Here is a 57671-nt window from a genome sequence, read left to right on the forward strand (position 1 = left end):
CACCGGCGTACCGGGCACCCACGCGGTGCCGCCAGCACGTCGCTTGTGACGAAGTACCCGTGACGAACCACGAGTGAGGAACCACCATGGCGAACTACACCGCCGCTGACATCAAGGCCCTGCGCGAGCGCACCGGCGCCGGCATGCTCGACGTCAAGAAGGCTCTCGACGAGGCGGGCGGCGACGCGGACAAGGCGCTCGAGATCATCCGTGTGAAGGGTCTGAAGGGCGTCGCCAAGCGCGAGGGCCGCTCGACCTCCGAGGGCCTCGTCGCCGTCGACATCCGCGACACCGAGGGTGGCCAGGTCGCGACGCTCATCGAGCTCAACTCCGAGACGGACTTCGTCGCGAAGAACGACACGTTCATCTCCCTCGCGGACCGCGTGCTCAAGGCCGCGGCCGAGGCCGGCGCGCGCGACGCGGACGCGGCGCTCGCCGCGGACGCGGACGGCGAGACCGTCCAGCAGGTCATCGACAACCAGGCCGCGACGCTCGGCGAGAAGATCGTCCTGCGCCGCGTGACCCGCGTCGCGGGCGAGCGCGTCACCGCGTACCTCCACCGCACCGCGCGCGACCTGCCGCCGTCGATCGGCGTCGTCGTCGCCACGGACGCCGCGGGCGAGGCCGTCGCGAAGGACGTCGCGCAGCACGTCGCCGCGATGTCCCCGACGTACCTCTCGCGCGACGAGGTCCCGGCCGAGACGGTCGAGAACGAGCGCCGCATCGCCGAGGAGACCTCGCGCAACGAGGGCAAGCCCGAGGCCGCGCTGCCGAAGATCGTCGAGGGTCGCCTCAACGGCTTCTTCAAGGACGTCGTCCTCGTCGACCAGCCGCTCGCGAAGGACCCGAAGAAGACGGTCGGCCAGGTCGTCTCCGAGGCCGGCGGCACCATCACGGAGTTCGTGCGCTACCGCGTCGGCGCCTGACGCCCCCGTCGGCCCGGCCCCGTCGTCTCGTGGACGGCGGGTCCGGGCCGACCGCGCACCCGGGCCCGGCCCGGGCGCGCGACGACCGCCGACGTGCCGCACCATCAGGTGGACGACGGCGGAGCAGGACCACCCCGCCCCACCGGGCCAGGACGAAGGACAGGTGTCGACAGTGACGGCAGGCGAGCAGACCGAGCCCCGGACGGGGACCGAGCACCGGCGGGTGCTCCTCAAGCTGTCGGGCGAGACGTTCGGCGGCGGGCAGATCGGCCTCGCGCCCGACGTCGTCCAGCGCGTCGCCCAGGAGATCGCGGCCGCGGTCGAGCAGGGCGTCCAGGTCGCCATCGTGGTCGGTGGCGGCAACTTCTTCCGCGGGGCGGAGCTCTCCCAGCGCGGGCTCGACCGCGCGCGTGCCGACTACATGGGCATGCTGGGCACGGTCATGAACTGCCTCGCGCTCCAGGACTTCCTCGAGCAGGCGGGGGTGAAGACGCGCGTGCAGACCGCCATCGCGATGGGCCAGGTCGCCGAGCCGTACATCCCGCTGCGCGCGATCCGGCACCTGGAGAAGGGCCGCGTCGTCATCTTCGGCGCCGGCGCCGGGATGCCGTACTTCTCGACCGACACGGTCTCCGTGCAGCGCGCCCTCGAGACGCATTGCCAGGAGGTCCTCATGGGCAAGAACGGCGTGGACGGCGTCTACACGGCGGACCCGCGCACGGACCCCTCGGCCACCAAGCTCGACCACCTGACGTACACCGACGCGCTCGTCAACGACCTCGGGGTCATGGACGCGACGGCGCTGAGCCTGTGCCGGGACAACGACGTGCGCATGCGGGTGTTCGGCATGAGCGAGCCGGGGAACGTCACGCGCGCCCTGGTCGGCGAGAATATTGGCACACTGGTCACGACCGACTGACACCGGTGCGACCAGGCCGGTGACCCCGGCCACGACCGCACGGACCGACCCACGACGAACGACGAAGGAGCACTGGTGATCGACGAGACCCTCCTCGAGGCCGAGGAGAAGATGGACAAGGCCGTCGAGGTGGCCAAGGAGGACTTCGCCGCGATCCGCACGGGCCGTGCGAACGCCGCGATGTTCAACAAGATCACGGTCGACTACTACGGCGCCCCGACCCCGCTGCAGCAGCTCGCGTCGTTCACGGTGACCGAGGCGCGCACGATCCTCGTCTCGCCGTTCGACAAGAGCTCGATGACCGCGGTCGAGAAGGCGCTGCGCGACTCCGACCTCGGGGTGAACCCCTCGAACGACGGCAACGTCGTCCGGGTCGTGCTGCCCGCCCTCACGGAGGAGCGTCGTCGTGACTTCGTGAAGCTCGCGAAGTCGAAGGCGGAGGACTCGCGCGTCGCGATCCGCAACGTCCGCCGTCGGGCGAAGGAGGAGCTGGACCGCATCGCGCGCGACGGCGAGGCCGGCGAGGACGAGGTCGCGCGCGCCGAGAAGGAGCTCGAGGTCCTCACGAAGGCGCACGTCGACCAGGTCGACGCGCTGCTCGCGGGCAAGGAGAGCGAGCTGCTCGAGGTCTGAGCACCTCGTCCGGCGAGCTCCTCCACGCACCGATGACCGACACCTCCTCGACGGCCGCAGGCGAAGGCACGACCGCGGCGCGCGCACCCAAGGCGGGCCGCAACCTCCCCGTGGCGATCGCGGTGGGCCTCGGCCTGCTCGCGCTCGTCGCGGTCAGCCTCGCCTTCCGGCCCGAGCTCTTCGTGCTGCTCGCAACCGTTGCAGTGGGCGCGGCGCTGTGGGAGCTCGCCCAGGCGTTCCGGCGCCGCGACCTGCACCTCCCGCTGCTCCCGCTCCTCGTGGGCACGGTCGGCATCCTCGTCTCCTCGTACTACTCGGGGCCCGAGGCGTTGCTGGTCTCCTTCATGCTCACCGTGGCGGGGGCGGTGGTGTGGCGCGTGATCGACGGGTCGGGCACGGCCGCCGTGCGCGACGCCGCCGCAGCGACCTTCGCGGCGGCGTACCTGCCGTTCATGGCGGGCTTCGTCATGCTCATGCTCGCCGCGCCGGACGGTCGGGTGCGGGTCCTGCTCTTCATCCTGCTCGCGGTGGCGAACGACGTCGGCGGGTACGTCGCGGGCGTCCTGTTCGGGCGGCACCCGCTCGCCCCGTCCGTCAGCCCCAAGAAGTCGTGGGAGGGGCTCGCCGGGTCGTTCGTCCTGGCGACCGCCGTCGGGGTCGTCGGCGCGGTGGTGGGCCTCGGCGCGAGCCCGCTGCTCGGCGTCGCGCTGGGCGTCCTGGCCCCGCTCACGGCGACGATCGGCGACCTCGCCGAGTCCATGATCAAGCGGGACCTAGAATTGAAGGACATGGGGTCGCTCCTGCCCGGCCACGGAGGCATCCTCGACCGGCTCGACTCCATGCTCCTCACCGCCCCGTTCGTGTACGTGCTGCTCGCCCTGGCCGTCTGACGGCCCGGCTCACGGCGCGGCGCACCCGTCCGCACCGCCCCCCACGCTTGGACCTCCTCATGACCGTCCGTTCCGTCCGCCCGTCCGCGGAGTCGAAGCCGCTGCCGCTCGTCATGTCGGCCCCGCGCCGCGGCAAGCCGCCGCGCCACTTCGCCGACCTCGCGCCCGAGGAGGTGCGGGACGTCGTCGTCGAGCTCGGCGAGAAGCCGTTCCGCGCCAAGCAGCTCGCGACGCACTACTACGCGCACCTCACGCGCGACCCCGAGGCGATGACGGACCTGCCGAAGGCGACGCGCGACGTGCTCGCCGAGGCGCTCTTCCCGCCGCTGCTCACGGCGGCGCGGCGCATGGAGGCCGACGGCGGCACGACCGTGAAGACGCTGTGGCACCTCTTCGACGGCGCCAAGGTCGAGTCGGTCCTCATGCGCTACCCGCAGCGCTCGACCCTGTGCGTGTCGAGCCAGGCGGGCTGCGGCATGGCGTGCCCATTCTGCGCGACGGGGCAGCTCGGCCTGACGCGCAACCTCTCGGTCGCGGAGATCGTGGAGCAGGTGCGCTCCGCGGCCCGGTCGCTCGCGGACGGCGAGATCCCCGGCGGCCCGACGCGCCTCAACAACCTCGTGTTCATGGGCATGGGCGAGCCGCTCGCGAACTACAAGGCCGTCATGGGCACGGTGCGCCGTCTGGTCGCCCCCGCGCCCGACGGGCTCGGGATGTCCGCCCGCAACATCACGGTGTCGACGGTCGGGCTCGTGCCTGCGATGCGCAAGCTCGCCGACGAGGGGATCCCGGTGACCCTCGCGCTGTCGCTGCACGCCCCGGACGACGACCTGCGCAGCGAGCTCGTGCCGATCAACACCCGGTGGAGCGTCGACGAGACGCTCGACGCGGCCCGGCACTACTTCGAGGTCACGGGCCGCCGCGTGAGCATCGAGTACGCGCTCATCAAGGACATGAACGACCACGCGTGGCGCGCCGACCTCCTGGGCGAGAAGCTCAACGCGCGCGGCCGCGGCTGGGTCCACGTCAACCCGATCCCGCTCAACCCGACGCCCGGATCGATCTGGACGGCCAGCGACCCTGCCGTCGAGGCGGAGTTCGTGGCACGATTGCGCGGTCACGGGATCCCGACGACGATCCGTGACACCCGCGGCAGCGACATCGACGGCGCCTGCGGGCAGCTCGCTGCAGAGGAGGACGAGTGAGTTCGCTGTTCACCACGGTGTCGAAGACCCGGAACGGGTACGACCCCGAGGAGGTCGACGACTTCTTCGAGCACGCTCGTGACGTCTACGAGGGCCGGGTGTCGGAGCGGCTCACGAGCACGGAGATCCAGGCGTCGGTCTTCGACCTGGTCCGTGGCGGCTACGACACGCACGAGGTCGACGCCGCCCTCGACAGGCTCGAGGGCGCGTTCATCGCGCGCCAGCGGGCCGAGTACGTCGCGGCGCACGGGCAGCAGGCGTGGATGAACGCGCTCGCCGAGCGCGCGCGGACGCTCTACGGGCGCCTCGGTCGCCCCGACGGCGAGAAGTTCGCGCTCGCGGAGCGCGGCAAGCCGGCCTACGACATCGACGACGTCGACGACCTGTGCGACCGGCTCGTCGCCTACTTCGACCGCCAGGTCCCGATCACGGCGGCCGAGATCCGGTCCGCGACGTTCGGCCGGGCGCGCGGGCGCGACGGCTACGCGGAGGGTCCGGTCGACGCGTTCTTCGCGCGCGCCATCGAGGTGCTGCTCGGCGTCGAGTGACGACGCCCCACCGCGTGAGCCTCGATCCCCGGGCGACGTCGATCCGTCCGCTGCGCCGCGCGGTCGCGTCGCTCGCGGCGTTCAACGCCCGCCACCCCTGGAACCACAACGAGCACTTCCACGGCTGGGTCGTGCGGCGCGTGCCGCACGACGCCCGCGTCGTGCTGGACGTCGGCTGCGGCGCCGGCGTGCTCCTGGGCCGGCTGCGGGCCCGGGTCGCCGAGGTGCACGGGATCGACGCCGACGCGGGCATGGTCGCCCAGGCCCGGGCACGGCACGCTGCGGACCCCGCCGTGACGGTGTGCCGGCTCCGGTTCGACGACGTCCGCTCGCCCGACGACGTCCGCTCGCCCGACGACGTCCGCTCGCCCGACGACGTCCGCTCGCCGGGCGGGACGCCCGGGCCGGGGGCCGGTTCCCTGTGGCACCGCGGGTACGACGCGGTGACGATGGTCGCGGTGCTGCACCACCTCGAGCTCGACGAGGCGCTCCGGCACGCGCGGGGCCTCCTCGCACCGGGCGGCCGTCTGCTGGTCGTGGGGCTCGCCCGGGTCGCCACGCCCCGGGACCTCGCCGTCGACGTCGCGTCCGCGCTGCTCAACCCGCTCGTGGGCCTCGTGAAGCACCCCCGCCGCGCCCGGCCCGAGGACTCTGGCCCCGACGCCCCGGGCATGCCCGTCCGGGACCCGCGGCACACCGTGGACGAGGTCGCCCGCGCGGCCCGGGCGCTGCTGCCGGGAGCGCGCGTGCGCCGTCGGCTGTTCTTCCGGTACACGCTCGAGTGGACGGCACCGCGCTGACCGGACGACGACCCGGTGCGGTGCCACGCACCGCCCGCGGCCTGGAAGGATGGGAACCATGCCCGACGGACCTGCACCCACCCCGCGCACCGTGACGATCCTCGGCTCGACCGGGTCGATCGGCACGCAGGCGATCGACGTCGTCCGGTCCCACCCCGACCGGTTCCGGGTCGAGGCGTTCTCGGCGGGCGGGGGCGACGTGGACCTGCTGGCGCGCCAGGCCGCCGACCTGGGCGTGCGCGCGGTCGGCGTGGCGGACGCGACCCGTGCGGCGGCCCTGGCCGAGGCGCTGTCGGCGGCCTGCGCCGGTCGCGAGGAGGTCCCCGAGGTGCTCGCCGGACCCGATGCCGCGGCCGAGCTCGCGGCGCGGGGGAGCGACGTCGTCCTCAACGGGGTCACGGGGTCGGTGGGCCTCGGCCCGACGCTCGCCGCGCTGCGCGCCGGGTCGACGCTCGCCCTCGCGAACAAGGAGTCGCTCGTCGCCGGGGGAGCGCTCGTCCGCGCGGCCCAGCAGCGCCCGGACCAGATCGTCCCGGTGGACTCCGAGCACTCGGCCATCGCCCAGTGCCTGCGGTCGGGGACGCGACCGGAGGTGCGCCGGCTGATCCTCACCGCCTCGGGCGGCCCGTTCCGCGGCTGGGAGGCCGACGCGGTCAAGGCCGCGACCGTCGACCAGGCGCTCGCGCACCCCACCTGGGCCATGGGTCCGGTCGTCACCGTGAACTCCGCGAGCCTCATGAACAAGGGCCTCGAGCTCATCGAGGCGCACCTGCTCTTCGACGTCCCGGCCGACGACATCACGGTCGTCGTGCACCCGCAGTCCGTCGTGCACTCCATGGTCGAGTTCGTCGACGGCTCGACGATCGCGCAGGCGTCGCCGCCGGACATGCGCCTGCCCATCGCGCTCGGGCTGTCGTGGCCCGACCGGCTCGACCCCGTGACGCCGCCGTGCGACTGGTCCGCCGCGACGTCGTGGACGTTCGAGCCGCTCGACGACGCGGCGTTCCCCGCGGTGAACCTCGCGCGTGCGGCCGTGGCGGCGAGCGCCACGCACCCGGCGGTGTACAACGCGGCGAACGAGGAGGCCGTCGCGGCGTTCCTCAGCGGACGCGCAGGTTTCGGTGACATCGTGGCGACGGTCGAGCGCGTGCTCGCGGCGCACGACGGAACCCCCGCGGACGCGCTGACGTTGGAGCACGTGGCGGAGGCGGAGACCTGGGCGCGCGCGCGAGCCCACGAGCTGCTGGACCGCCGGTGACGAGCAACCGTCGGGGCGGGACGACCGCCCTGGACGTCGAGAGGGAGCAGAGGGAACGATGGCCACGCTGATCGGCATCCTGGTGATCGTGGTCGGGATCGTCGTCTCGATCGCGCTGCACGAGGTCGGGCACATGGTGCCCGCGAAGAAGTTCGGCGTCCGCGTGAGCCAGTACATGGTCGGCTTCGGCCCGACCCTGTGGTCGCGCACCAAGGGCGAGACCGAGTACGGCCTCAAGGCGATCCCGCTCGGCGGCTACGTGCGCCTCGTGGGCATGTACCCGCCCGCGCCCGCGGGCGCCCGCCCCCGCGGCAGCGGGTTCTTCTCCCAGGTCGTGGCCGACGCGCGGGACGCCAGCACGGAGGAGATCCGGCCGGGCGAGGAGCACCGCGCGTTCTACAACCTCTCCGCGCCCAAGAAGGTCGTCGTCATGCTCGGCGGCCCCTTCATGAACCTCCTCATCGCGTTCGTCCTCATGGCGATCGTGTGCGTCGGCATCGGCCTGCCCGCGGTCACCACCACGGTCGGCTCGGTGAACGCGTGCGTCCCGTCCGCCGTGACGGACGAGGAGCAGGAGTGCGCCGCCGACGCCGACCCCTCGCCGGCCGCCGCCGCGGGGCTCCAGCCGGGCGACACGATCGTGGCGTTCGACGGCGAGGACGTCACCTCGTGGGACCAGCTCTCCGGCATGATCCGGGGCGCCGCCGGGCAGGCCACGCCGGTCGTCGTCGAGCGCGACGGCGAGCAGGTCGACCTCACCATCACGCCGGTCGACGTGGAGCGCCAGGTCGTCGCCGAGGACGGCACGCCTGTCGTCGACGACGACGGCGAGCCCGTCACGAAGCCCGCCGGGTTCGTCGGGTTCGCGCCGACCGTCGAGCGCACGCCCGCCGGGATCGGCGTGGCCGCGGAGGCCACGTGGCAGCAGGTGAGCGGCACGGCGGGCATCATCGTCACCCTGCCGGTCAAGGTCTACGAGGCCGCCCAGGCCGCGTTCACCGACGCGCCCCGCGGGCAGGACTCCGTGATGAGCGTCGTCGGGGTCGGCCGGGTCGCGGTGGACGTCGCGGGCGCGGAGAGCCCGGTGCTCGACCGCGTGGTGACCATGCTCCTGCTGCTCGCCGCGCTGAACGTCGCGCTGTTCGTCTTCAACCTCATCCCGCTCCTGCCGCTCGACGGCGGGCACGTGGTCAACGCGCTCTACGAGGGAGCCAAGCGCACCGTCGCGCGCGTCCGCGGTCGCCCGCGCCCGGGACCGGCCGACCTGGCGCGCATGATGCCGGTCGCGTACGTGATGTTCGTGGTCCTCGTCGGCGTCGGTGCCCTGCTGATCCTCGCCGACATCATCGACCCCGTCCGCCTCACGTAGCCCGGCGCGTCGTCCGAGGCCTCTGCTCCACCGGTAGTCGTGCGTGGAGGTGCCGCGAAGATGTGCGGGACCGCGCGGGAAGGTGACGTCCCGGACACCCGGCGGTGCCCCGTTCGACGCTCGCCGGGGGATACTAGGGGCGTGAGCGTACCCATCAGTCTCGGAATGCCTGCCGCGCCGCCGCCGGTCCTCGCGCCGCGCCGCAAGAGCCGCAAGATCAAGGTCGGCAAGGTGGACGTCGGCGGCGACGCGCCGATCAGCGTCCAGTCCATGACGACGACGCCGACGACGGACATCAACGCCACCCTCCAGCAGATCGCGGAGCTCACGGCGTCGGGCTGCGACATCGTGCGCGTCGCGGTGCCGAGCGCGGACGACGCGCTCGCCCTGCCGGCGATCGCGAAGAAGTCGCAGATCCCGGTGATCGCCGACATCCACTTCCAGCCCAAGTACGTGTTCGCCGCGATCGACGCGGGGTGCGCCGCGGTGCGCGTGAACCCGGGCAACATCCGCAAGTTCGACGACCAGGTCAAGGAGATCGCGAAGGCGGCGTCCGACGCGGGCGTGTCCCTGCGCATCGGCGTGAACGCCGGCTCCCTCGACCCCCGCCTGCTCGCGAAGTACGGCAAGGCGACGCCCGAGGCGCTGGTCGAGTCGGCCGTGTGGGAGGCGTCGCTGTTCGAGGAGCACGGCTTCCACGACTTCAAGATCTCCGTGAAGCACAACGACCCGGTCGTCATGGTGCGCGCGTACGAGCTGCTCGCCGAGGCGGGCGACTGGCCGCTGCACCTCGGCGTGACCGAGGCCGGCCCCGCGTTCCAGGGCACGATCAAGTCGGCCACCGCGTTCGGCGCGCTGCTGAGCAAGGGCATCGGCGACACGATCCGCGTCTCGCTGTCCGCGCCCCCGGTCGAGGAGGTCAAGGTCGGCAACCAGATCCTCCAGGCGCTCAACCTGCGCCCCCGCAAGCTCGAGATCGTCTCCTGCCCGTCGTGCGGCCGCGCCCAGGTGGACGTGTACACGCTCGCGGAGAAGGTCACGGCCGGGCTCGAGGGCATGGAGGTGCCCCTGCGCGTCGCCGTCATGGGCTGCGTCGTCAACGGCCCGGGCGAGGCGCGCGAGGCGGACCTCGGCGTCGCGTCGGGCAACGGCAAGGGGCAGATCTTCGTCAAGGGCGAGGTCGTCAAGACGGTCCCCGAGTCGCTCATCGTCGAGACCCTCATCGAGGAGGCGCTGCGCATCGCGGAGACCATGACGCCGGAGAACGACGCGCAGGCCGGCCCGCCGGTCGTCACGGTCGGCTGACGCCCTCGTGAGCCGCTGGCGCCCGTCCGTCCCGGCACTGCGGCCACGGGCGCGCGCCGGGTCGGGCGACGACGCGGCCGAGCGGGCCCGCGTGCTCTCCGACGCGGACGTCCCCGAGGCGCTCGCGGTGTGCGCGGGCGACCCGGTCGCGTCGACGCTCGCGGCGGCGCGGCTCGCCGTCGCGCAGCACGCCGGCCTGCACGCCGCGGGCGGCCAGGCGTGGGGCTTCCCCGCCGTCGGTCCGCTCGAGGCGGTGTGCTGGGCCGGGGCGAACCTCGTGCCGGTCGTCCCGGCGTCGCTCGACGCCGACCGCGCCCGCACGGCGGTCGCGGCGTTCGCCGCGCTCGCGCGGCACGCGGGGCGGCGGTCGTCGTCGGTCGTGGGCGAGCGCGACGCCGTCCTGGCGTTGTGGGACCTGCTCGCCCCGCACTGGCCGGCGCCGCGCGAGATCCGGGCGAACCAGCCGTCGCTCGCGATCGACCGCGACCCGGACGTCGAGCCCGACCCGCACGTGCGCCGCTCCGTCCCGGCGGAGGTCCCCGTGGTGCTGCCCGCGTGCGTGCGCATGTTCACCGAGGAGGTCGGCTACTCGCCGGTCGAGGGCGGGGGCCGCGCGTACGAGGAGCGCGTCCGCTCGCTCGTGCTCGCGGGCCGGTCCTTCGTCCGCATGGCCGCGGAGCCCGGCCGCTCGCCGCACGTGGTCTTCAAGGCGGAGCTCGGCGCGGTGACGCCGCGCGTCGCGCAGGTGCAGGGCGTGTGGGTCGACCCGCGGTACCGCGGGCAGGGGATCGCCGCTCCGGGGATGGCCGCCGTCGTGCGTCTCGCGCGCGAGCCCGGGCCCGCGGACGCGGCGCGCGGTGCGGCGCCTCCCGTGGTCTCGCTGTACGTCAACGACTACAACGCGGCCGCGCTCGCGACGTACCGCCGGGTCGGGTTCGAGCAGGTCGGGACCTACGCGACCGTGCTGTTCTGACGGCGCCGCCCCGCAGGGCGCGCCCCGCCCGGCGGGTCCTCACTTGAGCAGGCGCGACATCCGCCGGTCGGCGAGGACCTGGCCCCCGGTCTGGCACGTCGGGCAGTACTGGAGGCTGCGGTCGGCGAAGCTGACCTCGCGCACGGTGTCGCCGCACACGGGACAGGGCAGACCCGTGCGCCCGTGCACGCGCATCCCCGCGCGCTTCGCGTCCTTGAGCTCGGCGGCCGGCTTGCCCGACGCCGCCGCCACGGCCTCGGCGAGCACCTCGCCCACGGCGGCGTGCACGCGCGCGACCTCGTCGGGCGTGAACGAGCGCGTGAGCTTGAACGGGCTCGTGCGCGCCGCGTGCAGGATGTCGTCGGAGTAGGCGTTCCCGATCCCGGCGATCGACGACTGGTCGCGCAGCAGCCCCTTCACCTGCTGGTTGCGCGCCGCCATGAGCGCCCCGAGCGCCTCGGGCGTGAAGGCCGGGTCGAGCGGCTCCACGCCCAGCGTCTCGATCGCCCGGACCTCCTCCGGGTGCCGCACGACGTGCACCGCGAGCCGCTTGCGCGTCCCGGCCTCCGTGAGGTCGAACCCGGAGCCGTCGTCGAACCGCACGCGCAGCGCGAGCACCGCGGCCTTCCCGCCACCGCTGCCGCCGAGGCGCGGGCGGACGGGCGTCGTCGGGGCCTTCTCGGACCAGCGCAGCCACCCGCCCCGGGCGAGGTGGAACACGAGGTGCACCTCGGCGTCGGGCCCGGGCACGCCGGTCCCGACGCCGGTCTCGGCGAGCACGAGGTCGAGCCACTTGCCGTGCCGTCGGGCGCCCGTGACGACCCGCCCCACCAGGGCCGAGACCGGCGGGTCGAACGTCTTGAGCGCGGCGATCTGCGCGACGTCCGCGGCCACGACGGTGCGACCGGTCGCGCGGTCGTCGAGGAACCGGGCGAGGGCCTCGACCTCGGGCAGCTCGGGCATGGGGACATCCTCCCCGCCGGTAGGGTGGGGCGCATGTCTTCCGTCACGTCCGGCGCGCCCGCCGCGGCCTCCACCCGCGTCCGGGGCGCCGACCTCCTGCGCCTGTCCACCCTGTTCGTCCGGACGCTGCGCGAGGACCCGGCCGACGCCGAGGTCGCGAGCCACCGGCTCCTCGTGCGGGCGGGCTACATCCGTCGCGCCGCCCCCGGCATCTACACCTGGCTCCCGCTCGGCCTGCGCGTGCTGCGCAAGGTCGAGGACGTGGTCCGCGAGGAGATGGCGGCCGCGGGCGCGCAGGAGGTGCACTTCCCGGCGCTGCTGCCCAAGGAGCCGTACGAGGCGACGGGCCGCTGGACGGAGTACGGGCCGAACATCTTCCGTCTCAAGGACCGCAAGGACGGGGACTACCTCCTCGCGCCCACCCACGAGGAGATGTTCACGCTCCTCGTCAAGGACCTGTACTCGTCGTACAAGGACCTGCCGCTGACGATCTACCAGATCCAGACGAAGTACCGCGACGAGGCGCGTCCGCGCGCGGGCCTCATCCGCGGGCGCGAGTTCGTCATGAAGGACGCGTACTCGTTCGACACGACGGACGAGGGCCTCGAGCGCTCGTACGAGGCGCAGCGCGCGGCCTACCGGCGCATCTTCGACCGGCTCGGGCTCGAGTACGTCATCGTCGCCGCCACGTCCGGCGCCATGGGCGGGTCGCGCTCCGAGGAGTTCCTCACCCCGACGGCGATCGGCGAGGACACGTTCGTGCGCTCGCCCGGGGGCTACGCCGCGAACGTCGAGGCTGTCGTCACGCCGGTGCCCGAGGCGGTCGACTACGCCGACGCCCCGGCCGCGCACGTCGAGGACACGCCCGACACCCCCACCATCGCCTCGCTGGTCGAGCTCGCGAACGCGCGCTACCCCCGCGAGGACCGCGCGTGGACGGCGGCCGACACGCTGAAGAACGTCGTGCTCGCCCTGACGCACCCGGACGGCCGCCGCGAGGTCGTCGTCGTCGGGCTGCCGGGCGACCGCGAGGTCGACCTCAAGCGCGTGGGCGCGGCGTTCGAGCCCGCCGAGGTCGAGCCGGCCACGGACGCCGACTTCGCCGCCCACCCCGAGCTCGTCAAGGGCTACATCGGCCCGCAGGTGCTCGGCCCGAACGCGCGCCGCGAGGCACCCGCGGACGGCGACGCGTCCGACGCGTCGGCGGGGGAGACCCCCGAGCGGCACTCGGTGCGCTACTTGCTCGACCCGCGCGTCGTCGCCGGCACGCGCTGGATCACCGGCGCGAACGCGCCCGGCCGCCACGTGTTCGACCTCGTCGCCGAGCGCGACTTCGCCGCCGACGGCACGGTCGAGGCCGCGGAGGTGCGCGCGGGCGACCTCGCGCCCGACGGCTCGGGCCCGCTCGAGCTCGCGCGCGGCATCGAGATCGGCCACATCTTCGCGCTCGGCCGCAAGTACGCCCAGGCCCTCGGCCTCACGGTGCTCGACGAGAACGGCAAGCAGGTCGTCGTGACGATGGGCTCCTACGGGATCGGCGTCACGCGCGTCCTCGCGGCGCTCGCGGAGGCGAACCACGACGACGCCGGGCTCGCGTGGCCCGCGCACGTCGCGCCCGCGCAGGTGCACGTCGTCGCCACGGGCAAGGACGCGAGCGTGTTCGAGGAGGCCGAGCGCCTCGCGACCGAGCTCGCCGGCCGGGGCGTCGAGGTGATCTACGACGACCGGCCCAAGGTCTCGCCCGGCGTGAAGTTCAAGGACGCCGAGCTCCTCGGCGTGCCGCTCCTGCTCGTCGTGGGCCGCGGCCTGGCCGACGGCGTCGTCGAGGTCCGCCCGCGCGCGGGCGAGGCGGCGCAGGTCGCCGTCGAGGACGCCGTCGAGCACGTCGCGGGCCGGGTCGCCGAGCTCCTCGGCTGACCGTCCGCGCAGCCTCGGGGCGCCCCGGTCCGGACCTCCGGGCCGGGGCGCTCTGCTGCGCTCACGGCCGTGCGGTGTGGCGCTCCGGTGCGCGCTGCGCGGGGTCGTCGGTGCACCAGGGCGCCCGCGGGAGCCGGCGTCGCGCCCGTGCGTGCGAGCCGGGCGCGCTCAGCCTGCCGTCTGCTCCGGCAGGCCCGGGAACGCGACGGGCGCCTCGCCCCACGCGACGGCGCTCGCCCACGCGTCCGCGAGGAGCGCGACGGCCTCGGTCCGGGACGTCGGGGCCGCCGCGGCGACGAGGCTCGCGTACGTCTGCGCGAGCCCCGACTCGACCTGGCGCGCGAGCGCGGCCGTGTCCGTGCCGTCGGGCAGCGCGTAGGCGACGCGACGCGGGTCCTGCGGCGTCCCGTCGGTGCCCGCGGCGAGGGCCCAGCCTTGCGCGCGGGCGCGGTGCTGTGCGGCGCGCGCGACCGCGGCGGTGCGCACGTCGCCCTCCGACTGCGCGGCGCGCACCTCGTAGCCGTACCCGGCCGCGTCCTCCGCCTCGACGAGCGTCGCGAGGTCCGCGGCGCCGACCCCGCCGGGCGCCTCGTCGACGGGCGGAGGCTCGGCGAGGCCCGCCGCGGCCGTCGAGCCCGTGGCCGCGGCGAGCCGCTGCGCCGAGACCTGCTCCGAGGCGGCGACCGACGCGAGGAGCCGCGCGAGCCGGGCGTCCGGCGAGGCGTCCGCCGCCGCGCCCGTGCGCTCGGCCGCGCCCACGAGCGCGGTGACGACGTCGTCCGTCGTCGCGGTGCCGGGGGCGGGCGTGCCCGCCGCGTCCGTGCTCGTCCCCGTGGTCCCGGGGTCGGACGTCGTCCCGTCCGCGCCCGGGGCGGCGGTACCGGTCCCCGGGGCGTCGGTTCCGGCCTCGCCCGCGACGTCGTCCTCGGGCTCCGTGGGGTCCTCGAGGCCGGAGTCGTAGACCCCGCCGAGCGCGTCGACGTGCTCCTCGGCGAACGCGGCGGCCTCGCCGAGCACCGCGAGCGCGGCCGGGTCGGTCACGCGGGGCGTGACGTCCGCCACCAGCGCGGCGACCGTGAGCGCGTCGTCGACCGCCCCGGAGCGGAGCACCTCGACCGTGTCGGGGGAGGGCTCCGTGGGCGGCGGCGTGTCCAGCCGGACGCCGCACCCGGCCGCCAGGACGCCCGTCGCGAGCACCGTGACGACCGCGAGCAGACGGCCGGCACGGGCCGCGGGACGGGTCCGCCGGGCTCGGGGGGCGGCGTCGGCCGCGGTCGCGTGGGGAGTCATCGGGGGCGATGATGTCACGTCCGGGGCCCGCGAGTCGTTAGGCTGGTCCCCGTTCCGACGTCCCGCGAGCGGGGCTCGGAGCACCCGAGACAACAACACACCGGTCGTCTGGCGTACCCGGCGTGGGACACGGACAGGAGCTGAGTCATGGCAGGGCAGGCGGGCGGTCAGTCCGGCAGAGGGTCCGGAGGCGACGCGGCGGCGCACGCGCTCCGGGAGAGCGTCCGCGAGGCGGTCGAGCCCGCGGTCCGCGACGCCGGGCTCCACCTCGAGGACGTCACGGTGTCGCGCGCGGGTGCCCGTTCGGTGGTGCGCGTCGTGCTGGACCTCCCCGACGACGTCGAGGGCAGCCTCGACCTGGACGCGGTGGCCGAGGCCACGCGCCCGATCTCCGCGGCGCTGGACACGGTGGACCCGCTCCACGGCGCGTACACGCTCGAGGTCTCGACGCCGGGCACGGACCGTCCGCTCACCGAGCCGCGCCACTTCCGGCGCGCCCGCGGCCGTCTCGTGCGGCTCGTCCTGGCCGACGGCGGCACGCTCGAGGGCCGGCTGCGCTCCGGTTCGGCGGTCGAGACCGAGCTGGTCCTCGACGTCCCCCGCGCGCGCGGCGCGGTGACGGAGCGCGTGGTGCCGCTCGCCGACGTCGTGCGCGGCGAGGTGCAGGTCGAGCTCAAGCGCGCCCTCGAGGCGGACCTGCCCGAGCTCGACGGCTCCGCCGACGAGACGACCGACCACGACGAGGAGGCCTGACGATGGACGTGGACATGAGCGCGCTGCGCCTGCTGGAGCGCGAGCGGGACATCAGCCTCGACGTGCTCGTCGCGGCGATCGAGCAGGCCCTGCTCTCGGCGTACCACCGCACCCCCGACGCGTACACCCGTGCGCGCGTCGAGCTCGACCGCAAGACCGGCCACGTGACGGTGTGGGCGCGCGAGGAGCTGCCGGCTCCCGCGACCGACGACGAGGACGCCCCGCGCGGCCCCGTCGAGTACGGCCCCGAGTTCGACCACACGCCCGCCGACTTCGGGCGCATCGCGACCTCGACCGCACGTCAGGTCATCGTCCAGCGCCTGCGCGACGCGGAGGACGACCAGATCCTCGGCACGTTCCGCGGCAAGGAGGGCGAGGTCCTCGCGGGCGTCATCCAGCAGGGCCGCGACCCGCGCGTCGTGCTCGTGGACGTGGGCGGCACGGAGGCCGTGCTCCCGCCGCACGAGCAGGTCCCCACGGAGGAGTACGTGCACGGCGAGCGCCTGCGCGCCTACGTGCTCGAGGTCGCCCGGGGAATGAAGGGCGCGCAGATCACGTTGAGCCGCACGCACCCGAACCTCGTCCGCAAGCTCTTCGAGCTCGAGGTCCCCGAGGTCGCCGACGGCTCGGTGGAGATCACGGCCATCGCGCGCGAGGCGGGGCACCGCACCAAGGTCGCCGTCCGTTCGCGCGTCCCGGGGCTCGGCGCCAAGGGCGCGTGCATCGGGCCCATGGGCTCGCGCGTGCGCGCGGTCATGGCGGAGCTCCACGGCGAGAAGATCGACATCGTCGACCACAGCGACGACCCGGCCCAGTTCGTGGCCAACGCGCTGTCCCCGGCGCGTGTGTCGTCGGTCACGGTGGTCGACGAGGTGGCGCGCGCCGCGCGCGTCGTCGTCCCGGACTTCCAGCTCTCCCTCGCGATCGGCAAGGAGGGGCAGAACGCCCGCCTGGCCGCGAAGCTCACGGGGTGGCGCATCGACATCCGTTCGGACGAGGGCGGCGCCCCGGCCGAGGGGTCGGACGGTGCCGCTCCCGCAGGTCCTCGCGCTGCCGACCGGTAGCCGCGGGGCGTGGGACGGTCACGGATGACGGACCGGCGCGGTAGACTGTCATCGACCGGGCCGCGAGCCCGCACCTCGACCATGCCCCCGGACTCCACGACCCGCCCCGTTCCCACGGGATCGGGTCCGGTCCGCACGTGCGTCGGGTGCAGGCAGCGCGACCTGCGGTCAGCTCTTCTCCGTCTGGTCCTCGACCGGTCCGGCGCGGGCACCGACGAGCCACGGCTCGTGGTGGACGCCGGGCGGTCGCTGCCGGGTCGCGGTGCGTGGCTCCACGCGTCGACCCGGTGCCTCGAGACGGCGGAACGCCGGCGGGCCGTCCCGCGGGCCCTGCGTGTCGCCGGGCCCCTCGACCTCGCCGCGGTCCGCGCCGCGATCGAGGCCCGTCCGGGAGAGCACCTCTGAGCCATGCGTCACGGCCCCGTCCGTACGGGGCCGCCAGCACGACACGTCGACAAGGAAGCGGGTTAGAAGCCGATGGGCACCCGATGAGTACCCAGCGATGAGCACCCAGCACTAACGACGGTCCTCCCTGTCCGGGGCGGGCCGAGACAGGAGAGTTGTGGCAAAGGTCCGCGTCTACGAGCTCGCGAAGGAGCTCGGGGTGGAAAGCAAGACCATCATGACCAAGCTGACGGAGCTCGGTGAGTTCGTCCGCTCGGCATCCTCGACCATCGAGCCACCGGTGGTCCGCAAGCTGCGCGACGCCTTCCCCGCCGGGGGCGGCGGCGCGAGCAAGCCCGCGGCACCCGCCGCGCGTCCGGCCGCGCCGAAGCCGGCTCCGAAGCCGGAGGTCAAGGCCGAGCCGGCCGCGCCGGCTCCGCAGGCCCCGCAGGCCGCGGCCCCCGCCGAGCCGGCCGCGCCGGCCCCGAAGGCTCCGGCACCCGCGGCGCCGGCCCCGAAGGCTCCGGCACCTCAGGCTCCCGCGGCGCAGCGTCCGACGCCCGCGCCCGCGCAGAAGCCCACCGCCTCGCCCAAGCCGGGCGGCGGCACGAACGCGCCCGCCCCGCGCCCCGGTGGCTCGGGCGGACGTCCCGGCGCACCGCGTCCGGGGAACAACCCGTTCGCGACCAGCCAGGGCATGCCCCGGCAGGGCGGCCCGCGCCCGGGCGCCCCGCGCCCGGGGAACAACCCGTTCGCCCCGAGCCAGGGCATGCCCCGGCCCGGGTCGCGCCCCGAGCGCACCGAGGGTGCGGCGGCGGCGTCCGGCGAGCGCTCGGGCGGTCCTCGCCCGGGCGGCCCGCGTCCGGCGCCGCGTCCCGGCGGCCCGCGCCCCAACCCGGGCATGATGCCCGGCCGCACCTCGATCGGCCGTCCCGGTGAGCGTCCTGCTCCCGGTGGTCGTCCCGGTGGCGGTGGCGGCGGTCGTGGCGGCGGCTTCGGCGGTCGTCCCGGTGGTGGCGGCGCTCCCGGCGGTGGCGGCGGCTTCGCCGGCCGTCCCGGTGGCGGTGGCCGCGGTGGCGCCGGTCGTGGCTCGACGCAGGGCGCCTTCGGGCGCGCCGGCGGTCGTCCGGTCCGTGGGCGGAAGTCGAAGCGCGCGAAGCGCCAGGAGTTCGAGCAGATGCAGGCGCCGTCGCTCGGCGGCGTGCAGGTTCCCCGCGGGAACGGCTCGACCGTCGTGCGGCTGCGTCACGGCTCGTCGCTCAACGACTTCGCCGACAAGATCGACGCGAACCCCGCGAGCCTCGTGACCGTGCTGTTCCACCTCGGTGAGATGGCCACGGCGACGCAGTCGCTCGACGAGGACACGTTCGGTGCCCTCGCGTCCGAGCTCGGCTACGTCATCGAGATGGTCTCGGCCGAGGAGGAGGACCGCGAGCTGCTCGGGTCGTTCGACATCGACCTGGACGCGGAGCTCGAGGCCGAGGGCGACGACGAGCTCGCCGCCCGCCCGCCGGTCGTCACCGTCATGGGTCACGTCGACCACGGAAAGACCAAGCTCCTCGACGCCATCCGCCAGACGGACGTCGTCGCGGGCGAGGCCGGCGGCATCACCCAGCACATCGGTGCGTACCAGGTGCGCCACGAGCACGAGGGCGTCGACCGCGCCATCACCTTCATCGACACCCCGGGTCACGAGGCGTTCACCGCCATGCGTGCCCGTGGTGCCCAGGTGACGGACATCGCGATCCTCGTCGTGGCCGCGGACGACGGCGTGATGCCGCAGACCATCGAGGCGCTCAACCACGCCCAGGCGGCGAACGTGCCGATCGTGGTCGCGGTGAACAAGGTGGACAAGGAGTCGGCGAACCCGGCCAAGATCCGCCAGCAGCTCACCGAGTACAACCTGGTGGCCGAGGAGTACGGCGGCGACACAATGTTCGTCGACGTGTCCGCGAAGCAGAACATGGGCATCGACGACCTCCTCGAGGCCGTCCTGCTCACGGCCGACGCCTCGCTCGACCTGCGCGCGAACCCCGACAAGGACGCGCGCGGCGTCGCCATCGAGGCGAACCTGGACAAGGGCCGCGGCGCCGTCGCGACCGTCCTCGTCCAGTCCGGCACGCTGCACGTCGGTGACGCGATCGTCGCCGGCACGGCCCACGGCCGTGTCCGGGCGATGTTCGACGAGCACGGCAACGCCGTGACCGAGGCGGGCCCCGCCCGTCCGGTCCTCGTGCTGGGTCTCGCGTCCGTGCCGAGCGCGGGCGACACGTTCCTCGTGGCGCCCGACGAGCGCACGGCCCGCCAGATCGCCGAGAAGCGCGAGGCTGCCGAGCGCGCCGCCCTCCTGGCCAAGCGCCGCAAGCGCATCAGCCTCGAGGACTTCACGCAGGCTCTCCAGCAGGGCAAGGTCGAGACCCTCAACCTCGTCCTCAAGGGCGACGTGTCCGGTGCCGTCGAGGCCCTCGAGGACGCGCTGCTCAAGATCGACGTGGGCGACGAGGTCGAGCTGCGCGTCATCCACCGCGGTGTCGGTGCGATCACGCAGAACGACGTCAACCTCGCGACGGTCGACAACGCGATCATCATCGGCTTCAACGTGAAGTACGGCGAGCGCGTCGAGGACCTGGCCGAGCGCGAGGGCGTCGACGTCCGCTTCTACTCGATCATCTACCAGGCGATCGAGGACGTGGAGGCCGCGCTCAAGGGCATGCTCAAGCCGGAGTACGAGGAGGCCCAGCTGGGCACGGCGGAGATCCGCGAGATCTTCCGCTCCTCCAAGTTCGGCAACATCGCCGGCTCGATCGTCCGGTCGGGCGAGATCCGCCGCAACGCCAAGGCGCGCGTCCTGCGCGACGGCAAGGTCGTGGGGGACAACCTCACGGTCGAGTCGCTCAAGCGGTTCAAGGACGACGCCACCGAGGTCCGCGAGGGCTTCGAGTGCGGTATCGGTCTGGGCTCGTTCAACGACCTCCAGGTCGGCGACACCATCGAGACGTTCGAGATGCGCGAGAAGCCGCGCTCCTGACGCTCGTCACGCCCGGGGGCGGTCACGGTCATCGTGGCCGCCCCCGGGCGTTCGTCACCCCGCGGTCGTCATCACCCGCAGTCGTCAGTCAGCACCCCACCGCGGTCACCCACCCGGCCGGTGGGCGCCGTTCGACGTACGGTCGTCGGGACCGTCGCCGGAAGGCTCGGCACGAAAGGAAGAAGACATGGTCGACCACCCCCGGGCGAGGAAGCTCGCCGACCGCATCAAGGAGATCGTCGCGCAGATGCTCGACACGCGGATCAAGGACCCGCGCCTCGGGTTCGTCACGGTCACGGACGTCCGTGTCACCGGTGACCTGCAGAACGCCTCGGTGTTCTACACCGTCTACGGGACGGACGAGGAGCGGGCCGGGACGGCCGCCGCGCTGGAGAGCGCGAAGGGCCTCATCCGGTCGGAGGTCGGCAAGCAGACCGGCATCCGCCTCACGCCGGCGATCGAGTTCCACCTCGACGCGGTGCCCGAGACGGCGGCGCACCTCGACGCCGCGCTCGTCGAGGCCCGCCGGCGCGACGCCGAGCTCGCCGCCCTGCGCGAGGGCAAGCCCTTCGCCGGGGACGCCGACCCGTACCGCACGTCGGAGGACGCGGACGCCGTCGCCGACGACGACCGGGCCTGACCGCGTGGGCGCACGCCCGTCCGCGACCGACCGTCGGGAGCGACGCCCCGTCGCTCCCGACGGTCTCGTCGTCGTCGACAAGCCCGCCGGCTGGACGAGCCACGACGTCGTCGGCCGTGGCCGACGCCTCGCCGGCACGCGCAAGGTCGGCCACGCGGGCACGCTCGACCCCATGGCCACGGGCGTGCTCGTGCTCGGCGTCGGGCGCGCGACGAAGCTGCTGACGTACGTCGTCGGCGCCGACAAGGACTACGACGCGACGATCCGCCTCGGTGCGGCGACCACGACCGACGACGCGGAGGGCGAGGTGCTCTTGCGGGCGGACGCGTCCGCCGTCGTGCGGGCCGACCTCGACGCGGGGATCGCCGGCCTCACCGGCGAGATCCTCCAGGTGCCGAGCACGGTGAGCGCGATCAAGGTCGACGGGCAGCGCGCGTACGCGCGCGCCCGCGCGGGCGAGGAGGTCGCGCTGGCGGCGCGGCCCGTCGTCGTCTCGCGCTTCGACGTGCTCGCGGTGCGGCCCGTGGCGCCGGGGGAGCAGGGCGTCCCCGACGACGCGCCGCCCGCGCTCGACGTCGACGTCACCGTGACCGTGTCGTCGGGGACGTACGTGCGCGCGCTCGCGCGCGACCTCGGGTCGGCGCTCGGCGTCGGCGGCCACCTCACGGCGCTGCGGCGCACGCGGGTGGGCGGGTACGGGCTCGACGTCGCCTCGACTCTCGAGGAGCTCGAGGCCCGGGCGGACCGCGACGGCGTGCTCGCGACCCTGCCGCTCGCGCAGGCGGCCCGTGCGACGTTCCCCGTGCGCGAGCTGACCCCGGAGCAGGCGACCGCGCTGTCGTACGGGCAGTGGGTCGACGCGAGCGGGACGCCCGGCACGACGGCGGCGATGTCCCCGACGGGCGAGCTCGTGGCGCTCGTGGAGGACACCCGCCGCGGCGGCAAGGACCTCGCCCGGCCGGTCCTCGTGCTCGCCCCCGCCTGACGCGTCCGGTTCGGCGTCGTGCCCGGGGCGTGGCAGTCTTGTCCAGCGCGGTCCCGGTGCCTCCCCGTCCGGTCCGCCGCCCCCCGTCGGCACGGGCGGCCGCCCCGGGCGGCACCCGCGGCCTTCCTGCTCACCTGAGGAGTTCTCGCGTGCACCTGTGGACGGACCTGAGCCAGGTTCCCCCGGGTTTCGGCCCGTCGGTCGTGACGATCGGCAACTTCGACGGCGTCCACCGCGGGCACGCCCAGGTGCTCGGGCGCATCGTCGACCTGGCGCGCGAGCGCGACGCGCGCGCCGTGGCCGTGACGTTCCACCCGCACCCGTCGGCCGTGCACCGCCCCCAGAGCGCGCCCGAGCTCATCACGGGCATCGCGGACCGGGTCGAGCTGCTCGCCGCGACGGGCCTGGACGCGGTCCTGCTCGTGGAGTACACGCTCGAGTTCGCGCGGCAGACGCCGGAGGAGTTCGTGCGCACCTACCTCGTCGACGGCCTGCACGCGGACGCGGTCGTCGTCGGGCACGACGTCCGCTTCGGCCGCGACAACGCGGGCACCATGGAGACGATGGTCGCGCTCGGCGCGCGGTACGGCTTCGACGTGGTCGCGATCGACGACGTCGGCCAGCACCAGGGCGTGCCGGTCACCGACGAGGAGACGCCGGGCGACTCGCAGGTGCGCTGGTCCTCGACGGGCGTGCGCGCGCTGCTCGCGGCGGGCGACGTGCGCGAGGCGGCCCGCATCCTCGGCCGGTCCCACCGCGTGCGCGGCACCGTCGTGCACGGCGACGCGCGGGGGCGCGAGCTCGGTTTCCCGACGGCCAACCTCGGCTCGATCAGCGGCATGGTCCCCGCCGACGGCGTCTACGCGGGCTGGCTCGAGCGACCGCAGCTCGCGGGCGCCGATCCCCGCCACGCGGACGTGCGCCTGCCGGCGGCGATCTCGATCGGCACCAACCCGACGTTCGACGGCGTCGAGCGCCGGGTCGAGGCGTACGTCCTGGACCGCGCGGACCTCGACCTGTACGACGAGGACGTGGTCCTGGAGCTGGTCGCGCGGCTGCGTCCGACGCTGCGCTTCGACGGCATCGAGCCGCTCGTGGCGCAGATGCACGACGACGTCGCGCGCGCCCGGGAGATCCTCGCCGCCCCGGGCGGGGAGCCGGCCGCGACGACGCCGGGCGCCTGACCGTGGCCGCCCCGGCACCCGTGCTCGAGGCGCGCGCGCTGCGCGTCGGCTACGCGGACGTCGCGGTGTGCGCGCCCGTCGACCTCGCCGTGGCGCCGGGCGAGCTGGTCGTGGTGATCGGCGCCAACGGGAGCGGCAAGTCGACGCTCCTGCGCACGCTGCTCGGTCTCCAGGCGCCGCTCGGCGGTGCGGTGCGCGCGTTCGGGCGCGACGTGGACGAGCGCGAGCGCGACTTCCGGGCGCGCGTCGCGGGCGTGCTCGACGACGACGCGTTCTTCCCGGCGCTCACGGTCCGCGAGCACCTCGTCCTGGTCGCGCGGGGGCACGGCGTGCCGGGTGCCGGGGCCGTCGTGGACGAGCTGCTCGACCGGTTCGGGATCGCGGAGCAGGGTCGGTCGCTCCCGTCGGCGCTCTCCTCCGGCCAGCGCCGACGCTTCCTGCTCGCCTCGGGCTTCGTGCGGCCCCGTGAGCTGCTCGTCCTCGACGAGCCCGAGCAGCGGCTCGACCCGGGGATGCGGGAGCGCCTCGCGGCGCTGCTCGTCGAGGACGCGCGCAGCGGCGTGGCCGTGGTCCTCGCCACCCACGACCCCGAGCTCGTCGAGCGCACGGGCGCGCGCGGCCTGCTCGTCGGCGACGACCGGTGCGTCCCGCTCGCCCCGGCCGACGTCCACGCGGCGCTCCTGGCGGTGCGCTGACCGTGCCGCACGGAGCGAGCGCGCTGCGCTCCGACCCGGACGAGCTGCTGACGGGCCGCGAGCTGCGCCGTCTCACCGCCCGTGCCGCGGCCGCACGGGCCGACGCCGGGCCGGGCGAGATCGTCGTCGACGTCGCCTACGCCGTGGTGTCCGTCGCGCTCGCGACGGGCTGGGTCGTCGGGCTCGCCTCGATGCTGCGCTCGACGCTCGCGACCGCCGCGCCGGCGGGCGGGCCGCCCGTGCTGGGACCGGGGGCCGTCCAGGCGCTCGGGACGACGGCGCTGCTCGCGTTCATGACGGGCACCGCCGTGCGCCTGGGCCCGGTCGGCGCCGGCGGGGGCGGGGTGCGGTGGTGGGTGCCGACGCCCGCGGACCGGCGGGGGCTCGTGTCGCCGTCGTTCGCGCGCGCCGTCGTGCTCGGGGCCGGGCTCGGCGCGCTGGGGAGCGCCGTCGTCGCGGTCGCGGCCGGTCTGGACGCGGTGCCCGCGCTGCGGGCCGGTGCGACCGGCGGCGCCCTCGGCCTGCTCCTCGTCGCGGTCGCGGGACTCGCCCAGCCGTCGGCCCGGGCTGCCGGGCTGCTCGCGCGGGCGAGCGACGTCGCGGTCGCGGCCGTGCCGGTCGCGGGTCTCGCGCTCGTCGTCGCCGGGCGCCCCGGTCTCCCGCCGCTCGGTGCGCCGCTCGTCGTCGTGCTCGGTCTGCTCGCCGTCGCGGCGCTGCTCGTGCTGCGGTGGTGGCGCGGGCTGGAGTCCCTCGGCGCGACGGTGCTGCGCGCGCAGAGCGCGGTCGCGGACCAGGTGGGCGGCGCCGTGCTGTCCTTCGACACGCGCGACCTCGGCCGGGCCCTGCGCCGGGCCGGCGCCGCCCGGGTCCGGGTCCGCCGACCGCACCGGTTCGCCGCGGTGCGCGGTCCCGTCGGCGCGGTGGTCGCGGCCGACCTCGTGCTGCTGGGTCGCAGCCCGTCGGCGCTCGCCCAGCTCGTCGGTCTCGCCGCCCTCACGGTCGTCGCGCAGCAGGTGCCCGGCCTGGGCTCGGGCTTCGGTCTCTTCGCCCTGCTCGTCGCGGCGGGCCTTGGCGCGGCGGTGCTCGGCGCGGAGGGGGCGCGCACGGCCGAGATGGCCCCGGTCGTCGACGCGCTCGTGCCGCTCCGGGCGCGCTGGACGCGGCTCGCGCGCGGCGTCGTCCCGACGCTCACGGCGACGGTCTGCCTCGTCGCGGGCACGGCCCCGCTCGCGCTCGGGACGGGGGACGCGCGCTGGCTCGGGGTCGCGGTGCTCGCGGCGGTCGTCCAGGGCGCCGCCGCCGTGCGCAGCGCGTACCGCGAGCCGCCGGACTGGGGCGGGCCGCTGCTCGCGACGCCCTCGGGCGGCCTGCCGACGGGCGCCGCGGCCGTGCTGCGCAAGGGGCCCGACGTCGCGGTGCTCGGCGCGGTCCCGCTCGGGGTCGCCCTGCTCGTCGGTACGCCCGGGTGGGGCGTCGTGGTGGCCCAGGCGCTGGCCGCCGTCGTGGCGGTCGCGGTCGCGACCCACGTGCGCGCGGCCCGCTGACCCGACGGCGGCCCGAGCGCGTCCTCAGGCCGCCGCGGGCGCCGGGACGAGGCGGCCGTCCGCGAGGTGGACCCGCGCGTCGACCGGGTCGAGCGTCGCCTCGTCGTGCGAGACGAGCAGCGTCGCCGCGTCGAGCTCGCGCGCGAGCCGCACGACCAGCTCCACCACCTGCACGCCCCGCTCGTGGTCGAGCGCCGACGTCGGCTCGTCCACGAGCAGCACCTCGGGGTCGTTCATGAGCGCGCGGGCGATCGCGACGCGCTGGCGCTGCCCGCCCGAGAGGTGCTCGGGCCGGCGGTCCGCGCGGTCGGCGACCCCGACGGCGTCGAGCAGCGCGAGGGCGTGCGCACGGCGCGACGCGGGGGAGCGGCCCCGGAGGTGGCTCATGAGCTCGAGCTGCTCGAGCACGGTGAGCGACGCGACGAGCTGCGGCTGCTGGAACACGAGCCCGATGCGCTCGCGGCGCAGCGCCGCCGCCCGGTCGGCCGCACGCCGCGCGCGCCGCCGGCCGCGCCGTCCGGCCGCGTCCCCGCGCTCGGGGTCGAGGTCGGCGTCGAGCGGTGCGCTGACGACGTCGGGACCCACCCGCACGACGCCCGCCGTCGGCGGCGTGAGCGTCGCCGCGACGGCGAGCAGGCTGGACTTGCCGGCACCGGACGGGCCGAGCAGCGCCGTCGTGGTGCCCGAGGGCACGGTGAGGGAGACGTCGTCGACGGCGACGAGGACGCCGTCGCCGTCGGGGTAGGTGAGACGGACACGGTCGAGGACGAGGTCCACGGGGAGCTCCTGAGGGTCGGTACGGACGAGAGGGAGAAGGTCAGCGGGCCGCGAGCGCCGCGTGCGGGTCGACGCGCGCGACCCGCGTCACGGCGAGGACCGCGCCGAGGCCGCCGAGCACGACGAGCACGACGGCGGGCACGAGGGTCGTCGAGAGGTCGACGACGACCGGCATGACCTGGGACGCGAGCAGTCCCGCGCCGGCCGCGAGGGCCGTGCCGACGCCGACGCCCACGCCCAGCACGACGCCGGCCTGGCCGATCGCGTCGCGCAGCAGGTAGCGCGTCGAGGCGCCGAGCGCGCGCAGCACCGCGACGTCGCCCGCGCGCTGGATGGTCCAGACGGTGAAGAACGCACCGACGACGAGCGCGGAGATCGCGAGGAGGAAGACCTGCATGAGGGTCAGGGAGAGGTTCTCGGCGGTGAACGACGAGATGGCCGAGCGCGCCTCGCGCGGCGTCGCGGTCACGGTGCTGACGCGGGCGTCCGTGGCGGCGAGCACGTCCGCGGTCGGGGGGTCGTCGCCGAACCGCAGGGTGACGACGGTGGCCACCTGCCCGGCTGCCGCGTCGTCGGTCGAGGCGCTGTCGGCAGGCGTGCCGTCGGACGTGGTGCCGACGGGCGAGGCGCCGCCCCGGGCGCCGACGGCCTGCCAGTCGTCGAGGGCCACCCAGACGACCGGCGTGTGCGCGTAGTCCGCCTCGCCGTCCGCGACGGCGGAGACCGTCAGGTCGAGCGGCCCGGCGTCCACCGGGTCGCCCACGCCGGCGCCGAGCGCGTCGGCGGCGCCGCGGGAGAGCACGACGGCGCCGGGGGAGACGTCGGCGCCGCCGTCGTCGGTGCCGGGCACGAGACCCGAACCGGGCCGCACCCCGAACGTGGTGACGGCGGCCGTCGCGTCGCCGGACGCGCGCACGGTCGCGACGCCGAGCGGCTCCGCGGCGTCGACACCGGGGACGGCGGCCCAGGCGTCCGTCTGCGCGGCGGTCACCTCGGACTCCGTGAAGGTGGGGGACGCGCCCTCGGCCGGGGGCGCGAAGGCGACGCGGTCGACCGGCAGGTCGGTCACCGCGGAGGTGCTCGCGCGGCCGAGGCCTGCGGTGAGCGCCGCGAGGAAGGCGACGAGGAACGTGATGAGCGCGACGACGACCGTCATGAGCGCGAAGCGACCGCGCGCGTGGCGCAGGTCGCGCAGGGCGAGGAACACGGGGAGACCTCCGGGGTCCGAGGGGCAGTGAGAGACAGGGAGCGGGGGCGGGGACGTGGTCCGGCGAGCGCGAGTGTCGTGCGCCGCAGGGCCCGTCCCGACGTCCCGTCCACCGTCCCGCGTCGAGGCGCGCCGCGGATCACCGGTCCGGCCGGTCCTGGGGCGCCGCAGGGACGAGCCCGGGATCGACCGTTCGGACGATGCCGGGCCGCGGTGCCGTGGCTAGGGTGACGGCGTGACCCCGCCCGGACCCGAGCCCGCCGAGCCTGCCGCGCTCGCGGGCCGTGCTGCGCCGTCGGGCCGTGCGTCGTCGGGCCATGCATCGGTAGCCCCCGCGATGTCGGTGGCCGGTCGCGTCGCGCCGGTCGTGCCGACCGCGACGCGGTGGCTGCGGCGTGGTCTGGACGTGCTGCTCGTCGGGCTGGTCGTGCTCGCGGTCGCGGGCGCGCTCGTCACGTCGACGGCGCGGGGCGTGGGCGCCGTGCTGCTCGGCGCGGCCCTGCTCGCGCTGTACGTGGTGGGCCGTCGTCGCGTCCCCGTGCCCGTCGACGTGCGCGCGCCGCGCGGTGCGTGGTGGCCCGCGGGGGCGTGGGTGACCGGTCTCGTGGCCCTCTGGGTCGGGCTGTCGCTCGTCACGACGACCGCCGTCTGGGTCGCGTTCCCCCTGATGTTCGTGGCGATGCACGTCCTCGGCCCGCGCCGGGGCCCGGTCGCGGTCGCGGTGGTCGTCGTGCTCGTCGTGGGCGTCATGGCCACGTGGACCGCGCGCGTCGCGCTGCCGTTCGTGCTCGGGCCGGCCATCGGCGGGGCCGTCGCGGTCGTCGTCGTCCTCGCGCTGGAGGCGGTCGTGCGGGAGTCCCAGGAGCGCCAGTGCACGCTCGACGAGCTCGTGCGCACCCGGGACGAGCTCGCGGCGTCGGAGCGGGAGCGGGCGGTGGCGGCCGAGCGCGAGCGCCTGGCGCGCGAGATCCACGACACGCTCGCCCAGGGGTTCTCGTCCGCCGAGCTGCTCCTGCGCGCGGCCCGGACCGCGCTCGACGCCGGCGACGCGGAGACCGCGCGCGGGTACGTCGAGCAGACGCGCGAGGTCGCGCGGCACAACCTCGCCGAGGCGCGCCGCGTCGTGCGCGCGCTGGCGCCGGCCGACCTCGCGTCGTCGAACCTCGTCGGGGCCCTGCGCCGCGTCGCGGACCGGGCGTCCGGACGCGCCGCCGAGGGCGGGCCGCGCGTCGTCGTGCGGGTGAGTGGCGAGCCCGTCCCGCTGCCGACCGAGGTCGAGGCCGCCCTGCTGCGCGTGGCGCAGTCCGCGCTCGCCAACGTCGAGCGGCACGCCGGTGCGACGCGCGCCGCCGTCACCGTGAGCTTCCTCGCGGGCACCGGGCCGGGGGACGACGCGGTCGCGCTCGACGTGGTCGACGACGGGCGCGGCTTCGACCCGGACGCCGTCCCCGCGCCGGCGGCGGACCGGCCCGGCGGCTTCGGCCTCGGCGCCATGCGCGCCCGGGTCGCGGACCTCGGGGGCACGCTGTCCGTGGAGTCCGCGCCGGGGGCGGGCACGGCGGTGGCCGCGTGGGTGCCGCTCGCGGCGACGACCGGGACCCGGTCGGGCGCGGCTGCCGACCACCGGGCCGACGACCCGGCTGACGACCCGGCCGACCGTCCGGCCGACGGGACGGCCGACACCCGGACCGAGACCGACGCCGGCACCGAGGAGGAGCGATGACCGGGCCCGCCGTGGACGTCGTCCTCGCGGACGACCACCCCGTCGTGCGGACCGGCCTGCGCGCCGTCCTGGAGGCCGAGCCGGACGTGCGGGTCGTCGCCGAGGTCGGCTCCGCCGAGGAGCTGCTCGCCCGGCTGCGCGCCGGGCTGCGGGCCGACGTCGTGCTGCTCGACCTGCAGTTCGGCCCCGGCCGCCTCGGGGGCGTGGACGCGGTCCGCGAGATCGTCGCGACGGACGGTCCGCCCGTGCTCGTCGTCACGACCTACGACGCGGACGCCGACATCCTCGCCGCGGTCGAGGCGGGCGCTCGCGGCTACCTGCTCAAGGACGCGCCGACCCACGAGCTCGTCGCCGCCGTGCGCGCGGCCGCGGCGGGCGAGGTCGCCCTCGGCCCGGCGGTGCAGCGGCGGCTGCTCGGCCGGCTGCGCAGCCCGGGCACGGCGCTCACGGCGCGCGAGCTCGAGGTGCTCGCGCTCGTCGCCGAGGGGCGCACGAACGACGAGATCGCGCACGAGCTGTTCCTCTCGCGCGCGACCGTGAAGACGCACCTCGTGCACGTCTACGACAAGCTCGGCGCGCCGTCGCGCACGGCCGCCGTCGCCGAGGCCCGGCGCCGCGGCCTCCTGCGGGGCTGAGCCCGGCCGGGCCGTCGCGGCGTGTCCGCGGGGTCCTCGCCCGAGACGTCGTGCGGGCGTCGTCGGGACCGTCCTCGAGACCGTCACCGCACCGTCCTGCGGGCGCTGCCCGGTCGTGTCACGACACCGGCGCCGGGCCCTCCCTCCGGGTGAGCGGCGCCGTCGTGCACGGCGCCCAGGCGGCCGCGCGGGCCTCGGGCTGCGGCCCGGGGGCGGTCGCACCCGTCCCCGCGCGCGCACGCCCGCGGGGGCGCCGGCGGCCCGCCGCGCGGGCCGCACGAAGACCTCCGACAGAGAGGGCAGAGCCATGGAGGCTCAGCAGCAACCGGCGGCTCCCGTCGCCGAGACCGTCGTCGACGACGTCGCACCCGACGCCGTCGACCAGGCGTCCACCCCGGTCGGCCGGACCGTCCGCAGCGTCGGGCACGGGTCGGCCGTCGTCCCCGACGAGGTCGCGACCGATGCGGACGTGGACCCGGCGGAGTCGGACGCACCGCTCCTGCCCGCGGCCGAGGCCGCGGTGGCGCGGGACCTCGAGCACCACCGGTACGACTCCACGACCGCGTTCGACTACCTGTTCCCGCAGCTCGCGGAGCGCTTCCCGCGGTTCCACCTCCCGGTCGGGAACGGCGCGACGGCCGCGACCGTCGCCGCGCTGAAGACGCTCGGGGCGGCGATGGTCGCCCGGCCCGTCTCCCCGCCCGGGCAGCCGCCGCGCAGCCTCGACTCGCACGTGCCGGCCGTGTACACGTACTGGGGCCAGTTCATCGACCACGACATCACGCTCAACACCAACGGCCCCGACACGACGACGGGCCGCGACGGGGACCAGGCGCTCGGCGACGTCGACGCGGTGCCCTTCCGGGTCTTCGCGCCGTGGGTCGTGGTGCGCTCGCTCCACAACGGGCGCCACCCGGCGCTCAACCTCGACTCCCTGTACGGCAGCGGGCCGCGGTTCGAGGGCGAGCGTGGGTACCGCACGACGCGCAGCGAGGCGTCGTACGTGTCGGGCTCGGCGAAGCTGCGGCTCGGCCGCATCTCCACCGAGCCGCTGGTCATCCCGGGCGGTCCGTCGTTCTCGCTCGTGGCGCCCGGCGACGACGCGCAGCGCGACCTGCCGCGCGACGACGGCGGCGCGCCGCTGATCCCGGACGGGCGCAACGACGAGAACCTCGTGGTCGCCCAGCTCCACCTCGCGATGATCCGGTTCCACAACGCCGTCGTGGACTGGGTGGACGACGTCGAGCCCTGGACCCGGCTCACGGGCGGGGAGCGCGGCGTGTTCGAGCGCGCGAGCCAGCTCGTGCGGTGGCACTACCAGTGGCTCGTGGTCAACGACTACCTGCGCACCCTCACCAAGCCGGGCGTGCTCGACGCGACGCTCCTGCGCGACACGTCGTTCTTCCGGCCCCGGTACCCGATCTCCATGCCGCTCGAGTTCGCGGTCGCGGCGTTCCGGTTCGGGCACTCGATGATCCGCGACTCCTACGACTTCAACGTCAACTTCACGGGCCCGCCGCCCGCGAACGCGAGCCTGACGCAGCTCTTCCAGTTCACGGGGAACGGCGGCAGCCTGCGTCCGGGACCGCAGGGCACCCCGGCCCTGCCGTCCAACTGGCCGATCGAGTGGGCGCGGTTCGTCGACAAGGGCGACCCGCGGACGTTCCGGGCGGCCGAGAAGATTGACACGTTCCTCGCGCCGAGCCTGGGCACGATGGTCAAGGAGGGGAACCTGCCGCCCGAGCCGCCCGCGCACACGCCGGCCCAGCTCGTCGCGAGCGCGCTCCAGAAGCAGCTCGCGCAGCGCAACCTGCTGCGCGGCTACATGCTCGCGCTGCCCACGGGCGAGGCCGTCGCGGCGGCCTTCGGCGTCGTCCCGCTCACCCCGGCCCAGCTCGAGGACCGGGCGGGCGACGACGTGAAGCAGGCGCTCGCGGCCCTGCGGGACGGCGACCACGGCGGCACCCCGCTGTGGTACTACGTCCTCAAGGAGGCCGAGCTCCAGGGCGACGGCAGCTTCCTCGGCGAGGTCGGCAGCCGCGTGCTCGCGGAGACGTTCGTGTACCTGCTGCGGCAGGACGACACCTCGTACGTGCGCACGAGCAACCACTGGACGCCCGCGCAGGGCGTGCACTTCGAGGACGGGTCGCTCGTCCTCACGCTGCCGGACCTCCTCCGGTTCGCCGGGGTGCTGCCCGACGCCGCGGGCCGGTTCCGCGGTGACGGCACGGCCGGGCACGACGGCGCCCCCTGAGGCACGACGCGCGGTCCGGCCGGGACGACGGGACCGCGGCGGGCGACGGCGCGTCCACCTGGTAAGATGGATGCGCCGTCTGACCGGCCGCGGACAGAGAGAGCCCGGGAGATCCGTCCCGGCGCACCGCGCAACGAACCCGAAGGAGAACCGTGCCGCTCGACACTGCCACGAAGCAGCGCATCATGACCGAGTACGCGACGAGCGAGGGCGACACCGGTTCGCCCGAGGTCCAGGTCGCGCTCCTCACGCAGCGCATCAAGGACCTCACCGAGCACCTCAAGGAGCACAAGCACGACCACCACAGCCGTCGTGGTCTGCTCCTCCTCGTCGGCCAGCGCCGTCGCCTGCTCGGCTACCTGCAGAAGGTCGACATCAACCGCTACCGGAGCCTCATCGAGCGCCTCGGTCTGCGTCGCTGACACGACACCGCCAGCCCGGTCCCTGCGGGGACCGGGCTGGTCTGGTGTGATGTACCCGTCACACCCCGGCTGAGCACCACCCAGCCGCACACCACCCACCGCGCCGCCGGCCTCTCGTTCGGTCCTCGGTAGTGGCTCACGGACCCCCACGGCACCGTCCTCGGACGGACCGGTGCGGGAACCGCCGTGGACCTCGATCGAAGACCGCCGAGCGTCGAGTGCGACCGGAGCCCCTGCGCCACGCGCCGGGGCGCGGACCGGAACCCTCGACAGGGCTACCCGGGCGGCGCTTCGAGAAAGGGAGGGCACCCGTGGAGGGTCCCGAGATCCAGTTCGCCGAGGCCACGATCGACAACGGTCGCTTCGGCACCCGCACCGTCCGGTTCGAGACCGGGCGCCTCGCCCGTCAGGCCGCCGGCTCCGTCGCCGCGTACCTCGACGACGAGACGATGCTCCTGTCGGCCACGACGGCCGGCAAGCACCCCAAGGAGCAGTTCGACTTCTTCCCGCTGACGGTGGACGTCGAGGAGCGCATGTACGCCGCGGGCCGCATCCCCGGCTCGTTCTTCCGCCGCGAGGGTCGTCCCTCGACGGACGCGATCCTCGCGTGCCGCCTCATCGACCGCCCGCTGCGCCCGCTCTTCGTCAAGGGCCTGCGCAACGAGGTCCAGGTCGTCATCACGGTCCTCGCGCTCCACCCGGACGACGCGTACGACACGCTCGCGATCAACGCCGCCTCGGCGTCGACCCAGATCTCCGGCCTGCCGTTCTCCGGCCCGGTCGGCGCGGTCCGCATCGCGCTGGTCGACGGCCAGTGGGTCGCGTTCCCCAAGTACTCCGACAAGGAGCGCGCGGTCTTCGACATGGTCGTGGCCGGCCGCGTCGTCGGCGACGACGTCGCGATCGCGATGATCGAGGCCGAGGCGACCGACGGCGCCTGGGGCCTCGTCAAGGACGAGGGCGTGGCGGCGCCGACCGAGGAGGTCGTCGCCGAGGGCATCGAGGCGGCCAAGCCGTTCATCAAGGCGCTGTGCGACGCGCAGTCTGCGCTCGCCGCGCAGGCCGCGAAGCCCGTCAAGGAGTACCCGGTCTTCCTGGACTACCAGGACGACGCGTTCGCCGCGGTCGAGGCCGAGGTCGCGACGGACCTGCGCGAGGCGCTCGCCATCGCGGACAAGCAGGACCGCGAGAACCGTCTCGACGAGATCAAGAACGAGATGGTGGGCAAGCTCCAGGCCGGGTTCGACGGCCGCGAGAAGGAGCTCTCCGCCGCGTACCGCGCGCTCCAGAAGAAGCTCGTGCGCCAGCGCGTGCTCACCGACGGCGTGCGCATCGACGGCCGTGGGCTCGCGGACATCCGCACCCTCTCGGCCGAGGTCGAGGTGCTGCCGCGCGTGCACGGCTCCGCGCTCTTCGAGCGTGGCGAGACCCAGATCATGGGCGTCACCACGCTGAACATGCTCCGCATGGAGCAGCAGATCGACTCGCTCGGTCCGGAGACGCGCAAGCGCTACATGCACAACTACAACTTCCCGCCCTACTCGACCGGTGAGACCGGCCGCGTGGGCAGCCCGAAGCGCCGCGAGATCGGCCACGGCGCGCTCGCCGAGCGTGCGCTCGTGCCGGTGCTGCCGAGCCGCGAGGAGTTCCCCTACGCGATCCGCCAGGTGTCCGAGGCCCTCGGCTCCAACGGCTCGACGTCCATGGGCTCCGTGTGCGCCTCGACGCTCTCGCTCCTCAACGCGGGCGTGCCGCTGCGCGCCCCCGTCGCGGGCATCGCGATGGGCCTCATCTCCGACACGGTGGACGGTGAGACCCGCTACGCGGCGCTCACCGACATCCTCGGTGCCGAGGACGCGTTCGGCGACATGGACTTCAAGGTCGCCGGCACGCGCGAGTTCGTCACGGCCATCCAGCTCGACACCAAGCTCGACGGCATCCCTGCCTCGGTGCTCGCCGGTGCGCTGACGCAGGCGCGCGACGCGCGCCTGACGATCCTCGACGTGCTCGCCGAGGCCATCGACGTGCCCGACGAGATGTCCCCGAACGCTCCGCGCGTCATCTCCGTGAAGGTGCCGGTCGACAAGATCGGCGAGGTCATCGGCCCCAAGGGCAAGATGATCAACCAGATCCAGGAGGAGACGGGCGCGGACATCTCCATCGAGGACGACGGCACCGTGTACATCGGCGCCGTCGACGGCCCGTCGGCCGAGGCCGCCCGCGCGGCGATCAACGCGATCGCCAACCCGCACGTCCCGGAGATCGGCGAGCGCTTCGTCGGCACGGTCGTCAAGACGACGTCGTTCGGCGCGTTCATCTCGCTCTCCCCGGGCAAGGACGGTCTGCTGCACATCAGCCAGATCCGCAAGCTCGTGGGCGGCAAGCGCGTCGAGAACGTCGAGGACGTGCTGTCCATCGGCCAGAAGGTCCAGGTCGAGATCGGCGAGATCGACCCGCGCGGCAAGCTCTCGCTGCACGCCGTGGTCGAGGACGAGGCTCCGGCCGACGCTCCCGCGACCGAGGACGCGGACGCCTGACGTGCCGTGGGACCTTCCGCTCGTCCCGGCGGGTGACGCCGGGGCCGAGCTGACCGCCGGGCAGGACGGCGCGACGATCCGTCGCTCCGTCCTGCCCGGCGGGGTCCGCGTGCTCACCGAGTCGATGCCGGGCCTGCGCTCGGCGACGGTGGGCGCGTGGGTCGGCGTCGGCTCGCGCGACGAGACCGACGGCCACTTCGGGTCGACGCACTTCCTCGAGCACCTGCTGTTCAAGGGCACGGCCCGCCGCTCCGCGATGGACATCGCCGAGGCGTTCGACGCCGTCGGCGGCGAGGCCAACGCGGCGACGGGCAAGGAGCACACGTGCTACTACGCGCGCGTGCTCGACGCCGACCTCCCCATGGCGGTCGACGTCATCACCGACATGGTGACCTCCGCGCGCCTGGACCCCGACGAGCTCGAGACCGAGCGCGGCGTGATCCTCGAAGAGCTCGCGATGAACGACGACGACCCCTCGGACGTCGTGCACGAGGAGTTCGCCGCGGCGGTCCTCGCCGGCCACCCGCTCGGGCGGCCCATCGGTGGGACCCCGGACACGATCAACGCCGTGCCCCGGGACGCCGTGTGGGAGCACTACCGCTGGCACTACCGCCCCGAGACGCTCGTCGTCGCGGCGGCGGGCGGCGTCGACCACGACACGCTGGTCGACCAGGTCGGCACGGCGCTGCGCGACGGCGGCTGGACGCTCGACGCGTCGGGCGCACCCCGGGCGCGGCGCGACCCTGCGGACCCCGCCCTGGCGGGCGTCGGGGCCGCGAGCGTCGAGCTGTCGGTCCACCGGGCGGTCGAGCAGGCGAACGTCGTCATCGGCGGCACCGGTCTGGCCGCGACGGACGACCGCCGCTTCACGCTCTCCGTGCTCAGCGCCGTCCTCGGCGGCGGCATGAGCTCGCGGCTCTTCCAGGAGATCCGCGAGCGGCGCGGCCTCGCGTACTCGACCTACTCGTTCGCGTCCGGCCACGGCGGCATCGGCACGTTCGGCCTCTACGCCGGGTGCGCGCCGTCGAAGGTCGACGAGGTGACCGCGCTGCTGCACAGCGAGCTCGACCGCCTCGCGGCCGACGGCATCACCGGCGCGGAGCTCGACCGCAGCATCGGCCAGCTCTCGGGCGGCATGGTCCTCGGTCTCGAGGACTCCGGCTCGCGCATGAGCCGGCTCGGCAAGGCCGAGCTCGTCTACGGCGAGCTCCTGAGCGTCGAGGAGTCGCTCGACGCGATCCGATCCGTCACGGCCGACGACGTGCAGAAGCTCGCCGACGACCTCGCGTCGCGCCCGCGCTCCGTGGTGCGCGTCGGGCCGTTCGGCGACTGACCCCGCCTCCACGGCGTCTCGCGGCGGCCGTCCTCCTCGCGGAGGGCGGCCGCCGTCGTGCTGTGGGCAGACCCACTGCCCGGTGCGGCGGACGCGGCACCGGTCGACGCGCGCTGCGGCGATAGGGTGACGGGCGTGAGCGAGCAGAGCACCCCCGCGCCAGATCCCGCACCGACCGCCCCCGGCAGGGAGCCCGGTCGCCCGCTGCGGGTCGCCGTCCTGGGCGCCGCCGGACGCATGGGCGCGACCGTCTGCGCCGCCGTCGAGGGCGCGGCGGACCTCGAGCTCGTCGCGCGCCTCGACGCGGGCGACGAGGTCGCCGCCGCGACGCTCGGCGGCGCGGACGTCGCCGTCGACTTCACGGTCCCGGCCGCGACCGAGGCGAACGTCCACGCGCTGATCGACGCGGGCGTGCACGCCGTCGTCGGGACCACGGGCTGGACGGAGGAGAGCCGCGGTCGCGTCGTCGCGCACCTCGGTCGTGCTGCCGCGGCGGGCGCGCCGGGGCTCGGCGTGCTCATCGCGCCCAACTTCGGGCTGTCCGCAGTCCTCGCGATGACGTTCGCCGCCAAGGCCGCGCGGTACTTCGAGTCGGCCGAGGTGATCGAGCTCCACCACCCGGACAAGGTCGACGCGCCGTCCGGCACCGCGCGGCACACCGCCGCGGCGATCGCCGCCGCACGGGCCGACGCCGGTCTCGGGACGGGCCCGGACGCGACCGAGACGGGCTGGGAGGCGCGCGGCGCCGACGTCGACGGCGTGCGCGTGCACGCCGTCCGTCTGCGCGGCCTCGTCGCGCACGAGGAGATCCTGTTCGGCAACACGGGCGAGCAGCTGGTCATCCGGCAGGACTCGTTCGACCGGGTCTCGTTCATGCCGGGCGTCCTGCTCGCGGTGCGCGAGGTCGTGGGCCGGCCCGGGCTCACCGTCGGCCTCGAGAACGTGCTGGACCTCGCGTGAGCCTGCCCGGCGGGTCGACCGGCCCGGACGGCCCCGGGCCCGGGGACGGCGGCTCGCGCGGCCGGTCGCGCGCCGGGCGCCCGTGGAAGGCGATCGTCGGGGCGGTCCTCGTCACGGTCCTGCTCGCGCTCTACGTGTGGCAGGTCGCGGGACGGTCCGCGGCCCTCATCGGCACGGGCGAGCCCGTGGCCATGGCGATCGGGGCCGGCGTGCTCGTGCTGCCGCTGCTCGTCGTCGGCCTCGTCGGGCGCGAGTTCCTGCTCGCCGGGACCGTGCAGCGCATGGCCGACGACCTCGCGGACCGCGGCCGCCTGCCCGTCGACGACCTGCCGCGCTCGCCGGGCGGCCGGATCGACCGCGACGCCGCCGACGCGGCCTTCGGCCCGTACCGGGACGCGGTCGACGCCGACCCGACGAGCTGGGAGGCGTGGTACCACCTCGCGTTCGCCTACGACGCGGCGCGCGACCGCCGCCGCGCGCGGGAGGCGCTGCGCAAGGCCGCGGCGCTCTACCGCGCGCGTCGTCGGGCCTGACGGCCCCCGGGCACGCGCGTCACAGGCTCGTCCAGCAGTAGAGCCGGTGCCCCGCGTCGTCGGCGCGGACGCACAGCGCCGCGAGCCGGTGCAGCGCGTCGGCGAGGTCCGCGGGGTCCGACCCCTCGAGCTCCTCCGTCGCCGCCCACCGCACGGCGACCTCGTCGAGCGCGGCGGGCGTCGCGGAGGCGAGCGCCCCCACGAGCACGTCCGTCACGGAGACCACCCACGGCCCCTCGTCACCCCCGGTCGCGACGAGCGAACCGTGGCGGGCGTCCGCCGTGACCTCGGCGTACGGGCGGTCGGTGAGCAGGCTCGCCAGGGTGCCGAGGACGACGAACGGGTCGATGCCCTTGAGCTCCACGGTCGCGAAGCCCGGCTGCGTGGTCAGCGGGTCGGGGGAGGCCGGTCCGGCCTGCGCGGCGAGCGCGGCCCGTGCGTCGTCCGGCGCGGCGAAGTAGTCGGTGAGGATGCCCATGGCGGACGATCCTCGCAGGTCACGGGGACGAACGGGTCACGGGCGTGTCACGGCTGCGTGACGCGGGGTCCCGCGGTCCTCAGATCTCGGCCGTCCAGCGCCGCTCGACGACGTCCCGGAGCCCGGTCGCGAGCGTCCGGGTGCGCCCGTCGGGACCGAGCCCGGACCCGGCGAGGAACGCCTCGCGCGCGGCGTCGCCGTCCAGGACCCACGTGACGACCTCGTCCGCGCCGTCGCGCCGCAGCCGGTCGACGGCCGCCGCCAGCAGGCGCGACCCGTGCCCGCCGCGCTGGTGGCGCGGCTCTACCTCGAGCGCGAGGACCTGGCCGGGCGCGACCGCGGCGAACCCCACGACGTCGGCCCCCGCGCACGCGACGAGCACCGCGAAGCCGGGACCGGGCGGCGAGGAGATCGCCGCGGCCCACTGCTCGCGCATCCGCACGGTGTCGAGCGCGTCGAGCACGTCGTCGCCGAGCACGTCGGCGTGCGAGGAGCGCCACGCCCCGACCTGGATCGCTGTCATCGCGACGTCGTCGCCGGGCACGGCAGGGCGGACGGAGACGTCGGCGGTCTCGCGGAAGAGGCTCACGGGTTCACCCTACGAGACCCGGCCGGGCGCCGGGACGGCCTCAGCCCCAGCCGAGCGCGCGCAGGCCCGCGGCCGTGACCGCGGCGAGGACCACGACGACGATGAACGGCGCGCGCAGCGCGAGCGCGACGGCCGCGACGCCCAGCGCGGGCAGGCGCGCGTCGACGACGAGGGCCTGCCCGTCGCCGACGGTCTGCACCGTGACGAGCGCCGCGAGGAGCGCGGCGGTGACGAGCGCGGCGGTGCGCGCGACGCGCTCGTCGGCGAGCCAGTGCTCGGGCACGAGGTGGCCGGCGAGCTTGAGCGCGAAGCACACCGCGGACGCGGTGAGCACGACGACCCAGACGGTCGCTGAGGTCACGAGGGCTCCTCTCCGCGGGGGCCGGCCGCGGTCCCCGCACGGTCGGCGGCCCGTCGGCGCCGCGCGTCGACCTGACCGGTGACGACGGCGACCGCGGCCGCCGCGAGCACCGGCACGCCGCCCGGTGCGACCGGGACGAGCGCCGCCGCGACGACCACCGCCGCGGCCGCGGTGAGCTGCATCGCACGCGTCGCGAGCCGCGGCCACAGCAGGCCGAGGAACGCGGCCGCCGCGGCGGCGTCGAGCCCCCACGCGCGCGGGTCGCCCAGCGCGTCGCCCGCGAGCGCCCCGACGAGCGTCATCGCGTTCCAGAGGACGAAGATGCCGACGCCCGTCCACCAGAACCCGGCTCGGACGGCGCGCCGGGACCGTTGCGCGGTCGCGACGGCGGTCGACTCGTCGATCGTGAACTGGGCCGCGACGACCTTGTGCCACGAGCGCAGCGCGAGCAGCGGGCCGAGCTGCGCGCCGTAGAGCGCGTTGCGGACGCCCAGGAAGCCCGCCGTGGTGATCGCTGCGACCGGCGCGCCCCCGGCGCCCACCACGCCGATGAGCGCGAACTGCGAGCCGCCCGAGAACATGAGCAGGCTCAGCGCCATGGTCTGCGCGACGTCGAGGCCCGCGACGACCGACAGCGCGCCGAACGAGATGCCGTACAGGCCCGTCGCGACGGAGACGGACACGGCCTGGCGGACCGCGGCGCGGACCTCGTCCTCGACGGCCTGCTCGGCCACGTGCTCGACGGCGTCCGGCACGTCCGCGGCGTCCGCCCGCGCCACCTCGGGCGCGGGGTCGGCGCGGGGGCGCGGGACGTCGTCGGGCCGGCTCATGCGTGCGGGTCGGCCGGGCCCTCGCCCGCGGCGGCGGCGTTCGCCGCGCGCTGGTGCGCGGTGAGGGACATGCGGTCGATGAGCGCGAGGGCGAGCGCCGAGAGGACGAACGCGAGGTGGATGAGCGTCTGCCACATGAGCTGCGTCGGCGTGTACCGGCTGCTGTCGATGAACGTGCGCAGCAGGTGGATCGACGAGATCCCGACGATGGACATCGCGAGCTTCGTCTTGAGCACGTTCGCGTTGACGTGGCTCAGCCACTCGGGCTGGTCGGGGTGGCCCTCGAGCCGGATGCGCGAGACGAACGTCTCGTAGCCGCCCACGATGACCATGATGAGCAGGTTGGAGATCATGACGACGTCCACGAGACCGAGCACCGCGAGCATGATCTCCTCGGCGCCGAAGCTGACCACCTCGTGCGTCGCGTGATCCGTCGCGCGGCCCGTGAAGCCGCCCACGACGAGCAGCCACAGCTCCTTGAGGAACTGCCACACGTAGACCACCTGGGCCACGATGAGGCCGAAGTACAGCGGCGCCTGGAGCCAGCGCGACGCGAAGATCATGTACCCGACGGTGGTGACGCGGGCGCTGGGCGAGGGGACGTTCGGGCTGGTGGTCAACGCGGGCGTCGAGGGCACGGGCGTGGGCTCTCCGGGAGTCGGTGACGGCGGACGGCGACGACCGTCCGGCGCGCGGGGCACCGGTCACCGGTCGTCACCGGGGCGTCAGGGTACCAACGCCGCGTGAGGGCCCCGCAGGCCCGCCCGCCCTGCCGGTGACGAGGACGGTCCACCCGCCCGTCGAGCACGGGGACGGCGACCGGGATCGTCGGATCCCGGTCCGTGACCCCGTGCTCGACGGCGGCGGCGGCGGGGGAGAAGGGAGAAGGGAGGGGCGACGTCAGAGGGCCACGTAGACCGTCTCCAGGTACTCCTCGAGGCCGGCCTCCCCGCCCTCGCGACCGAGGCCGGACTGCTTGAGCCCGCCGAACGGGGCGCTCGCGTCGGACACGAGGCCGCGGTTGACGCCGATCATGCCGGCCTCGACCTCCTCGGAGACGCGCACGGCCCGGTCGAGCGACGTCGTGTACGCGTAGGCGGCGAGCCCGTACTCGGTCGCGTTCGCGAGCGCGATGCCCTCGTCGTCGTCGCCGAACGCGACGACGGGCGCCACCGGGCCGAAGATCTCCTCGGTGACGACGCGTGCGTCCGGGTCGACACCCGACAGGACGGTGGGGGAGTAGAAGTACCCGGGGGAGCGGGGCCGCTCCGCGCCGGTGAGCACCTGGGCCCCGCCGTCGACGGCCGCGTCGACGAGCTCGGCGACCTTGTCGACGGCCTTCGCCTCGATGAGCGGCCCGACCTGCGTCCCGTCCTGGGCGCCCGGCCCGACCCGCAGGTCCGCGAACGCGGCGGCGAGGCGCTGGGCGAACTCCCGCGCGACGGCGTCGTGCACGAGGAAGCGGTTCGCCGCCACGCACGACTGGCCCGCGTTGCGGAGCTTCGCGACGACGGCGCCCTCGACCGCCGCGTCGAGGTCGGCGTCCGCGAACACGAGGAACGGGGCGTTGCCGCCGAGCTCCATCGAGGTGCGCAGCACCTGGGCGGACGCCTTCTCGAGCAGCGTGCGCCCGACGGGCGTCGAGCCGGTGAACGACAGCTTGCGCAGGCGCTCGTCCGCGAGGAGCGGCTCGGTGACGTCCGCGGCGCGCGACGACGGGACGACGTTGACGACACCCGTCGGCAGCCCGCGGTCGGCGAGCTCGGAGCGGATCACCTCGGCCACGAGCGCCGTCGTCAGCGGGGTGAGCCGGGCGGGCTTGACGACGACCGTGCACCCGGCGGCCAGCGCGGGGCCGATCTTGCGCGTCGCCATGGCGATCGGGAAGTTCCACGGCGTGACGAGCAGCGCGGGCCCCACGGGCCGGCGGAAGACGAGCTGGCGGTTGCCGCCCGCCGGCGCGGTCCGTGCGAGCCCGTCGGCGCGGACCGCCTGCTCCGCGTACCAGCGCAGGAAGTCGGCGCCGTAGAGCACCTCGGCGCGCGCCTCGGCGAGCGGCTTGCCGCACTCGGCCGTGATGAGCGCCGCCACGTCGTCGGCCCGCGCGACGACCCGGTCGTAGACGGCGCGCAGCACCTCGCCCCGCTCGCGCGGGGGCGTCGCGCGCCACGCGGGCGCCGCACGGTGCGCGGCGTCGAGCGCGCGCAGCGCGTCCGCCGGGCTCGCGTCCGCGACGTCGAACAGCGACTCCTCGGTCGCCGGGTCCTCGACCTCGAAGGTCCGCCCGCCCTCGGCAGGACCCCAGTGGCCGTCCACGAGCAGCCCGGTGGGCACGTGGGCGACGAGCGCGGGGGAGAGGTTCGACGTCGAGGCGGGGCGGGACATGCTCCGAGTATCGCCCTGGGGGTCGCGGGGACGCACCCGGGCGAGCGGTGCGGGGCGTCGGGCCCGCGCCCCGGGCGCCGCCCGGTCCCTGCCGGACGGGCGCGGTGCGACGACCCGCCGCACGGTAGTTTGTGCACATGGTCCTTCCCGCCACCCCCGCGCGCCCGTTCGGTGCCGTCCTCACGGCCATGGTCACCCCGATGACGCCCGACGGCGCCGTCGACCTCGAGGCGTCGGCCCGGCTCGCGAAGCGCCTGGTGGACGACGGGAACGACGGCCTCGTGCTGAGCGGCACGACGGGCGAGTCGCCCACGACCCACGCTCCCGAGAAGCAGGACCTCGTGCGCGCCGTCGTCGAGGCGGTCGGCGACCGCGCGGCGGTCCTCGCGGGCGCCGGGTCCAACGACACCGACCACGCGCTGCGCATGGCCGAGCAGGCGGCCGAGGCGGGGGCGGACGGGCTCCTCGTCGTCACCCCCTACTACTCGCGCCCCGGCCAGGAGGGCGTCTACCGCCACGTCGTCGCGATCGCCGAGGCGGCCGACCTCCCCGTCATGCTGTACGACGTCCCCGGCCGCACCGGGGTGCGCATCGCCCCCGACACGTACGCGCGCCTCGCGGCGCACGAGCGGGTCGTGGCGACCAAGGACGCGACGGGCGACGTCTACGCCGCCGCGAAGCTCGCCGCCTCGACGGGCCTCGCCTTCTACAGCGGCGACGACGGGCTGCTGCTCCCGTTCCTCGCGCACGGCGCCGCGGGTATCGTCTCCGTGTCGGCGCACGCCGTCGCGCCGCAGTTCGCGGAGGTCGTGCGCCGCTTCGACGCCGGCGACCCGGCGGGCGCGCTCGAGGTCTTCCTCACCACGACGCCCGTCATCGACGCGCTCAACGGTGCCGGCTTCCAGGCCGTCATGGCCAAGGCCGCCGTCGAGCTGCTCGGCGTCACCGACAACCGTTTCCTGCGCCTGCCGAACGTCGCGGCGACCGAGGACGACGTCGCGCTCGTGCGCGACGCCCTCGCCGCCGCGGGCGTGCTCGCGGGCGCGACCACCGCGGCAGACGCTGCCGCACCCACGAACTAGCGAGGGCAGGAGCCCTCGAAACCCCCGGCTCAGCCACGACAGGAGGCCCCGTGAGCCATCCCCACCCCGAACTCTCCCTGCCTCCCGAGCTCCCCGCCGGAGGGCTGCGCATCGTCGCCCTCGGCGGTCTCGGTGAGGTCGGCCGCAACATGGCCGTCCTCGAGTACGACGGGCGCCTGCTCGTCATCGACTGCGGCGTCCTCTTCCCCGAGGACAACCAGCCCGGCGTCGACCTCATCCTCCCGGACTTCGACTACATCGCGGACCGGCTGGACGACATCGAGGCGATCGTCCTCACGCACGGCCACGAGGACCACATCGGCGCCGTGCCGTACCTCTTGCGCCTGCGCCGCGACATCCCGCTCGTCGGGTCGCAGCTCACGCTCGCGTTCGTCGAGGCGAAGCTCAAGGAGCACCGCATCTCGCCCGTGACCCTCGCGGTCAAGGAGGGGCAGGTCGAGCAGCTCGGCGTGTTCCGCTGCGAGTTCGTCGCCGTGAACCACTCGATCCCCGACGCGCTCGCGGTCGCGGTGACGACCGGCGCCGGGACCGTGCTGCACACGGGCGACTTCAAGATGGACCAGCTCCCGCTCGACGGGCGCATCACCGACCTGCGCGCGTTCGCGCGCCTGGGCGAGCAGGGCGTCGACCTGTTCATGGTCGACTCGACCAACGCCGAGGTGCCCGGGTTCGTCACGCCCGAGGTCGAGATCGGCCCGGTGCTCGACAACGTCTTCGCCGCCTCCGAGAAGCGCATCATCGTCGCGTCGTTCTCGTCGCACGTGCACCGCGTGCAGCAGGTCCTCAACGCCGCGCACCACCACGGCCGCCGCGTCGCGCTCGTCGGGCGCTCGATGGTCCGCAACATGACGATCGCGTCCGAGCTCGGGTACCTCCACGTGCCCGAGGGCGTGCTCATCGACCTCAAGAAGGTCGACTCGCTGCGCGACGACGAGATCGTGCTCATGTGCACGGGTTCGCAGGGCGAGCCGATGGCCGCCCTGTCGCGCATGGCGAACGGCGACCACAAGGTCCAGGTCGGCCACGGCGACACCGTCATCCTCGCGTCGTCGCTCATCCCGGGCAACGAGAACGCCGTCTTCCGCATCATCAACGGCCTCACGCGCCTCGGCGCGCGCGTCGTGCACGGCGGCAACGCCAAGGTGCACGTGTCCGGCCACGCGAGCGCGGGCGAGCTCCTCTACTGCTACAACGTGCTCAAGCCCAAGAACGTCATGCCGGTGCACGGCGAGGTCCGCCACCTCGTCGCCAACGGGGCGCTCGCGGTCCGCACGGGCGTGCCGGCCGACCGCGTCGTGCTCGCCGAGGACGGCGTCGTCGTCGACCTCGTCGACGGGCGCGCGTCCGTCGTGGGTGCCGTGCCGTGCGGGTACGTGTACGTCGACGGGTCGAGCGTCGGCGAGATCACGGACGCCGAGCTCAAGGACCGCCGCATCCTCGGCGAGGAGGGCTTCGTCTCCGTGTTCGCCGTCGTCGACTCCGCGACGGGCAAGGTCCTCGCGGGGCCGCAGATCCTCGCGCGCGGGTTCGCCGAGGACGACAAGGTGTTCCAGGACATCCAGCCCGAGGTCGTCAAGGCGCTCGAGGACGCGATCGCCGGCGGCGCGACGGACACGCACCAGCTCCAGCAGGTCATGCGCCGCGTCATCGGCCGGTGGGTCTCCAACCGCCTGCGCCGTCGTCCGATGATCGTCCCGGTCGTCGTCGAGGCGTAGCCTCCGCGACCGGCGTCGGACCGGTCTCCGCCCAGGTCGGGGCGCCAGTATGCTGGCGCCCCGACCAGCGCAGGAGGCACCCCTTGACGCACCACGACCCCTCCGGGGTCCCGCCCTACGGACAGCCCGGCGGCCCCGTCCCCGGACAGCCTTCGGCGCCCGGCCGGCCGGTACCGCAGTACGGCGCGTACGGCGCCGCGCCCGTGCCCGTGCCCGCGTACGGGCAGGCTGCGCCCCCGCCCTTCGGCTCCACCGGACCGACGCCGCTCTCCGCGCCCGCGTACGGGCAGCCGACGGCCCCGGTGTACGGCGCGTACGGCGGCGGGTACGGCTACGTCCCGAGACCGCCCGTCCCCGGCGGCCTCGCGACGGGGACGATCGCGCTCGCGGTCGCGGTTACCGCCGTGCAGGTGCTGGCCTGGGTCACGTCGTTCGGCGCGGCCGAGGAGTTCGAGCGCGCCGCCCGCGCCGGCACCCCGAGCGCCGAGGTCCTCACCGGGTACGACGCCGTGGGCCTGCTGCTCCTTCCCGTCCAGCTCGCCGCGGCGGTCGTGACGTGCCTGTGGCTGTGGCAGAGCCGCGTGCTCGCCGAGGCCGTGTCGCCCGCGCGCGGGCACGCGCGCAGCCGGGTGTGGGTCTGGCTCGGGTGGATCGTGCCGGTCGTCGCGTTCTGGTTCCCGTACCAGGTGGTGCGCGACGTGCGCGCCGCGACCGTCGTCGCTCCGCGCCGCGGCCTCGGGTGGTGGTGGGCCGGGTGGCTCCTGTGGAGCGTCGCGACGAACGTCGCCACGCAGCTGACGACGCTCTCCTCGGCCGGTGCGGCCGGGACCTTCGCGCTGCTGCCCGTCGCGGAGACGGTGGGCACCGCGGGCCTCGTCCTCGCGCTGGTCCTGTGGGTGCGCACCGTCCGCGAGATCACCGCGGGCCAGCGTGCCGCGGTGGGTGCCGACGCCCGGTGACCATGTGGGCGCTCGCCGGGGACGGACGCGCGGTCCGGCTTTCCCGGGGCTACGTCGCCGCGCCGCGCCGCACGAGCCCCGGACCGACGGCGGCGAGCGTCGCGGCGTAGCGCGCTGCCCGGGCGTCGTCCCCGCCGGGCACGAGGCCCGCGAGCTCGAGCGAGACGAGGCCGTGCACGAGCCCCCACAGACCGAGCGCGACGTCGGCGGCACCCGCGTCCTCGGGGACGAGGCGCGCGACGGCGTCGCGGAGCACGCGGAACGTGGGCTCCTCGACCGCCTCGGGCCGGTCCGGCCCCGGCCGGACGCCGCGCGCGAACATCACGGCGTAGAAGTGCGGGTCGGCCAGCGCGAAGTCGCGGTACGCGCGGCCGAGGGCCGCCAGGTCGGCAGCGGGGTCGTCGGTGCGGGGGACCGTCGCGAGGCGTGCGGCGAAGCGCCGGAAGCCCTCCGCGGAGACGGCGGCGACGAGCTCGTCGCGGCTGCCGAAGAGCGCGTACACCGCCGACGCGCTCGTCCCGGCCTCGGTCGCGACGGACCGGACCGTCACCGCGGCCTCCCCGTGCGTGGAGACGACGCGCGACGCCACGTCGAGGAGGCGGTCACGCAGGGCGTCGTCGTGCAGTCGGGGTCGTGCCACGCGCCGAGTCTAGGGGGCTTGACGAGCCTTCGCGAACGATGTTCTATAACAGTGTTCGCAAACCGGTGCGCGAGTTCTCGCGCCGCCTCCTGGAGGTCCCCGTGCTCGAGCTCACCGACGCCGCCCGCCTCACCGCCGGCGTCGTCCTCCTCACCGTCGTCGGCATCGAGTCCGGCGGGGCCTTCCTCGTCCGGGTCGTCACGCGGCGGGTCCCGGCCACCGGGTTCCAGACGTCGTTCTTCCGTGCCGGGCACGCGCACGCGGGGGTGCTCGTGATCCTCGGCCTCGTCTGCCTGCTGCTCACGGAGGCCACTGGCCTCGCCGGCCCCTGGCGCTGGCTCGCGGCGACCGGCGTGCTCGTCGCGGCGATCCTGCTCCCGGCCGGCTTCTTCCTGTCGGCCGTGGGCCCGGGGCGCGAGACGCCGAACCGGGCCGTCGTGCTGCTCCCCGTGGGGGCCGTCGTCCTCGCGGCGGGCGTCGTGACGCTCTCCGTCGGCCTCTTCCTCGGCTGACCGACCCCGGGAGCCGGACGTGGGTGGCTCTCGCTACGGTTCCGGCATGACCACCGCCGAGGACTTCGTCCCGCTCGACCCTGTCCGTCTCGTCACGCTGGCGCAGGGGTGGAGCATCATCTACTCGCCCGGCGGGCCGGAGTGGCACCTCCACCAGGGCGCGCTCGAGCGGCACGACGTCGAGGGCTCGGGCGACGACTTCTCCGGCGCGCTCCAGGCCACGCTGACCGACCACGAGCCCGACGTGCTGGGCGTCGTCGGGTTCGACCCCGAGGGCGGCATGGTGAGCGTCTACGGCTCCGACCTCGACGCCCTGCACGTCGCGGCGCGGCACCTGCACCGCCTCGTCACCGACGAGCAGGCTCTCGACACCGCGCTCGCCCGGTCGGTCGAGCTCGGGCTCGACGACTGAGCCCGGAGCCGTGGGACGTCAGCGCGCGCGGAGCGCGGCGAGCTGCTCCTCGTGCCACGTCGTGACGTAGCCCGTGAGCCGGTCGTCGCGCACCACGGCGTCGGCCTGCGCGACCGCGTGCTCGAGCGCGTCGAGGTAGGCGCGATCGGCCGCGAAGCGCGCGGCGACGGCGGCCCGACCGACCGCCGGGCTCCCGTGGCCCGGGACGAGCGCGTCGACGTCGCGCGCCGCGAGCTCGAGCGCGTCGAGCGCGCCGCGGTACGTGCGCACCGGGTCGCGCGACCCGGTGTCGACGAGCGGCACCTCCACGTCCGAGAGCATGTCTCCCGCGAGCAGCACGCCCCGCACGACGAGCGCCGCGTGCCCCGGCGCGTGGGCGTCGTGCTCGACCACGACGACGTCGGTCTTCCGGTCTGCCCGCGCGCCGGGCCGCTCCTCGGCCTGACCGGGGGTCGGTGCGGTCGGCCACGGCAGGCGTCGTGCGCCGCGGGGGAGCGGCGTGAGCGCGCCGACGAGCGTCGGGTCGTGGTCGGGCGCTGCGGCGTCGGTCGCGGCGACCAGGTCCGCTCCCCGCGACCGAACGGCGTCGGCGCCGCGGGCCGTGGCGTAGCGCGGGGCGTCGCCCAAGGAGCGGGACCACAGCACGTGGTCCCAGTGCGGGTGGGTTGCGAACCCGGCCGTCACGCGCCAGCCGCGACCGTGGACGGCGGCGGCCAGCGCCCCGACCTCCTCGACCGTGACCGCGGGGTCGACGACGAGCGCCTCGCCGTCGGGCGCGACCACGACCGTCGACGTCGTCGCCCAGATCGTCGCGGTCGCCACCCAGACCCCCGGGCGGACCTCCACGAGGTCGCGCGCGTGCGCCTGCTCGCCATCCGTGGTCGCGTCGGCGGTGCTGCGCCGCACGCCCGCGTGATCGTCCATCGGTCCTCCGCTCGTCCTCGCGGGACCGGGTCGCGGGCACGTGCCCGCACCCCGGTCCGCGGGGGACACGCGCCCCGGGGTCCCCGGCGCCGTCGTCCCTCGCAGGTAGGTTAGGACCACTATGGCGACCCGCACGTCCCCGCAGGCACGTCGGACCGCGAGCAACCGCACACCAGCGCCCCGCACCGCGGCGCGCGGCGGTTCGTCCACGGCCCGCGGCACGTCGCGCGCCGGAACCGGTCGCGGACGGTCCTCCTCCTCCAGCGCGCGCCGCCCGGCGCGTCGCCCGGCGGCAGGGCCGCCGTGGCCCGTCCGGGCGGTTCGGGGGGTCTGGCTCGGCGCCGCGCACGGCGTGGGATCGCTCGTGCGCACCATCGGAAGAGGAGCAAGAGAGCTGGACCCGGCACACCGGCGCGACGGCGTCGCGTTCACCCTCATCGCACTCGCGGTCGTCGTCGCGGCCCGCGAGTGGTGGGGCATCCAGGGCACGTTCGGCAAGGTCGTCCACGGCGTCGTCGCGGGGACGTTCGGTCTCGCCGGCGTCGCGGTCCCGGTCCTGCTGCTCTGGCTCGCGGTGCGCATCATGCGGCACCCCGAGCGCGCCCAGGCGAACTCGCGCGTCGCGATCGGGCTCACGCTCATCGTCGTGTCCGTGTGCTCCCTCGTGCACATCTCGGAGGACCTGCCCGCGCCGCGCGACGGCTTCGCGGCGGTGCAGGACGCGGGGGGCATCGTCGGCTATCTGGCGGCCACGCCCGTGACCGCCGGGCTGACGCCGTGGTTCGCCGTCCCCATCTTCCTGCTCCTCGGGTTCTTCGGGCTGCTCGTCGTCACCGCGACGCCCGTGCACCGCATCCCGAGCCGGCTGCGTGGCCTCTACGACGTGCTCACCGGCAACCACCGCACCGAGGACGACGCGCTCGACGCCGACGGGCTCCCGCTCGCGGAGGGCGTCTCGCGCCACGACGGCAGCGAGCCGCCGACGGGTCGCCGACCGCGCAAGCCGCGGCGCACCAAGGCGCAGCGCGCGGCGGAGGCGGCCGAGATCGAGAAGCCCGAGGGCGGCTTCTCGGGCGACGAGGCCTTCGAGACGGCCGCGTTCCTCGACTACGAGGACGACGCGCCGCGCGGCCGGGGGAAGAAGCGTCGCGCGGAGGAGCCGGCCGCCGGCACGGCCGCCACGGAGGTGGTCCCCGCCGTCGGGCAGGGGGCCGCGCAGGACACGGCGGCGGCCGCGATGGGCGCGGTCGCGCCCTCCCCGGAGGACGGCGTCGGCAGCGTGCCGCCGCCCCCGCCCGGCCCGATGCCCCGGGGCGTGCAGCCCATGCTCGAGGGCGACACGGTCTACCTGCTCCCGGACGAGGACGCGCTCGTCAAGGGCGCGCCGCACAAGGTGCGCTCCGCCGCGAACGACCGCGTGGTCGAGGCGCTCACGCAGACGTTCGAGCAGTTCGAGGTCGACGCGAAGGTCACCGGGTTCACGCGCGGCCCGACGGTCACGCGCTACGAGGTCGAGGTCGGGCCCAAGGTCAAGGTCGAGCGCATCACGTCGCTGTCCAACAACATCGCGTACGCGGTGGCCAGCGCCGACGTGCGCATCCTCGCGCCGATCCCCGGCAAGTCGGCCATCGGCATCGAGATCCCCAACACGGACCGCGAGACGGTCGTGCTCGGCGACGTCCTGCGGTCGTCGGCCGCGCGGCGCACCGAGCACCCCATGGTCATGGGCGTGGGCAAGGACGTCGAGGGCGGCTACGTCGTCGCGAACCTCGCGAAGATGCCGCACATCCTCGTCGCGGGCGCGACGGGCGCGGGCAAGTCGAGCTTCATCAACTCCATGATCACGTCGATCCTCATGCGCTCGACGCCCGAGCAGGTGCGGCTCGTGCTCGTGGACCCCAAGCGCGTCGAGCTGACGATCTACGAGGGCATCCCGCACCTCATCACGCCCATCATCACGAACCCGAAGAAGGCCGCCGAGGCGCTCGACTGGGTCGTCCGCGAGATGGACGCCCGCTACGACGACCTCGCCGCGTTCGGGTTCAAGCACATCGACGACTTCAACGCCGCCGTCCGCGCCGGCAAGGTCAAGCCGCTGCCCGGCTCCGAGCGCAAGATCGCGACGTACCCGTACCTGCTGGTCGTCGTCGACGAGCTCGCCGACCTCATGATGGTCGCCCCGCGCGACGTCGAGGCCTCGATCCAGCGCATCACGCAGCTCGCGCGTGCGGCAGGCATCCACCTGGTGCTCGCGACGCAGCGCCCGTCGGTCGACGTCGTGACGGGCCTCATCAAGGCGAACGTGCCGTCGCGGCTCGCGTTCGCGACGTCGTCCCTCGCGGACTCGCGCGTCGTGCTCGACCAGCCCGGCGCGGAGAAGCTCATCGGCCAGGGCGACGCCCTGTTCCTGCCCATGGGCGCGGCCAAGCCCATGCGCGTGCAGGGCGCGTGGGTCTCGGAGTCCGAGGTGCACGCCGTCGTCGAGCACGTGAAGAGCCAGCTCAAGCCCGTGTACCGCGAGGACGTCACGCAGGCGGCCACGAAGAAGCAGATCGACGAGGACATCGGCGACGACCTCGACCTGCTGCTCCAGGCGGCCGAGCTCGTCGTGACGTCGCAGTTCGGCTCGACGTCGATGCTCCAGCGCAAGCTGCGCGTCGGGTTCGCCAAGGCGGGTCGCCTCATGGACCTCCTGGAGTCGCGCGAGATCGTCGGACCGTCCGAGGGGTCCAAGGCCCGCGAGGTGCTCGTGACGCCCGAGGAGCTGCCGTCGGCGCTCGCCCTCATCCGGGGCGAGCCCGCGCAGGACGTCTTCGACGGCCAGGCGCCCGCCGCGGCCCCCGCGCCCCCGGGCGCAGGGGGTGGCCACGACTACGGCGAGGGCACCGACGGGCACATGCCCCCTGTCGCGACGGAGTACCACGACGGCGCCGACGTGGAGTCGGGCTGGCGGTGACCCGGGCGGCCGGTGGTGCCGCCGACGGTCGGCGCACCCCGGACGACCCCCTAGGCTGGTGACGTGGTCAACGCCGTCCCCTCGCCGTGGAACTCCGCGAACCTCGTCACCATGGCGAGGATCCTGCTCGTCCCGTTCTTCGCGTGGGCGCTCCTCGTCGACGGCGGGGAGTCCGTCACGTGGCGCCTCGTCGCGACGGGCATCTTCGTCCTCGCCGCCACGTCGGACCGCCTCGACGGCTACCTCGCGCGGCGCTACGACCTCGTCACGGACCTGGGCAAGCTCCTCGACCCCATCGCGGACAAGCTGCTCGTAGGCACCGCCCTCGTGCTGCTGGCGTGGCCGCTCGGCGAGCTGCCCTGGTGGGTCCCCGTCGTCGTGCTCGCGCGCGAGCTGGGCGTGACGCTCCTGCGGTTCGCCGTGCTCAAGTACGCGGTCATGCCCGCGTCCCGCGGCGGGAAGCTCAAGACCGTGCTGCAGACCGTCGCGATCACGCTCTTCGTGCTGCCGCTCGCGCACCTGCCGGCGTTCGTCGGCGTCGTCGCCTGGATCGTCCTCGCCGCGGCCATCCTCGTCACCGTCGTGACCGGCCTGGAGTACGCGTACCAGGGCTGGCGCCTGCGCCGCGACGCGGTGCGCGCGGCCCGGGTCGTCGAGCGGGGTCCGAGCACGGACGGCGCGCCCGTCTCGTGACCGACGCTCCGGTCCCGCCGGGGAGCTCGTCGGTCACCGGCCCGGACGTGCGGTCCGACGTCGTCGAGCTGCTCGGCGCTCTGGAGGCCCGCGGGTGGACCCTCGCGACGGCCGAGTCGCTCACGGGCGGCCTGCTCAGCGCGACGATCGTCGACGTGCCCGGCGCCTCGCGCGTGCTCCGGGGCGCCGTCGTCGCGTACGCGACCGACGTCAAGGAGTCGGTCCTCGGCGTCGACGGCGGTCTGCTCGCCGCGCGCGGGGCCGTGCACCCGGAGGTCGCACGCCAGATGGCCGAGCGCGTGCGCGACGTGCTGAGGGCCGACGTCGGGGTCGCGACCACGGGCGTCGCGGGCCCCGACCCGCAGGACGGCCGGGCCCCGGGCACCGTCTTCGTCGCCGCGAGCGGACCGGGGGGCACGGAGGTGCGAGAGCTGCACCTGGCGGGCGACCGCGCGGCCGTCCGCGCCGCCACCGTGGCCGCCGCGGTGGCCCTCGCGCGCGCGGCGGTCGGGCCCCGGCCACCGACGGCGTGACGATCCCCCCTGCCGGGTGAAATCGTCGGTGGGAGCGTCGGCCGCCCGGCCAGGCGTGGACCGGGCCGGAGGCGTCGTGGAGACGTCGTGAACGTGCCGCGGGGGAGCGGCCGGGAGGCCCGGCGCGGGAACAACACCCCACGTCGCGACGTTGCACAGCACGTGATCGCCAACAGGACCGTCAACCGACCGGTGGGACGCACGGACAACGCGCCCGCGCCCCGTCCCGCACGGGGCACCGGCGACGTGAGCGGACCGCGGGCGGGGTACGGTAGGACGACCCCGTCACGCGGGGCAGTGAACAGGAAGACCGGCACGAGCAGTTCGCGCACCCAGGTGGGGGCCTCTCCGGCTCCCGGGGGCGCACGGGACACGGAAGGGGGTCGCCAGATGATTGTTCTTCGACGAGAGATCGGGGACGTGCTGCGAGACGCTCGCCAGCGACAGGGGCGCACCCTGCGAGAGGTGTCCTCCGCCGCACGGGTCTCGCTGGGCTACCTCAGCGAGGTCGAGCGCGGTCAGAAGGAAGCGTCGTCGGAGCTCCTCGGCTCGATCTGCGAGGCGCTCGACATCCCGATGTCGTTGGTGCTGCGCGAGGTCAGCGACCGGGTCGCCGTCGCCGAGGGTCTGCTGATCCCCGACACCATCCCGGCCGACTTCGCGACGGCCGTGCTGGGTCGCCAGCATCCCGAGGGCACGGCACGCCGCGAGGACCTGCAGCCCGTCGGCTGACGGTCGGGCCGGGACCGGCCGCACCGGGAGCGGGGGCAGCGACGCCCGCCGTCATCCTGCTGCGGGCGGTGCCTGGCAGGTCGGACACCAGAAGATCGGACGGTCGTACGGGGGCTCGTTCGCCGTACCTTCCGCGACAGGCGTGCCGCACACGTGGCACGCCTTTCGTGTGCGCCCGTGCACGTGCCGCACGACGCCGGCGCGCGGGTCGAACCCGTGCCGCACGGTGCGCTGCATGAGCGTGCGCGCCGTGAGCAGCAGCCCTTCGAGGTCCTCGACGTCGCGGACGGGCGTCCACGGGTAGACGTGCTCGGCGAAGAGCGACTCGGCCGTGTAGATCGTGCCGATGCCGGCGACGAGGTGCTGGTCGAGCAGGGCCTCCGCGACGGGCACGCCCGTCGCGGCCCGCTCCGGCCGGTACCGGGGGCCGCTCCCGCCCGCCGCGTCGTCGGCCCGCATCCGCGCGGCCGCCTCGGGCAGCCCGGTCTCCGGGAAGTCGTCGCCGAGCACGTCGGGACCGAGCGGACCGACGATCACGCGCTCGTCCGCGGTGCGCAGCACGTGCAGCATCCCGATCCGGTTCCCGACCGCCGTCCACCACTCGTTCGCGAGGACGACGCGCACGTTCGGCTCCGCCCCGCGAGCGTCGTGCGTGCCCGTCCGGGCGAGCCGCCACGACCCCTCCATGCGCAGGTGCGTGTGCAGGGACCGGCCGTCGTCGAACCGCGTGAACAGGTGCTTCCCGTAGGCCCGGTTCCCGACGACCGTCCGCCCGACCAGGTCGATCTCCGCGGCGCTCGGCCACCGCAGGTCCGAGCGGACCAGCACCCGGTCCTTGAGCGCCTCGTCGAGGCGGGCCGACACGAGACGCAGGATGTCACCCTCGGGCACGTGACCGCCCTCGGTGGTCGGGCACGCGCGACGACCGCCGCACGTCAGGCCGCCCGCAGGCCGCGCGGCGTCGCGCGGAAGCCGGCGTCGAGCAGCGCGCGCACCGCGTCGTCCGCCGGGGTACGGGCCGTGCCGGCGCCCGCCAGGGCCTCGACGCCGTCGACGCGCTGCACCACGATCTTGCCGAGCGTGCCCGCCCGCACCGCGCGGACCAGCGCCGCGCTCGCCTCGGCGAGCCGCGGGCCGTCCACGAAGGACAGCACGGACCGCCCGCCGCGCTCGACGTAGAGCGCGAGGTCGCCGTCGCTCAGCACGACGACGGCGCCCGCCTTGCGGCCCGGGCGGTGACCGCGCGAGCCCTCCCCGGTCGTGCCGTCCGTGCCGGGCGCGCCGGGTCCGGTCGTCGGGCGGGTGGGCCACGGCAGCGCCGCGCCGTAGGGGTTCGCCGGGTCCGTCGCGGCGAGCAGCACGGCGCCGGGACGCGGACCGCCGCGCGACGTCCGCGCGTCGGGGAGCGGGGCGAACGGGTCGGTCGCGGCCGCCGCGGCGTCGGCCTCGAGCGCGCGCTCACGGTCCTGCGCGTCGGTCCGGAGCTGGTCGACCGCGCCGGGGAGCGCGAACTGCGAGCCGCCGAGGTGCTCGACGAAGTACCCGCGCCGCGCGGCGCCCGTGCCCTCCAGCTCGCTCAGCACGCGGTACACCGCGCGGAAGGACCCGGCGACGCCCTCGGCGGGCGCGACGGCGCGCGTGAGCACGCCGTGGCGGTCGAGCAGGACGCGGGCGAGCGCGTGCGCCCGGCGGGTGGGGTCGGGCTCGCGCGGGGGCAGCGCCGACCACCGCCCGGCGCCGCCGCGCAGGGCCGTCTCGGGCGACGTCGGCGGCCGCAGGCCCGCGAACCGGCCGCGTGCGAGCGGCCGGGCCCGCGCCGGGGCGCGCGGCGCGCGGTGGGTCCCCCCGGCGGCGCCGAGCCGTGCGCGCAGCGACCCGAGGCCGTCGTTCGTCACGTGGCCCGACCACACGAGGTCCCACAGCGCCTCGAGCGTCGGGACGGTCTCCGCGCCGGCGCGCTCGGCCAGCCGCGGGAGGAAGTACCCGCCCGAGCCCTCCAGCAGGTCGAGCAGCGTGGCGTGGAGGCCGGTCTCGGGCGCCGGGCCCGGGTCGGGCAGCGTGAGCGGCGCCCACTCCGCGAGGTGGAGGCTGACGAGACCGTCGCCGCCGCCGGAACCGGGCAGCGGGGCGTGCCCGCACCACACGACCTCGCCGGTCGTCGTCAGCTCGTCGAGCATCGTCGGGGTGTAGTCGCTGACGCGCGCCGGGAGCACGAGGGTCTCGAGCGCCGAGGCGGGGACGGCCGCGCCGGAGAGCTGCTCGACGACGCGCAGCAGCCCGTCGACGCCGCGCAGCGCGCCAAGCCCCTGCCAGCGCGGGAGGAAGACGCCCAGCGTCTCGGCGGGGACGGGCTCCACCTCGGCGCGCAGCGCGGCGAGCGAGCGCCGGCGCAGGACGCGCAGCACCTCGGCGTCGCACCAGTCGTCGCCCGTGCCGCCGATCGCCTCCGGCCGCAGCCGCCCGCGCACGACGAGCCGGGCCGCCTCGAGCCGCTCGAGCGTCTGCACGACGACGGCGACGCCCAGCCCGAGGCGTGCGGCCAGGTCGGCGGCGGTGAACGGGCCGTGCGTGCGCGCGTGGCGGCGCACGAGGTCGCCGAGCGGGTCGGGGACGGGCTCGGTGAACACCTCGGGGATGCCGACGGGCAGCGCGACGCCGAGCGCGTCGCGCAGGCGGCCGGCGTCCTCCACGACCGCCCACTGCTGCGCGCGCTCGGGCGCGACCCCCGCGAGCCGCACGGGCATGATGCGGCGCGCAGCCTCGAGCTCGCGCAGCCAGGCCGCGACGTCGGCGCGCACGTCCTCGCGCGTCCGCGCCGCGACCTCGGCCTCGGTGAGCGGGCCCAGCCGGCGCAGCACGTCCCACACGTCCTCGGCGTGCCGCGCCTGCCGCTCGGGCGCGAGCGCGCCGAGCTCGGCCTCGGTCCGCTCGATCTGGGCGGGGTCGAGCAGGTCGGCGAGCTGGGCCGCGACGCCGTCGCCGCCCAGCAGCTCGGCGAGGAGCGTGGGGTCGAGCGACAGCGCGGCGGCGCGGCGCTCCGCGAGCGGGGCGTCGCCGTCGTAGAGGAACTGGGCGGTGTACCCGAAGAGGAGGGACTGCGCGAAGGGCGACGGCGTCGGGGTCGTCACCTCGACGAGGCGCACGCGCCCGGCGGCGAGGTCGCGCATGAGGTCGGTGAGCGCCGCGACGTCGAAGTCGTCCTGCAGGCACTCGCGCGCCGCCTCGAGGACGATCGGGAACTCCGGGTACTCCGACGCCACCGACAGGAGCTGCGCCGAGCGCTGCCGCTGCTGCCACAGCGGTTGGCGCCGGTCCGGACGACGCCGGGGCAGCAGCAGCGCGCGGGCGGCGGCCTCGCGGAACCGCGACGCGAACATCACCGACCCGCCGAGCTCGTCGCGCACCGCGTCGAGCACGTCGTCCGGGTCGAGGAGCAGGTCCTCGACGCCGACGACGGGTGCGTCCCCGCCGAGGCCGCCCGAGCCGTCGGTCGCTCCCTCGAGCCACGAGTCCCCGGTGTCCGGGAGCCGCAGGACGATGCCGTCGTCGGCGTGCATCGCGGCGGCGTCGACCCCGTAGCGCTCGCGCAGGCGCGCGGCGAGCACGAGCGCCCACGGCGCGTGCACCTTCGCGCCGTAGGGCGAGTGCACGACGACGCGCCAGTCGCCGAGCTCGTCGCGGAAGCGCTCGACGACGACCGTGCGGTCGTCCGGGACGCGCCCGGTCGCGTCGCGCTGCTCGCGCAGGTAGGCCAGCAGGTTGTCGCTCGCCCACGCGTCGAGGCCTGCCGTGCGGAGCCGGTCGGTCGCGGCGTCGGGGTCGGTGGCGGCGAGCGCGTCCGTCTCGCGCACCCACGCGCCGAGCGCACGGCCGAGCTCGGCGGGTCGGCCGGGGGAGTCGCCCTTCCAGAACGGCAGCCGCCCCGGGATGCCCGGCGCGGGCGTGACGAGCACGCGGTCGGGCGTGATGTCCTCGATGCGCCACGTGCTCGACCCGAGCGTGAACGTGTCGCCGACGCGCGACTCGTAGACCATCTCCTCGTCGAGCTCGCCGACGCGCTTGCCGCCGCGCGGGGCGCGGCCGCCCGCGGTGTCCGGGTCGCCCGCGACGGTCCCGGTCCCGGCGTCCGTCGCGAGGAACACGCCGTACATCCCGCGGTCGGGGATCGTGCCGCCGCTCGTCGCGGCGAGCCGCA

The 57671-nt window shown here is 75.3% G+C and carries 52 protein-coding genes (1 of these 52 running past the window's edge); 38 read left to right on the forward strand and 14 right to left on the reverse strand.

Annotated features, from left to right (window positions below; genetic code table 11):
- Positions 1–86: 86 nt before the first annotated feature.
- From tsf to ACPCUX_RS08985, 11 genes are all read left to right on the forward strand, one after another.
- A complete protein-coding gene (tsf, locus tag ACPCUX_RS08935; protein WP_034652463.1) occupies positions 87–926 on the forward strand; it encodes a translation elongation factor Ts in 840 nt (279 codons plus the stop codon).
- A gap of 163 nt (positions 927–1089) precedes the next feature.
- Positions 1090–1845 carry a UMP kinase gene (pyrH, locus tag ACPCUX_RS08940; RefSeq protein ID WP_031315725.1) on the forward strand — a complete coding sequence of 252 codons (756 nt, stop codon included), beginning with the start codon at positions 1090–1092 and terminating at the stop codon, positions 1843–1845.
- Between the two features lie 75 nt (positions 1846–1920).
- Positions 1921–2478, forward strand: a complete 558-nt coding sequence (frr, locus tag ACPCUX_RS08945) for a ribosome recycling factor (protein WP_021482015.1) — start codon at positions 1921–1923, stop codon at positions 2476–2478.
- A 32-nt stretch (positions 2479–2510) separates the two neighbouring features.
- Positions 2511–3368, forward strand: a complete 858-nt coding sequence (locus tag ACPCUX_RS08950) for a phosphatidate cytidylyltransferase (protein ID WP_021482016.1) — start codon at positions 2511–2513, stop codon at positions 3366–3368.
- 113 nt (positions 3369–3481) lie between these two features.
- Positions 3482–4573, forward strand: a complete 1092-nt coding sequence (rlmN, locus tag ACPCUX_RS08955; protein ID WP_031315726.1) for a 23S rRNA (adenine(2503)-C(2))-methyltransferase RlmN — start codon at positions 3482–3484, stop codon at positions 4571–4573.
- Positions 4570–5121, forward strand: coding sequence for a DivIVA domain-containing protein (locus tag ACPCUX_RS08960; RefSeq protein ID WP_021482018.1), 552 nt, complete (start codon positions 4570–4572; stop codon positions 5119–5121). The genes rlmN and ACPCUX_RS08960 overlap by 4 nt, the downstream gene beginning before the upstream one ends.
- A gap of 14 nt (positions 5122–5135) precedes the next feature.
- Complete coding sequence (locus ACPCUX_RS08965; protein WP_198285597.1) at positions 5136–5921, forward strand: class I SAM-dependent methyltransferase; 786 nt, start codon at positions 5136–5138, stop codon at positions 5919–5921.
- A gap of 58 nt (positions 5922–5979) precedes the next feature.
- The gene (dxr, locus tag ACPCUX_RS08970) at positions 5980–7179 is read left to right on the forward strand and encodes a 1-deoxy-D-xylulose-5-phosphate reductoisomerase (RefSeq protein ID WP_423388581.1); all 1200 of its coding nucleotides are present in this window, start codon (positions 5980–5982) and stop codon (positions 7177–7179) included.
- A gap of 58 nt (positions 7180–7237) precedes the next feature.
- Positions 7238–8548 carry a M50 family metallopeptidase gene (locus ACPCUX_RS08975; protein WP_034652469.1) on the forward strand — a complete coding sequence of 437 codons (1311 nt, stop codon included), beginning with the start codon at positions 7238–7240 and terminating at the stop codon, positions 8546–8548.
- A 165-nt stretch (positions 8549–8713) separates the two neighbouring features.
- The gene (gene ispG, locus ACPCUX_RS08980) at positions 8714–9853 is read left to right on the forward strand and encodes a flavodoxin-dependent (E)-4-hydroxy-3-methylbut-2-enyl-diphosphate synthase (RefSeq protein WP_021482273.1); all 1140 of its coding nucleotides are present in this window, start codon (positions 8714–8716) and stop codon (positions 9851–9853) included.
- Between the two features lie 7 nt (positions 9854–9860).
- Positions 9861–10826, forward strand: a complete 966-nt coding sequence (locus ACPCUX_RS08985) for a DUF4081 domain-containing GNAT family N-acetyltransferase (protein WP_083712006.1) — start codon at positions 9861–9863, stop codon at positions 10824–10826.
- A gap of 39 nt (positions 10827–10865) precedes the next feature.
- Here ACPCUX_RS08985 and ACPCUX_RS08990 read toward each other — a convergent pair whose 3' ends face one another.
- Complete coding sequence (locus tag ACPCUX_RS08990; RefSeq protein WP_034652473.1) at positions 10866–11789, reverse strand: Fpg/Nei family DNA glycosylase; 924 nt, start codon at positions 11787–11789, stop codon at positions 10866–10868.
- Positions 11790–11822: 33 nt separating this feature from the next.
- On the opposite strand from ACPCUX_RS08990, the gene ACPCUX_RS08995 reads away from it, so the two are divergent.
- Positions 11823–13706 carry a proline--tRNA ligase gene (locus ACPCUX_RS08995; protein ID WP_051876593.1) on the forward strand — a complete coding sequence of 628 codons (1884 nt, stop codon included), beginning with the start codon at positions 11823–11825 and terminating at the stop codon, positions 13704–13706.
- Between the two features lie 168 nt (positions 13707–13874).
- Here ACPCUX_RS08995 and ACPCUX_RS09000 read toward each other — a convergent pair whose 3' ends face one another.
- On the reverse strand, positions 13875–14996 hold the full coding sequence (locus ACPCUX_RS09000) for a DUF4439 domain-containing protein (protein WP_423388582.1): 1122 nt from the start codon (positions 14994–14996) through the stop codon (positions 13875–13877).
- A gap of 147 nt (positions 14997–15143) precedes the next feature.
- Here ACPCUX_RS09000 and rimP point away from each other — a divergent pair, with 147 nt between their 5' ends.
- The 9 genes from rimP to ACPCUX_RS09045 all read left to right on the forward strand — a co-directional run bounded on the left by rimP (position 15144) and on the right by ACPCUX_RS09045 (position 25273).
- On the forward strand, positions 15144–15749 hold the full coding sequence (gene rimP / locus ACPCUX_RS09005) for a ribosome maturation factor RimP (protein WP_144722811.1): 606 nt from the start codon (positions 15144–15146) through the stop codon (positions 15747–15749).
- A gap of 2 nt (positions 15750–15751) precedes the next feature.
- Positions 15752–16813, forward strand: a complete 1062-nt coding sequence (nusA, locus tag ACPCUX_RS09010; RefSeq protein WP_034653111.1) for a transcription termination factor NusA — start codon at positions 15752–15754, stop codon at positions 16811–16813.
- Positions 16814–16894: 81 nt separating this feature from the next.
- Positions 16895–17218, forward strand: a complete 324-nt coding sequence (locus ACPCUX_RS09015; RefSeq protein ID WP_228075702.1) for a YlxR family protein — start codon at positions 16895–16897, stop codon at positions 17216–17218.
- A gap of 157 nt (positions 17219–17375) precedes the next feature.
- Complete coding sequence (infB, locus tag ACPCUX_RS09020; protein WP_137280305.1) at positions 17376–20225, forward strand: translation initiation factor IF-2; 2850 nt, start codon at positions 17376–17378, stop codon at positions 20223–20225.
- A gap of 187 nt (positions 20226–20412) precedes the next feature.
- Positions 20413–20865, forward strand: a complete 453-nt coding sequence (gene rbfA / locus ACPCUX_RS09025; protein WP_043659091.1) for a 30S ribosome-binding factor RbfA — start codon at positions 20413–20415, stop codon at positions 20863–20865.
- Positions 20866–20869: 4 nt separating this feature from the next.
- The gene (truB, locus tag ACPCUX_RS09030) at positions 20870–21850 is read left to right on the forward strand and encodes a tRNA pseudouridine(55) synthase TruB (protein WP_423388583.1); all 981 of its coding nucleotides are present in this window, start codon (positions 20870–20872) and stop codon (positions 21848–21850) included.
- A 149-nt stretch (positions 21851–21999) separates the two neighbouring features.
- Positions 22000–23034: a bifunctional riboflavin kinase/FAD synthetase gene (locus ACPCUX_RS09035; protein ID WP_423388584.1), complete on the forward strand. Its 1035-nt coding sequence runs from the start codon at positions 22000–22002 to the stop codon at positions 23032–23034.
- A gap of 2 nt (positions 23035–23036) precedes the next feature.
- Positions 23037–23729: an ABC transporter ATP-binding protein gene (locus ACPCUX_RS09040; protein WP_144683069.1), complete on the forward strand. Its 693-nt coding sequence runs from the start codon at positions 23037–23039 to the stop codon at positions 23727–23729.
- Between the two features lie 2 nt (positions 23730–23731).
- Positions 23732–25273 (forward strand): DUF6297 family protein, encoded by a 1542-nt coding sequence (locus ACPCUX_RS09045; protein ID WP_423388585.1) that lies wholly within the window; start codon positions 23732–23734, stop codon positions 25271–25273.
- 24 nt (positions 25274–25297) lie between these two features.
- Here the strand turns inward: ACPCUX_RS09045 and ACPCUX_RS09050 are convergent, their stop codons facing one another.
- Together ACPCUX_RS09050 and ACPCUX_RS09055 are read right to left on the reverse strand one after the other, a co-directional pair.
- Positions 25298–26050 carry an ABC transporter ATP-binding protein gene (locus ACPCUX_RS09050; RefSeq protein ID WP_137280310.1) on the reverse strand — a complete coding sequence of 251 codons (753 nt, stop codon included), beginning with the start codon at positions 26048–26050 and terminating at the stop codon, positions 25298–25300.
- Between the two features lie 40 nt (positions 26051–26090).
- The gene (locus tag ACPCUX_RS09055) at positions 26091–27257 is read right to left on the reverse strand and encodes an FtsX-like permease family protein (RefSeq protein ID WP_423388586.1); all 1167 of its coding nucleotides are present in this window, start codon (positions 27255–27257) and stop codon (positions 26091–26093) included.
- A 235-nt stretch (positions 27258–27492) separates the two neighbouring features.
- On the opposite strand from ACPCUX_RS09055, the gene ACPCUX_RS09060 reads away from it, so the two are divergent.
- The 8 genes from ACPCUX_RS09060 to ACPCUX_RS09095 all read left to right on the forward strand — a co-directional run bounded on the left by ACPCUX_RS09060 (position 27493) and on the right by ACPCUX_RS09095 (position 37654).
- Complete coding sequence (locus ACPCUX_RS09060) at positions 27493–28980, forward strand: sensor histidine kinase (protein ID WP_423388587.1); 1488 nt, start codon at positions 27493–27495, stop codon at positions 28978–28980.
- Positions 28977–29615, forward strand: a complete 639-nt coding sequence (locus ACPCUX_RS09065) for a response regulator (protein ID WP_074810003.1) — start codon at positions 28977–28979, stop codon at positions 29613–29615. Before ACPCUX_RS09060 ends, ACPCUX_RS09065 begins: the two co-directional genes overlap by 4 nt.
- A gap of 307 nt (positions 29616–29922) precedes the next feature.
- Positions 29923–31869, forward strand: coding sequence for a peroxidase family protein (locus ACPCUX_RS09070; RefSeq protein WP_423388588.1), 1947 nt, complete (start codon positions 29923–29925; stop codon positions 31867–31869).
- Positions 31870–32021: 152 nt separating this feature from the next.
- The gene (gene rpsO, locus ACPCUX_RS09075; RefSeq protein WP_021479897.1) at positions 32022–32291 is read left to right on the forward strand and encodes a 30S ribosomal protein S15; all 270 of its coding nucleotides are present in this window, start codon (positions 32022–32024) and stop codon (positions 32289–32291) included.
- A gap of 311 nt (positions 32292–32602) precedes the next feature.
- Positions 32603–34828, forward strand: a complete 2226-nt coding sequence (locus ACPCUX_RS09080; protein ID WP_021479898.1) for a polyribonucleotide nucleotidyltransferase — start codon at positions 32603–32605, stop codon at positions 34826–34828.
- 1 nt (position 34829) lies between these two features.
- A complete protein-coding gene (locus tag ACPCUX_RS09085) occupies positions 34830–36161 on the forward strand; it encodes a M16 family metallopeptidase (RefSeq protein ID WP_043658077.1) in 1332 nt (443 codons plus the stop codon).
- A gap of 204 nt (positions 36162–36365) precedes the next feature.
- The gene (dapB, locus tag ACPCUX_RS09090) at positions 36366–37121 is read left to right on the forward strand and encodes a 4-hydroxy-tetrahydrodipicolinate reductase (protein ID WP_034656111.1); all 756 of its coding nucleotides are present in this window, start codon (positions 36366–36368) and stop codon (positions 37119–37121) included.
- A gap of 92 nt (positions 37122–37213) precedes the next feature.
- A complete protein-coding gene (locus ACPCUX_RS09095; RefSeq protein WP_076406606.1) occupies positions 37214–37654 on the forward strand; it encodes a hypothetical protein in 441 nt (146 codons plus the stop codon).
- 19 nt (positions 37655–37673) lie between these two features.
- Here ACPCUX_RS09095 and ACPCUX_RS09100 read toward each other — a convergent pair whose 3' ends face one another.
- From ACPCUX_RS09100 to ACPCUX_RS09125, 6 genes are all read right to left on the reverse strand, one after another.
- Entirely contained in the window at positions 37674–38132 is a 459-nt protein-coding gene (locus ACPCUX_RS09100) for a hypothetical protein (RefSeq protein ID WP_137280313.1), read from the reverse strand.
- A 79-nt stretch (positions 38133–38211) separates the two neighbouring features.
- Positions 38212–38721 (reverse strand): GNAT family N-acetyltransferase, encoded by a 510-nt coding sequence (locus ACPCUX_RS09105; protein WP_043658083.1) that lies wholly within the window; start codon positions 38719–38721, stop codon positions 38212–38214.
- A 40-nt stretch (positions 38722–38761) separates the two neighbouring features.
- On the reverse strand, positions 38762–39082 hold the full coding sequence (locus ACPCUX_RS09110; protein ID WP_043658086.1) for an AzlD domain-containing protein: 321 nt from the start codon (positions 39080–39082) through the stop codon (positions 38762–38764).
- Positions 39079–39912 carry an AzlC family ABC transporter permease gene (locus ACPCUX_RS09115; RefSeq protein WP_423388589.1) on the reverse strand — a complete coding sequence of 278 codons (834 nt, stop codon included), beginning with the start codon at positions 39910–39912 and terminating at the stop codon, positions 39079–39081. Before ACPCUX_RS09115 ends, ACPCUX_RS09110 begins: the two co-directional genes overlap by 4 nt.
- On the reverse strand, positions 39909–40532 hold the full coding sequence (locus ACPCUX_RS09120; protein WP_051028262.1) for a TIGR00645 family protein: 624 nt from the start codon (positions 40530–40532) through the stop codon (positions 39909–39911). Before ACPCUX_RS09120 ends, ACPCUX_RS09115 begins: the two co-directional genes overlap by 4 nt.
- Before the next feature lie 280 nt (positions 40533–40812).
- A complete protein-coding gene (locus ACPCUX_RS09125; RefSeq protein WP_085388103.1) occupies positions 40813–42297 on the reverse strand; it encodes an NAD-dependent succinate-semialdehyde dehydrogenase in 1485 nt (494 codons plus the stop codon).
- A 137-nt stretch (positions 42298–42434) separates the two neighbouring features.
- Between ACPCUX_RS09125 and dapA the strand changes: the two genes are divergently transcribed.
- The 3 genes from dapA (at position 42435) to ACPCUX_RS09140 (ending at position 46074) form a co-directional block, all read left to right on the forward strand.
- On the forward strand, positions 42435–43379 hold the full coding sequence (dapA, locus tag ACPCUX_RS09130; RefSeq protein ID WP_423388590.1) for a 4-hydroxy-tetrahydrodipicolinate synthase: 945 nt from the start codon (positions 42435–42437) through the stop codon (positions 43377–43379).
- A 50-nt stretch (positions 43380–43429) separates the two neighbouring features.
- Positions 43430–45115 (forward strand): ribonuclease J, encoded by a 1686-nt coding sequence (locus ACPCUX_RS09135; RefSeq protein ID WP_034655491.1) that lies wholly within the window; start codon positions 43430–43432, stop codon positions 45113–45115.
- Between the two features lie 83 nt (positions 45116–45198).
- Positions 45199–46074 (forward strand): DUF4328 domain-containing protein, encoded by an 876-nt coding sequence (locus tag ACPCUX_RS09140; RefSeq protein WP_423388591.1) that lies wholly within the window; start codon positions 45199–45201, stop codon positions 46072–46074.
- A 49-nt stretch (positions 46075–46123) separates the two neighbouring features.
- On the opposite strand, the gene ACPCUX_RS09145 is transcribed toward ACPCUX_RS09140, so the two are convergent.
- Positions 46124–46714, reverse strand: a complete 591-nt coding sequence (locus ACPCUX_RS09145; protein ID WP_114553504.1) for a TetR/AcrR family transcriptional regulator — start codon at positions 46712–46714, stop codon at positions 46124–46126.
- Positions 46715–46779: 65 nt separating this feature from the next.
- Here ACPCUX_RS09145 and ACPCUX_RS09150 point away from each other — a divergent pair, with 65 nt between their 5' ends.
- Both ACPCUX_RS09150 and ACPCUX_RS09155 read left to right on the forward strand, forming a co-directional pair.
- Positions 46780–47226: a hypothetical protein gene (locus ACPCUX_RS09150; protein ID WP_423388592.1), complete on the forward strand. Its 447-nt coding sequence runs from the start codon at positions 46780–46782 to the stop codon at positions 47224–47226.
- 46 nt (positions 47227–47272) lie between these two features.
- Positions 47273–47638 carry an Imm51 family immunity protein gene (locus ACPCUX_RS09155; protein WP_144722821.1) on the forward strand — a complete coding sequence of 122 codons (366 nt, stop codon included), beginning with the start codon at positions 47273–47275 and terminating at the stop codon, positions 47636–47638.
- A gap of 18 nt (positions 47639–47656) precedes the next feature.
- Here the strand turns inward: ACPCUX_RS09155 and ACPCUX_RS09160 are convergent, their stop codons facing one another.
- On the reverse strand, positions 47657–48562 hold the full coding sequence (locus ACPCUX_RS09160; RefSeq protein ID WP_423388593.1) for an MBL fold metallo-hydrolase: 906 nt from the start codon (positions 48560–48562) through the stop codon (positions 47657–47659).
- A 121-nt stretch (positions 48563–48683) separates the two neighbouring features.
- On the opposite strand from ACPCUX_RS09160, the gene ACPCUX_RS09165 reads away from it, so the two are divergent.
- The 4 genes from ACPCUX_RS09165 (at position 48684) to ACPCUX_RS09180 (ending at position 53476) form a co-directional block, all read left to right on the forward strand.
- Positions 48684–51518 (forward strand): DNA translocase FtsK 4TM domain-containing protein, encoded by a 2835-nt coding sequence (locus tag ACPCUX_RS09165; protein ID WP_423388594.1) that lies wholly within the window; start codon positions 48684–48686, stop codon positions 51516–51518.
- Between the two features lie 63 nt (positions 51519–51581).
- The gene (gene pgsA, locus ACPCUX_RS09170) at positions 51582–52211 is read left to right on the forward strand and encodes a CDP-diacylglycerol--glycerol-3-phosphate 3-phosphatidyltransferase (protein ID WP_021483781.1); all 630 of its coding nucleotides are present in this window, start codon (positions 51582–51584) and stop codon (positions 52209–52211) included.
- A complete protein-coding gene (locus ACPCUX_RS09175; protein ID WP_423388595.1) occupies positions 52208–52744 on the forward strand; it encodes a CinA family protein in 537 nt (178 codons plus the stop codon). The genes pgsA and ACPCUX_RS09175 overlap by 4 nt, the downstream gene beginning before the upstream one ends.
- Before the next feature lie 390 nt (positions 52745–53134).
- Entirely contained in the window at positions 53135–53476 is a 342-nt protein-coding gene (locus tag ACPCUX_RS09180; RefSeq protein ID WP_021483863.1) for a helix-turn-helix domain-containing protein, read from the forward strand.
- 51 nt (positions 53477–53527) lie between these two features.
- Here ACPCUX_RS09180 and ACPCUX_RS09185 read toward each other — a convergent pair whose 3' ends face one another.
- Together ACPCUX_RS09185 and ACPCUX_RS09190 are read right to left on the reverse strand one after the other, a co-directional pair.
- Positions 53528–54367, reverse strand: coding sequence for a DNA-formamidopyrimidine glycosylase family protein (locus ACPCUX_RS09185; protein ID WP_137280318.1), 840 nt, complete (start codon positions 54365–54367; stop codon positions 53528–53530).
- A gap of 44 nt (positions 54368–54411) precedes the next feature.
- On the reverse strand, positions 54412–57671 hold the 3' portion of the coding sequence (locus tag ACPCUX_RS09190; protein ID WP_423388596.1) for an Lhr family helicase. It continues 1705 nt past the right edge of the window; 3260 of the gene's 4965 nt are visible here — the last part of the coding sequence; its start codon lies off the right edge, out of view — the gene reads right to left on this strand; its stop codon occupies positions 54412–54414.

This window comes from Cellulosimicrobium sp. AB352, from assembly GCF_049538415.1.
Classification (GTDB): domain Bacteria; phylum Actinomycetota; class Actinomycetes; order Actinomycetales; family Cellulomonadaceae; genus Cellulosimicrobium; species Cellulosimicrobium funkei.

Excerpts from the sequence above, each read along its gene's own strand:
- ACPCUX_RS08975 (WP_034652469.1), top strand. The coding sequence starts at position 7,238 with ATGGCCACGCTGATCGGCATCCTGGTGATCGTGGTCGGGATCGTCGTC.
- ACPCUX_RS09015 (WP_228075702.1), top strand. The coding sequence starts at position 16,895 with ATGCCCCCGGACTCCACGACCCGCCCCGTTCCCACGGGATCGGGTCCG.
- ACPCUX_RS08995 (WP_051876593.1), top strand. The coding sequence starts at position 11,823 with ATGTCTTCCGTCACGTCCGGCGCGCCCGCCGCGGCCTCCACCCGCGTC.
- tsf (WP_034652463.1), top strand. The coding sequence starts at position 87 with ATGGCGAACTACACCGCCGCTGACATCAAGGCCCTGCGCGAGCGCACC.
- ACPCUX_RS09000 (WP_423388582.1), bottom strand. The coding sequence starts at position 14,996 with ATGACTCCCCACGCGACCGCGGCCGACGCCGCCCCCCGAGCCCGGCGG.
- ACPCUX_RS09160 (WP_423388593.1), bottom strand. The coding sequence starts at position 48,562 with ATGGACGATCACGCGGGCGTGCGGCGCAGCACCGCCGACGCGACCACG.
- ACPCUX_RS09070 (WP_423388588.1), top strand. The coding sequence starts at position 29,923 with ATGGAGGCTCAGCAGCAACCGGCGGCTCCCGTCGCCGAGACCGTCGTC.
- ACPCUX_RS09155 (WP_144722821.1), top strand. The coding sequence starts at position 47,273 with ATGACCACCGCCGAGGACTTCGTCCCGCTCGACCCTGTCCGTCTCGTC.
- rlmN (WP_031315726.1), top strand. The coding sequence starts at position 3,482 with ATGTCGGCCCCGCGCCGCGGCAAGCCGCCGCGCCACTTCGCCGACCTC.
- ACPCUX_RS09115 (WP_423388589.1), bottom strand. The coding sequence starts at position 39,912 with ATGAGCCGGCCCGACGACGTCCCGCGCCCCCGCGCCGACCCCGCGCCC.
- ACPCUX_RS09180 (WP_021483863.1), top strand. The coding sequence starts at position 53,135 with ATGATTGTTCTTCGACGAGAGATCGGGGACGTGCTGCGAGACGCTCGC.
- ACPCUX_RS09165 (WP_423388594.1), top strand. The coding sequence starts at position 48,684 with ATGGCGACCCGCACGTCCCCGCAGGCACGTCGGACCGCGAGCAACCGC.
- ACPCUX_RS09125 (WP_085388103.1), bottom strand. The coding sequence starts at position 42,297 with ATGTCCCGCCCCGCCTCGACGTCGAACCTCTCCCCCGCGCTCGTCGCC.
- rimP (WP_144722811.1), top strand. The coding sequence starts at position 15,144 with ATGGCAGGGCAGGCGGGCGGTCAGTCCGGCAGAGGGTCCGGAGGCGAC.
- dapA (WP_423388590.1), top strand. The coding sequence starts at position 42,435 with ATGGTCCTTCCCGCCACCCCCGCGCGCCCGTTCGGTGCCGTCCTCACG.
- ispG (WP_021482273.1), top strand. The coding sequence starts at position 8,714 with ATGCCTGCCGCGCCGCCGCCGGTCCTCGCGCCGCGCCGCAAGAGCCGC.
- ACPCUX_RS09065 (WP_074810003.1), top strand. The coding sequence starts at position 28,977 with ATGACCGGGCCCGCCGTGGACGTCGTCCTCGCGGACGACCACCCCGTC.
- nusA (WP_034653111.1), top strand. The coding sequence starts at position 15,752 with ATGGACGTGGACATGAGCGCGCTGCGCCTGCTGGAGCGCGAGCGGGAC.
- dxr (WP_423388581.1), top strand. The coding sequence starts at position 5,980 with ATGCCCGACGGACCTGCACCCACCCCGCGCACCGTGACGATCCTCGGC.
- rbfA (WP_043659091.1), top strand. The coding sequence starts at position 20,413 with ATGGTCGACCACCCCCGGGCGAGGAAGCTCGCCGACCGCATCAAGGAG.
- ACPCUX_RS08950 (WP_021482016.1), top strand. The coding sequence starts at position 2,511 with ATGACCGACACCTCCTCGACGGCCGCAGGCGAAGGCACGACCGCGGCG.
- ACPCUX_RS08990 (WP_034652473.1), bottom strand. The coding sequence starts at position 11,789 with ATGCCCGAGCTGCCCGAGGTCGAGGCCCTCGCCCGGTTCCTCGACGAC.
- ACPCUX_RS09100 (WP_137280313.1), bottom strand. The coding sequence starts at position 38,132 with ATGGGCATCCTCACCGACTACTTCGCCGCGCCGGACGACGCACGGGCC.